43 protein-coding genes and 1 pseudogene (1 of these 44 running past the window's edge) are annotated in these 57,671 nt (G+C 57.7%); 18 read left to right on the plus strand and 26 right to left on the minus strand.

Features of this window, described 5'->3' with window-relative positions; translation table 11 throughout:
• Positions 1–424: 424 nt before the first annotated feature.
• A complete protein-coding gene (locus RISK_RS24970) occupies positions 425–1,159 on the minus strand; it encodes a CAP domain-containing protein (RefSeq protein WP_047817135.1) in 735 nt (244 codons plus the stop codon).
• 96 nt (positions 1,160–1,255) lie between these two features.
• Between RISK_RS24970 and RISK_RS24975 the strand changes: the two genes are divergently transcribed.
• From RISK_RS24975 to RISK_RS32730, 5 genes are all read left to right on the plus strand, one after another.
• On the plus strand, positions 1,256–2,137 hold the full coding sequence (locus RISK_RS24975) for a dienelactone hydrolase family protein (protein ID WP_236696676.1): 882 nt from the start codon (positions 1,256–1,258) through the stop codon (positions 2,135–2,137).
• A 198-nt stretch (positions 2,138–2,335) separates the two neighbouring features.
• Positions 2,336–4,114 (plus strand): aspartate--tRNA ligase, encoded by a 1,779-nt coding sequence (gene aspS, locus RISK_RS24980; protein ID WP_047817064.1) that lies wholly within the window; start codon positions 2,336–2,338, stop codon positions 4,112–4,114.
• A gap of 179 nt (positions 4,115–4,293) precedes the next feature.
• Entirely contained in the window at positions 4,294–6,483 is a 2,190-nt protein-coding gene (locus RISK_RS24985; protein WP_047817065.1) for an amino acid permease, read from the plus strand.
• A 226-nt stretch (positions 6,484–6,709) separates the two neighbouring features.
• Complete coding sequence (locus tag RISK_RS24990) at positions 6,710–7,771, plus strand: DUF1573 domain-containing protein (RefSeq protein WP_160311504.1); 1,062 nt, start codon at positions 6,710–6,712, stop codon at positions 7,769–7,771.
• Between the two features lie 621 nt (positions 7,772–8,392).
• On the plus strand, positions 8,393–9,418 hold the full coding sequence (locus RISK_RS32730) for a hypothetical protein (RefSeq protein ID WP_047817067.1): 1,026 nt from the start codon (positions 8,393–8,395) through the stop codon (positions 9,416–9,418).
• A gap of 648 nt (positions 9,419–10,066) precedes the next feature.
• Here RISK_RS32730 and RISK_RS25000 read toward each other — a convergent pair.
• Positions 10,067–10,390, minus strand: a complete 324-nt coding sequence (locus tag RISK_RS25000) for a DUF167 domain-containing protein (RefSeq protein WP_173442726.1) — start codon at positions 10,388–10,390, stop codon at positions 10,067–10,069.
• Positions 10,391–10,397: 7 nt separating this feature from the next.
• Positions 10,398–14,100: pseudogene (locus RISK_RS25005) on the minus strand (bifunctional proline dehydrogenase/L-glutamate gamma-semialdehyde dehydrogenase).
• Between the two features lie 208 nt (positions 14,101–14,308).
• Here RISK_RS25005 and RISK_RS25010 point away from each other — a divergent pair.
• From RISK_RS25010 to rsmH, 3 genes are read left to right on the plus strand one after another with little or no spacing between them, the layout of a single operon-like run.
• Positions 14,309–14,734, plus strand: coding sequence for an acyl-CoA thioesterase (locus tag RISK_RS25010; RefSeq protein WP_047817069.1), 426 nt, complete (start codon positions 14,309–14,311; stop codon positions 14,732–14,734).
• A 37-nt stretch (positions 14,735–14,771) separates the two neighbouring features.
• Positions 14,772–15,827 carry a sugar phosphate isomerase/epimerase family protein gene (locus tag RISK_RS25015; RefSeq protein WP_047817070.1) on the plus strand — a complete coding sequence of 352 codons (1,056 nt, stop codon included), beginning with the start codon at positions 14,772–14,774 and terminating at the stop codon, positions 15,825–15,827.
• On the plus strand, positions 15,824–16,798 hold the full coding sequence (gene rsmH, locus RISK_RS25020) for a 16S rRNA (cytosine(1402)-N(4))-methyltransferase RsmH (protein WP_047817071.1): 975 nt from the start codon (positions 15,824–15,826) through the stop codon (positions 16,796–16,798). The genes RISK_RS25015 and rsmH overlap by 4 nt, the downstream gene beginning before the upstream one ends.
• A 238-nt stretch (positions 16,799–17,036) precedes the next feature.
• On the opposite strand, the gene RISK_RS25025 is transcribed toward rsmH, so the two are convergent.
• Complete coding sequence (locus tag RISK_RS25025) at positions 17,037–17,837, minus strand: tetratricopeptide repeat protein (RefSeq protein ID WP_047817137.1); 801 nt, start codon at positions 17,835–17,837, stop codon at positions 17,037–17,039.
• A gap of 334 nt (positions 17,838–18,171) precedes the next feature.
• Here RISK_RS25025 and RISK_RS25030 point away from each other — a divergent pair, with 334 nt between their 5' ends.
• Positions 18,172–20,043, plus strand: coding sequence for an ATP-binding protein (locus RISK_RS25030; RefSeq protein WP_047817072.1), 1,872 nt, complete (start codon positions 18,172–18,174; stop codon positions 20,041–20,043).
• Between the two features lie 340 nt (positions 20,044–20,383).
• On the opposite strand, the gene RISK_RS25035 is transcribed toward RISK_RS25030, so the two are convergent.
• The 4 genes from RISK_RS25035 to RISK_RS25050 all read right to left on the minus strand — a co-directional run bounded on the left by RISK_RS25035 (position 20,384) and on the right by RISK_RS25050 (position 24,321).
• The gene (locus tag RISK_RS25035; protein WP_236696678.1) at positions 20,384–21,211 is read right to left on the minus strand and encodes a hypothetical protein; all 828 of its coding nucleotides are present in this window, start codon (positions 21,209–21,211) and stop codon (positions 20,384–20,386) included.
• A gap of 107 nt (positions 21,212–21,318) precedes the next feature.
• Positions 21,319–22,311: a DHH family phosphoesterase gene (locus RISK_RS25040; RefSeq protein ID WP_047817139.1), complete on the minus strand. Its 993-nt coding sequence runs from the start codon at positions 22,309–22,311 to the stop codon at positions 21,319–21,321.
• Positions 22,312–22,326: 15 nt separating this feature from the next.
• On the minus strand, positions 22,327–23,298 hold the full coding sequence (locus tag RISK_RS25045; protein WP_047817073.1) for a bifunctional riboflavin kinase/FAD synthetase: 972 nt from the start codon (positions 23,296–23,298) through the stop codon (positions 22,327–22,329).
• Positions 23,299–23,376: 78 nt separating this feature from the next.
• Positions 23,377–24,321 carry an NAD(P)H-hydrate dehydratase gene (locus RISK_RS25050; RefSeq protein WP_047817140.1) on the minus strand — a complete coding sequence of 315 codons (945 nt, stop codon included), beginning with the start codon at positions 24,319–24,321 and terminating at the stop codon, positions 23,377–23,379.
• 168 nt (positions 24,322–24,489) lie between these two features.
• Between RISK_RS25050 and RISK_RS25055 the strand changes: the two genes are divergently transcribed.
• Positions 24,490–25,581, plus strand: a complete 1,092-nt coding sequence (locus tag RISK_RS25055) for a potassium channel family protein (RefSeq protein ID WP_236696679.1) — start codon at positions 24,490–24,492, stop codon at positions 25,579–25,581.
• 30 nt (positions 25,582–25,611) lie between these two features.
• Here RISK_RS25055 and larB read toward each other — a convergent pair whose 3' ends face one another.
• Complete coding sequence (larB, locus tag RISK_RS25060; protein WP_047817075.1) at positions 25,612–26,472, minus strand: nickel pincer cofactor biosynthesis protein LarB; 861 nt, start codon at positions 26,470–26,472, stop codon at positions 25,612–25,614.
• 123 nt (positions 26,473–26,595) lie between these two features.
• On the opposite strand from larB, the gene RISK_RS25065 reads away from it, so the two are divergent.
• Complete coding sequence (locus RISK_RS25065; protein ID WP_047817076.1) at positions 26,596–27,810, plus strand: argininosuccinate synthase; 1,215 nt, start codon at positions 26,596–26,598, stop codon at positions 27,808–27,810.
• A 147-nt stretch (positions 27,811–27,957) separates the two neighbouring features.
• On the opposite strand, the gene RISK_RS25070 is transcribed toward RISK_RS25065, so the two are convergent.
• Positions 27,958–28,881 (minus strand): DUF1559 family PulG-like putative transporter, encoded by a 924-nt coding sequence (locus RISK_RS25070; RefSeq protein ID WP_047817077.1) that lies wholly within the window; start codon positions 28,879–28,881, stop codon positions 27,958–27,960.
• 92 nt (positions 28,882–28,973) lie between these two features.
• Here RISK_RS25070 and dtd point away from each other — a divergent pair, with 92 nt between their 5' ends.
• Entirely contained in the window at positions 28,974–29,411 is a 438-nt protein-coding gene (dtd, locus tag RISK_RS25075) for a D-aminoacyl-tRNA deacylase (RefSeq protein WP_047817141.1), read from the plus strand.
• A gap of 47 nt (positions 29,412–29,458) precedes the next feature.
• Here the strand turns inward: dtd and RISK_RS25080 are convergent, their stop codons facing one another.
• The gene (locus RISK_RS25080; RefSeq protein ID WP_315852666.1) at positions 29,459–30,673 is read right to left on the minus strand and encodes a metal-dependent hydrolase; all 1,215 of its coding nucleotides are present in this window, start codon (positions 30,671–30,673) and stop codon (positions 29,459–29,461) included.
• Between RISK_RS25080 and RISK_RS25085 the strand changes: the two genes are divergently transcribed.
• A complete protein-coding gene (locus RISK_RS25085) occupies positions 30,672–31,484 on the plus strand; it encodes a CvpA family protein (RefSeq protein ID WP_047817078.1) in 813 nt (270 codons plus the stop codon). The two genes, RISK_RS25080 and RISK_RS25085, sit on opposite strands and share 2 nt — an antisense overlap.
• 328 nt (positions 31,485–31,812) lie before the next feature.
• Here RISK_RS25085 and RISK_RS25090 read toward each other — a convergent pair whose 3' ends face one another.
• The 9 genes from RISK_RS25090 to RISK_RS25130 form a co-directional block, all read right to left on the minus strand.
• Positions 31,813–32,772, minus strand: a complete 960-nt coding sequence (locus RISK_RS25090) for an acetyl-CoA carboxylase carboxyltransferase subunit alpha (RefSeq protein ID WP_047817079.1) — start codon at positions 32,770–32,772, stop codon at positions 31,813–31,815.
• 3 nt (positions 32,773–32,775) lie between these two features.
• Positions 32,776–33,720 carry a serine/threonine-protein kinase gene (locus RISK_RS25095; protein WP_047817080.1) on the minus strand — a complete coding sequence of 315 codons (945 nt, stop codon included), beginning with the start codon at positions 33,718–33,720 and terminating at the stop codon, positions 32,776–32,778.
• Positions 33,721–34,099: 379 nt separating this feature from the next.
• On the minus strand, positions 34,100–35,380 hold the full coding sequence (locus RISK_RS25100) for a glycosyltransferase family 4 protein (RefSeq protein ID WP_047817081.1): 1,281 nt from the start codon (positions 35,378–35,380) through the stop codon (positions 34,100–34,102).
• Between the two features lie 8 nt (positions 35,381–35,388).
• Positions 35,389–36,207, minus strand: a complete 819-nt coding sequence (locus RISK_RS25105) for a FliA/WhiG family RNA polymerase sigma factor (RefSeq protein WP_047817082.1) — start codon at positions 36,205–36,207, stop codon at positions 35,389–35,391.
• Positions 36,208–36,328: 121 nt separating this feature from the next.
• On the minus strand, positions 36,329–36,598 hold the full coding sequence (locus tag RISK_RS25110) for a hypothetical protein (RefSeq protein ID WP_236696683.1): 270 nt from the start codon (positions 36,596–36,598) through the stop codon (positions 36,329–36,331).
• 178 nt (positions 36,599–36,776) lie between these two features.
• The gene (gene flhF / locus RISK_RS25115) at positions 36,777–38,114 is read right to left on the minus strand and encodes a flagellar biosynthesis protein FlhF (RefSeq protein ID WP_047817083.1); all 1,338 of its coding nucleotides are present in this window, start codon (positions 38,112–38,114) and stop codon (positions 36,777–36,779) included.
• Positions 38,114–40,165 carry a flagellar biosynthesis protein FlhA gene (gene flhA, locus RISK_RS25120; protein WP_047817144.1) on the minus strand — a complete coding sequence of 684 codons (2,052 nt, stop codon included), beginning with the start codon at positions 40,163–40,165 and terminating at the stop codon, positions 38,114–38,116. Before flhA ends, flhF begins: the two co-directional genes overlap by 1 nt.
• A 161-nt stretch (positions 40,166–40,326) precedes the next feature.
• Positions 40,327–41,229: a hypothetical protein gene (locus RISK_RS25125; protein WP_047817084.1), complete on the minus strand. Its 903-nt coding sequence runs from the start codon at positions 41,227–41,229 to the stop codon at positions 40,327–40,329.
• 99 nt (positions 41,230–41,328) lie between these two features.
• The gene (locus tag RISK_RS25130; RefSeq protein WP_047817145.1) at positions 41,329–43,461 is read right to left on the minus strand and encodes a serine/threonine-protein kinase; all 2,133 of its coding nucleotides are present in this window, start codon (positions 43,459–43,461) and stop codon (positions 41,329–41,331) included.
• Between the two features lie 345 nt (positions 43,462–43,806).
• Here RISK_RS25130 and RISK_RS25135 point away from each other — a divergent pair, with 345 nt between their 5' ends.
• Both RISK_RS25135 and queC read left to right on the plus strand, forming a co-directional pair.
• A complete protein-coding gene (locus tag RISK_RS25135; protein ID WP_083435167.1) occupies positions 43,807–44,772 on the plus strand; it encodes a 3'-5' exoribonuclease YhaM family protein in 966 nt (321 codons plus the stop codon).
• Positions 44,769–45,506 (plus strand): 7-cyano-7-deazaguanine synthase QueC, encoded by a 738-nt coding sequence (gene queC, locus RISK_RS25140; RefSeq protein ID WP_047817085.1) that lies wholly within the window; start codon positions 44,769–44,771, stop codon positions 45,504–45,506. The genes RISK_RS25135 and queC overlap by 4 nt, the downstream gene beginning before the upstream one ends.
• A gap of 646 nt (positions 45,507–46,152) precedes the next feature.
• Here queC and RISK_RS25145 read toward each other — a convergent pair.
• Complete coding sequence (locus tag RISK_RS25145) at positions 46,153–48,216, minus strand: hypothetical protein (RefSeq protein ID WP_047817086.1); 2,064 nt, start codon at positions 48,214–48,216, stop codon at positions 46,153–46,155.
• A gap of 150 nt (positions 48,217–48,366) precedes the next feature.
• Between RISK_RS25145 and purB the strand changes: the two genes are divergently transcribed.
• Positions 48,367–49,803 (plus strand): adenylosuccinate lyase, encoded by a 1,437-nt coding sequence (purB, locus tag RISK_RS25150; protein ID WP_047817087.1) that lies wholly within the window; start codon positions 48,367–48,369, stop codon positions 49,801–49,803.
• Between the two features lie 86 nt (positions 49,804–49,889).
• Here the strand turns inward: purB and RISK_RS25155 are convergent, their stop codons facing one another.
• Together RISK_RS25155 and RISK_RS25160 are read right to left on the minus strand one after the other, a co-directional pair.
• A complete protein-coding gene (locus RISK_RS25155; RefSeq protein WP_047817088.1) occupies positions 49,890–51,233 on the minus strand; it encodes a porin in 1,344 nt (447 codons plus the stop codon).
• Between the two features lie 354 nt (positions 51,234–51,587).
• Complete coding sequence (locus RISK_RS25160; protein WP_047817089.1) at positions 51,588–52,796, minus strand: porin; 1,209 nt, start codon at positions 52,794–52,796, stop codon at positions 51,588–51,590.
• Positions 52,797–53,495: 699 nt separating this feature from the next.
• On the opposite strand from RISK_RS25160, the gene rpmB reads away from it, so the two are divergent.
• Complete coding sequence (gene rpmB / locus RISK_RS25165) at positions 53,496–53,768, plus strand: 50S ribosomal protein L28 (protein WP_047817090.1); 273 nt, start codon at positions 53,496–53,498, stop codon at positions 53,766–53,768.
• Positions 53,768–54,085, plus strand: coding sequence for an Asp-tRNA(Asn)/Glu-tRNA(Gln) amidotransferase subunit GatC (gene gatC, locus RISK_RS25170; RefSeq protein ID WP_047817091.1), 318 nt, complete (start codon positions 53,768–53,770; stop codon positions 54,083–54,085). Before rpmB ends, gatC begins: the two co-directional genes overlap by 1 nt.
• A 183-nt stretch (positions 54,086–54,268) precedes the next feature.
• Here gatC and RISK_RS25175 read toward each other — a convergent pair whose 3' ends face one another.
• The 3 genes from RISK_RS25175 to RISK_RS25185 form a co-directional block, all read right to left on the minus strand.
• Positions 54,269–55,348, minus strand: coding sequence for a succinylglutamate desuccinylase/aspartoacylase family protein (locus RISK_RS25175; protein WP_047817147.1), 1,080 nt, complete (start codon positions 55,346–55,348; stop codon positions 54,269–54,271).
• Between the two features lie 19 nt (positions 55,349–55,367).
• Positions 55,368–56,801, minus strand: coding sequence for a PP2C family protein-serine/threonine phosphatase (locus RISK_RS25180; RefSeq protein ID WP_047817092.1), 1,434 nt, complete (start codon positions 56,799–56,801; stop codon positions 55,368–55,370).
• 251 nt (positions 56,802–57,052) lie between these two features.
• Positions 57,053–57,671 carry the 3' portion of a M20/M25/M40 family metallo-hydrolase gene (locus tag RISK_RS25185; RefSeq protein WP_047817093.1) on the minus strand. It continues 605 nt past the right edge of the window, so the window shows 619 of its 1,224 coding nt (coding positions 606–1,224); its start codon lies beyond the right edge, outside the window — the gene reads right to left on this strand; it ends in the stop codon at positions 57,053–57,055.

The following is a 57,671-nucleotide window of genomic DNA, read 5'->3' on the forward strand; positions in this document are numbered from 1 at the left end:
AGACGCGCAATTCGAAAAGCGAAAGAAACCACCGTCAAAACTGAAAGACTCGGATCTAAAGTAAGTGCCATTCGGCTTCCGCCCCGAGCTAACCAAGTCGGCCCCGTCCGGGGCGAGGAGAGCGAGGCCAGAGTAGAACAGTTGTCTCAACTGTTCCGTCAAGCAGCCCTCAAAGGCCAGGCCTCATCGCAACATAGCCCACTTCCAACCGTTCGCGTCATGTGACTCGACGACAGCAACGACGGCCCCATCCGGGGCGACCTTTTGTACTTGCGTCCAATGTCTCGGGGCTTCCGCCCCGAGCTAACCAAGTCGGCCCCGTCCGGGGCGAGGAGAGCGAAGCCGATGAATCTCGACCGCAACGCGGTGAGGGCGGATGCGCCGATTGCTTGAAACGACGATCGGGGCAGGGCAGGGCGGAGATTCACTCCGCCACTTCCCAACCTTCCTTGGTCAGAATCAGCTCCAGCGATTGATCCACTGTCTTCGCATCCAAGCCATCGATTCGGAACGTGGTTGGAAAGCAGCGTTTCATGCTCACGGTCGTCCGTGGCGGCATCTCGATTTCATCGACACTTTCATTGGTCTCGATCGACAGAGTCTGGGCTTTGCCCGATTGATTCAGCACCGAGATCTTGATCTGGGCTGACTTGGGCCGACCAAACAGGTGAACCGCGTAGTAAGTCGTTTGATCGGTGGTCGCAACGGCCACCCCCGTTTGCGTGACATGTTGCGCCACAATGTTCTCATGATGCGGCGGCGAACCGAGCCATCCCGGAACAAAGATGTCAACCAAACTCTCCGCGGTGACTTCCCCCGTGTTCGTGCGATAGGCAATGTTCTCTCTCACGACGCAGTACTGATATCCCGCCGCCTCGGCACGCTCGGCCGGGGTCTTGCCATCGGCCTGGTGACCGTACTTGCCCGATTCAGCCATGAACCCCGCAAACTTCTTCGCGGTTGCTTGCAGTTCCTCGTTCACTTCCAACCGCCCCAGCTTCTTTTTGTCACGGTAATCGTTGATTTGTTTGACGATCGCCTTTTCAACTTGAACGATCATCTGGCCGTCCTCTTCGGAATCAACAGCGACCGCCGTCGACGCCTCCTGAGCCATCAGCGGACTGACAAACAAACATCCCAGGATCAACCATCCACGCACAGCACCACTCCTCGTCGAGAAACCAAACCGCCCGACAAGCGACCTGCACCGGTTGGCCCACTCTCGCTCGTCGTCGAAAAAACCAATGCAATCGCCATGCCCATTCCAGAACGACGTCGCCTGAAACGTTCCACGATTCACCACCATCGTCGCCAAACTGGTAAAACGTCTCGCCATCCTGGTCACCGGCGCCCCTTCGGTTTGCCCTCCACTGATTTGACACGGCACGAACTCAACATGCGAATCCAAGCCCCCACCCACGTTGATCTCGACACGCCCACCGGTCCGATGCGGACCCATCTGTTTCGCCCAGACGGCCCCGGTCGTTATCCCGGTGTGATCCTCTACAGCGAGATCTACCAGATGACGGCGCCGATCGCTCGGACGGCCGCGGTGTTGGCGGGGCACGGCCTGCTGGTCGCCGTCCCCGATGTCTACCACGAGTACACCGAACTGGGCGAAGCGTTCGCGTATGACAAAGAGGGCACCGACCGAGGCAACCAACTGAAAGTTGAAAAAGCAATCGCGGCCTACGACGCGGATGCTCGATCGGTGATCGACTTCTTCGGCCAGGACGAAGGCTGCACCGGGCAAGTCGGCACGGTGGGCATTTGCCTGGGAGGCCACCTCGCCTTCCGAGCAGCAATGAACGAGGAGGTCAAAGCGGGCGTATGCTTTTACGCCACCGACATCCACAAACGCAGCCTTGGCAAAGGCATGCACGACGACAGCCTCGATCGCATCCCGGAAATCCAAGCCGAGATGATGATGATCTGGGGACGTCAGGACCCACACATCCCCGCCGAAGGCCGCCGGTTGATCTACGATGCGCTGACGGCCGCCGGAGTCAGTTTTTCCTGGCACGAAGTCAATGGCGAACACGCCTTCATGCGAGACGAAGGCCATCGCTACGATCCAGAACTTGCCTTGCTGCTGAACAGCATGGCTTGCCAGCACCTCAATCGCCACTTGCGATAGCGGCAAAAAAGCAATTCCCCGGGCGAATGTCGATCACGACTTCCCAAACCAGGGGCCAGCCAGAAAATTGTCCCACTTACGAATGGGCCACGATCGCGTATCCTTTGTGGTTCGTTTTCGCGAATTTTGGAACCGTCGCTCAGCAACTGATCAGCGGCTCCGTTGCATCCATCCCCTCGAACCCTTTGATTTCGACCCGTGTTACGAACTCACACCTGCGGCGCGCTTCGCAAATCTGACGTTGGCTCCCCCGTGACCCTGTGCGGATGGGTGGACAGTAAACGAGACCACGGCGGAGCGGTTTTCATTGACTTGCGGGATCGATATGGGCTGACCCAGGTCGTCATCGGACCACCCGAAGCGGGCGAATCGCTGATCAAACAGGCCGGCCATGTGCCCAACGAGAGTGTGGTTCTGATCCGCGGTGTCGTCGCCGATCGCCTGGAAGGCAAAACCAACGCGAAACTGGAGACCGGCGAAATCGAAGTTCGCAGTGAACACTTCGAAATCCTTTCGGCCTCGGAAACACCTCCCTTCACCCCCGGCCAGGCCGACTTGCCGGGCGAAGACTTGCGTCTGAAGTACCGCTTCCTGGACCTTCGTCGCAAAGAAATGCAGCAGGCGCTGATCCGTCGCAGCGAAATCATCAAGTGCATGCGAGACTACTTCGCCGAGCACGATTTCATCGACGTCGAAACACCGATCCTCGGCCGCAGCACGCCGGAGGGAGCTCGCGATTACCTGGTCCCCAGCCGCGTGCATCCGAGCAACTTCTACGCCTTGCCTCAATCGCCGCAGCTCTACAAACAAATCTTGATGGTCGCCGGTTTCGACCGCTACATCCAAGTCGCCAAGTGCTTCCGCGACGAAGACTTGCGAGCCGATCGCCAACCCGAGTTCACGCAACTCGACTTGGAAATGTCCTTCGTCGACTCGGAAGACATCATCGGCTTGATCGACGGCCTGGTCGCCAAAACGGCAAAACAGGTTCTGGGCAAAGACATTTCGCTGCCCCTGCCTCGCATGACCTACGCGGAAGCCATGCGTCGCTTCGGCTCGGACGCACCCGATTTGCGTTTTGGTTTGGAAATCGTCGATGTCACTTCGGTGGCTGCCAAGACCGACTTCCGAGTCTTCCGCGGGACCGCCGACGCGGGCAACTTCGTTCGGGGCATCAACGTCAAAGACGCCGCCCTCAAGTTCTCGCGACGCCAAATCGATGAGTTGACCACGTTTGTGCAACAGGACTTCGGTGCCAAGGGCTTGGCTTGGTTCCGCGTCGAAGATGACGGGACACTTTGGAGCCCAATTGCGAAGAACTTTGAGCCAGAACACTTGGCTGAAATCAAAGATCTGATGGGCGGCGAACCCGGTGACTTGCTGATGTTCCTGGCCGACACCTGGGAAGTCACCTGCAAAGGCCTGTCGGGTCTTCGCAAGCGATTGGCTGTGGAGCTGAAACTCTACGAAGATGGCATGCTCAACTGCAGCTGGGTGACCGAGTTCCCGATGTTCGAAAAGGATGAAGAGGCCGGTCGCTACGTCGCGATGCACCACCCCTTCACCGCTCCTCTCGAAGAAGACCTGCCACTGCTGACAGAGTCGCCTGAGAAATGCCGTGCCCAAGCTTATGACTTGGTCATCAACGGATCGGAAGCAGGCGGCGGAACGATCCGGATTCACGACAGCAAGGTTCAATCGCAAGTGTTTGAATTGCTTGGCATGGACGAAGAAACCGCTCGCGATCGTTTCGGCTTCTTGCTCGACGCGCTGCGATTCGGTGCACCTCCACACGGCGGGATCGCTTTGGGCGTCGATCGTTGGGTGATGCTGTTCGCTGGTTTGGAAAACATCCGCGAAGTGATCGCGTTCCCCAAAACGCAAAAGGCCGCCGACATGATGACCGGCGCTCCTGGCGAAGTGGACGCGGATCAACTCAACGAACTGCATCTGCGAACCGTTTCCGTTAAAACTTGATGGAAGCCACCGACTCAAGTAGCGAAACTCGTCAAGAGTTTCGTCTTGCACACGTAGCGAAACTCATCAAGAGTTTCGTTTTGCAAGTTGAGTCGCCGAAAGTCTTGACGACTTTCGCCACGAATTGATCTTCGTTTCCATCGCTGGAATGCATCATCGCTGCCACTCGTCATCTCGGTTTGTTCGGAGCCACCAGCGTCGGAGTCGGCGCGATCGTTGGCGGCGGGATCCTTGCGTTGGCCGGTGTCGCATTCGCCACCACGGGGCCGTCCGCGATTTTGGCGTTTGGACTCAACGGCGTCATCGCTGTCTTGACGGCACTCAGCTTCGCGGAGATGGCGTCGAAGTTCCCTGAGTCAGGCGGGACCTACACCTTCAGCCGCAAAGTTCTCTCGGTCGAATCCGCTTTCACGGTGGGCTGGGTCGTTTGGTTCGCTTCGATCGTCGCTGCGGTTCTCTACGCGATCGGCTTTGGCAGTTTTGCGACGCTCTTGATGAGCGAACTTTACTCCACCCAGGGTTCCGTTCCCTCTTGGCTGGGAGAACCCTGGAGCGTCCCTGCTGTTTCCATCGCCACAACCGTTGGGATCGGCGCGATGATGACGTTTCGATCGTCCGGTGGTGGTGCCTGGATCAACGTCGCCAAAGTCGCGGTCTTTTCCGTTTTGATTGTCGGCGGCTTCTGGGCTTTGAGCGAACAATCGGTGCTCAAGACCACGCAGGAACTGCGTCCATTCCTAGCCTCCGGTTGGGGCGGGCTGATCCAGGCGATGGGATACAGTTTCATCGCACTTCAAGGGTTTGACTTGATCGCGGCGGTCGGAGGCGAAGTTCGCGAACCGGCCAAGAACATCCCGCGAGCGATGCTGCTGTCGCTGGTGATCGCGTTGCTGATCTATTTGCCACTGCTGTTTGTGCTCACCACGGTGGGCACCGACAGTTCCCAAAACATTCGTGAACTGGCAGCGTCGGATCCCGAGGCCGTTGTCGCGCTTGCCGCAAAGCATTACCTCGGCACCTCAGGTTACTGGTTGGTGTTGATCGCGGCGGTTCTTTCGATGTTCTCGGCGCTGCAGGCCAACCTGTTTGCCGCCTCACGAATCGCGTTGGCGATGTCGCGTGACAACACGTTGCCAGCAGCCCTCAGCCGTCTCGCTTCAGGATCGAATTCGCCCTGGGTTTCGGTGCTGGTCACGATTGCACTGGTTTGTTTGTTGATCCAGATCCTGCCCAATCTCGCGGCCGCAGGTGCCGCCTCCAGCCTGATCTTTTTGGTGACGTTTGCGATCGCCCATTGGCTGTCCATCCTGGTGCGACAACGCTGCGTCATTGCTCCGCCGCCGTTTCGAGTCCCTGGCTATCCCTTTGTGCCCGTGGTGGGCGGCGCGGCTTGTTTGGCACTGGCTGTGTTCCAAGGGATTGCGGTTCCCGAAGCCGGAATCATTGCGGTCATGTGGTTGGCTCTGGGCGGATTGTTGTTCCTGTCTCTGTTCGCTCGGCGAGCCCGATTGACGGATGTGTCCAACATCGCCAGTCATCCCGAACTCTCCCGACTGCGTGGCAACTCCCCTTTGGTGCTGGTTCCCATCGCCAACCCCAACAACGCTCGCGCGATGATCGCGCTGGCCGACACCTTGGTCCCCGCCGCGCTCGGTCGCGTGCTGGTTCAAACCGTGGTGGTGGCTCCTCCGGACTGGGACCCGGTTGCCAACCATCGCCCTTCGGCACAGCTTCATTCGGTGATGAACGAGATCCTGCACGCCTCATCCAGCCTCGGTGTTCGCTGCGAAACGTTGACCACCGTTTCCCCCGAACCGATGCAAGAAATTGCCCGGGTGGCGGACCTGCACCAATGCCAATCCGTGCTGCTGGGACTGAGCGAAATCACAGCGGAAGCTCGCGACACGCCGCTCGAAGGTTTGCTCGGACAACTCTCCAGTGACGTCGTTGTCTTGCGAGCGCCCAAGGATTGGCAACTCGATCAGAGCCAGCAGATCCTTGTGCCCGTCGGCGGACGAGGCGGCCACGATTACTTGCTCACACGATTGCTCAGCAGCCTCTCGCGCGAGCAACAACGGCAAGTCAAATTTCTGCGAGTGATCCCCACCGACACGCTCCGCAGCGATCAAAAACGAATCCGCAAAGAACTGGACCGAACGACGCGAGCGAACGCGGGTCGAGTCTGCGAACGCGAAATTGTGATCAGCAACGATCCGATTCAAACCATTGTGGATCGGGCCGGCGAAGCGGGTCTGATCATCCTGGGTGCTCAACGACTGGGACCACGGCGAAAACTGTTCGGCAACTTCACTCGAAAAGTCGCCCTGGAATCCAACTGCCCCGTGATCATCATCAGCCGCCGCGGCTAAGGAACGAAAGAGCCTACAAAGTCGCTGGCTCCTGACGTGCCATGCCCCCTTGGTTTTCCAAACAAACACTTGACTTATCCTCGCCCCCCCTAACTTTGAGCAGTAGAGATCTGTGGCGGTTATCTCACCAACCATTTGGTTGGACCAAACAAGTGTTTTCTTGAATTGTTTGTAAGGGGTGTCCGCTGTGCTTGTCAGATTGTTCCTGGGTGCATTCATTCTCTGCTTGAATGCAGATCCTCTGGCGTTCAGCCAGGAGGTGAAGCGATTTGAACTCAGCTCCGCAAGGATCACAAACAGCCGTAAGATTCATATCGGCAGTGTCCCAGCATCGGACACAACGCAGATATCGGTTGATGTGGTGAATGACACCGAGACGGCGGAGCATTTCGAAGGGATCATTCTCAACTGCAATTGTGCCGAAGCGAAGTTTAAAGAGGGGCCTTTGCTGCCTGGTCAAACCAAACGCCTCACTCTTGCGTTGACGCCTCAAAAGCAACTCAGGCGAGGACAGGGAACCGTCCATGTTTCGTTCAAGCGACCCGGTGCGGGCGTAAGCAATCTCAGGCTCACCCTGAACTACGCGGTTGCCGGTCACTTCTCTTTCGACAGTTCATTTGCGACCTTGCAGTACGGCAGCAAACCAGGGTCCTATCAATTTGAGCTCCCCGTGTTCGTTGACCCTGCTCTGGATCATCGGCTGCTGGAATTGAACTGCAATGACAAACGAGTTGGCCTCTCATTCGGGGACTTGGATCAATCTGGAGCTGGCCACATTGATGTGGACCTACCACCTGATTCAGGTGAGTGCTTCGCGGTTGTATCCATGCGGCATCCGCCAACCAACACTCAAGTGGATTGCCAAGTGCTCATCCAGCCCAAGCAGCACCTGAAGCTTGCACCCGCACGGTTGCTATTCAAGACCAACGAGGATGGATCGCTCCAATCCTCGCTGATAGTCATTCGGTCCTTGGATGACGATGACAAGGACAAGCCGAATGAGAAACAAAGGTCGCCTGGAAAGCCGATGATCGAATGGAGCTTTGAAGGACAAACAGGGTTCGGCAAGGTGCATGATGTTTCCGATTCTCTCTGCCGTGCTTCGGTGGAGATCTCGGTGGCAACTGCGCAGAAACTGAGCGACATCTTGTCTGAACCGGGCGGCCCAAAAGCAAAACAACCGAGCATCCGAGTTCTGGTTCGATGGGGTGAGCATTCCGTGACCGAAGATCTGTCCTATAAGATTTTCGAGAAATCAATCGCAGACGAAGCAGGCAGAAACGAATGACTCAGTTTCATCCTGGAAGCGGTTTGAGCGTTGGCCTGGGCTGCAGAATCTTTGGGATTGTGTTTGCTATGCGTTTGCGCAAGTCTTCATCTGAAACGTCCTGGCTCCCCTCGCCCAGCTTCGAGGTCGTGCGGTTTTTAAGTGCTGTGTTGCCTAGCGTTTATCATCATCTTCCCCCTGGAACGTTCAAAGAACAAATGGTGGCTGGCGTCTGGGTTTCGCCCCGGATGGGGCCGTCGTGGGAGTTGGGTGGAGTCCCTCGCTCACGCGTTCGGGTTGTGATGGATGGTCTTGACCGACTCTGACGGGCAAAAGTGCCCATCCTACATGCGTTGAAACGTCGCTGAGGACTGAGTCGACAAGCCGTCATCATTGACGCTCTGATTGCGGATGCCAAATTCATTCCTGGATTGCACCTTGAGAGACGCGGCCCGCTTCGGGCCGGGGAGGGTTACGCGCTGGATCCGATGCTCGCTTCGTTCGACTAGGGAGCGTGAAATTAAACGGCACGACCGCCGTGGTGTGGAGGTTTTCAGTTCGAAGACCAAATGTTTGTTCACAGATGATTGAAGCACACACCGCTCCGTTGACTCTTGTTATCACGATTGAGAAAGCAAAAGAATGAATCGTCTTCCTTCCAAGCGACTTCGCTCCATCAAATCTTGCACATGGCGGATGCAATTTTTGGTGCTTGCAACTTTGCTCCTTACCAGAACAACTGCTGCGACGGCACAAGAGGCAGCACTCGGCTCCGGCGAGCACTATTTCCAGGCTCATTATGCGGCCATGGCGGAGATCCGGGACTACGACGTCTTGTACAGCGGATTCACGGACAGTTCGCCGGAGACTGGCGCATCCTATTTCCTGGAGATGCAAGGACGGACGATGGCGAGTGAAGAAGACGACATGGTGGTTGTGCTAAAAAAATACGAGCGTTCCAGTGGGCAGAGTTCTTCGGAGCGTCCTGTGAACGATTCGGTCCAGGGTGACAGCAGAATGGAAGTCTATTCGGGGCGTTTGATTGGCAACGATCTCGTGGCCCAAAAATTCCCGGGCGGATCACGTCGAGCCAAGTTCCCAAAAGGGATCACCCCTTATTACTTCCATTATCTGGAAGGACTTCCTACGTTTCCGCTCTTTGGTACCGTGACCTTTCCGTTTTTCATGGACCCGGCAGGAAAAGCTTTTGAGAGGATAAAATCGGAACGAACTACCCCAACAGCGAACCAACAGCTCATTCGCGAAACAGCGAATGAAGCGGTCGTTCGCATTGAGGTGGAGAAGCCCGTTGGACAAAAACGCAGGATATTTTTCTACTTCGACGCGGAGACCCTGCTGATCGTTGGCGAACGGGTGTCTTTGCTTGAGAACAATTCGTGGAATCCCATTTTCAAAGGCGAGTACACGTACACAAAACACAATGGGTTGCATGTCCCTGAATCGATGAGAGCGGTGTCCTTCAAGACGAGAAATGAAACAAAGATTGTGGAGCGACACACCGAAGTCATGTATGAGTGGAAGGACCTCGATCGCGAGCGGGCGAAGCAGTGGCGCGTTGCAGATCTTTGGAGGATCGAAAATCTGGACCGATTGATTGAAGGCGAGGACATTGCCGAGATTGGCACCGAAGCACCAAACAAAAACTGACCTGGATCCAAGTCCATGTCTCGGGGCTTCCGGCCCAAGCGAATGAAGTCGGCCCCGTCCGGGGCGATGACCGCGAGGCCAGAGTAGAACAGTTGTCTCAACTGTTCCGCCGGGCAGCCCTCAAAGGCCAGGCATCGTCGCAACCAAGTCCACTTCCAACCGTTCGCGTCACGCGACTCGACGACAGCGACGGCCCACGCAAACATTTGGGGACAAATGTTCTACTCTGTTTCCCACGACAGCCCCGTCCGGAGGCAGGATCGCGAAGCCAGAGTAGAACAGTTGTCTCAACTGTTCCGCCGGGCAGCCCTCAAAGGCCAGGCTTCGTCGCCACCCAACAAGGCCCGAAGGGGCGACAGATCCATTGCCGGGGCCGTCAGGCCCCGGAACCATGAACCGCTCAAACAGTTCAGGCCGACGGAGGCCCTCCGTCGGCGACAGGTAACTCAACATTTCCCACGACGGCCCCGTCCGGGGCGACCTTTTGAATTTGCGTCCATGTCTCGGGGCTTCCGCCCCGAGCTAATGAAGTCGGCCCCGTCCGGGGCGAAGAGAGCGAAGCCAGAAACAGCCGAAACGACCAACACTATCCCGCACGAAAAAATAGCAAAATCCGATCAGAGCGAGATCATAAACGCTTTCGCGAAATCACGACAACTCGTTTTTCAGCTTTGCGTCGGCAGCGTTCATCTCGTCCTGCGACTTGAATTCGACCACGATCGTCTTCAGCCGAGAGGTTTCGCCCGCGACGATCGCCACACGGCCCTTGCTGACGCGCAACCATTTCGCAAGGGAAGCGATGACCGCTTTGTTGGCTTTGCCATCTTCCGGCACCGTGTGAACCGATACTTTCAACGCTCCATCGTGCAGCCCACCCACGGATGCCTTCTTGGCTTTCGGAGTGACCCGCACGCGAAACTTCCACGTCAATCCTTCACACTGTCGATCCAGTGAGAGGTTTGATTCACTCATCGGCGACTCATTCCCCTTCTGTCTTCGAGAAACTGGCTGAACGACGTCCGAGGTTGCCATAACGGTGATAGTCGTGCGAGATCGATTGCTCGTTCAAGTACCGCAGGCATTCGATGCGTCCATGATCCACGACCGGTTCATCGATGACTGTGATGAATCGCCGGCCACAAGCTCGACGAATCGATTCCAGGGCGGGAGTCAGCGTTCGCATCCGGCTGACACCGCCGGCATCGACTCGCTCGACCAACTGCTCCACTGACTCTTCAATGGGATCGATCAAACCAGGCAACCAATCCGCGGTCGTTTCCAGCATTTTGAGCTTCGATCGTTCCAGCTCCGATGACAGGGAAAGCGTGAACTGAGTCCCCACACACACCGCCGCAGAGATCGCCACGATTGCATTGACGATGTCGTCACCTGCCTCGATCCGAACGGTCATGCCGTTCACCGATCGATAGCGACGAATGTTATCCTGGCCGACCAACTGAAAGGTATCGTGTTCCAACGCGAAATCCGTCGCATTGGCAATTTCTTGCGACGTGATCGCGCGTTCGATTCGAAACTTCTGAGCATCGCCCAGCATTTCATCGGAGTAGCGACCACGCTCAATCCAATCACGCATGCGGTCCAATTGATCGTGCGATGCATCCACTTCATCCGTGGACGGTTGCCAATCGCTAACGTGCGTGACACGCGAAAGAGCCAGCACGTAGTTGGGACCACCGGCTTTGATACCGGGTCCGTACGCGGAAAGACCGACCCCGCCAAACGGTTGCCGCAACACAATCGCCCCGGTGGTTGGTCGGTTGATGTACAGGTTGCCGGCGGGGATCGATTCTCGCCAAAGCTTGATTTCGCGATCGTCCAAACTCTCCAGACCGCTGGTCAGTCCATAGCCGGTCGAACGCACAATCTCGATGGCTTCTTCCAATCGACCGAATCGCATCACGCCCATCACCGGCCCAAACAACTCGGTCGTGTGAGTGAAGCTGCCGGGTTGCACGTCCCATTTCACGCCGGGTCGGTACAGCGTTGGGTTGCCGTCGATGTGCTCAGACATCACCAACCAAGATTCGCCGCCCTCGAGTTCCTGCAAACCACGTCGCAGTTTGTCCGTCGGCGGATCAACCAGCGGCGTCACGCGGGTGTGCAAATCCCATGCGGAACCGACCGACAAACTTCGCACCGCATCCGCCAACGTTTCGCGGAATCCGGGATCGTCGAAGACTTCATTCTCGAGCAACAACAGTGACGTGGCACTGCACTTTTGACCGCTGTGACCAAACGCCGAGTGCAGCACGTGCTTGATCGCCAAGTCTCGATCCGCCATCGCGGTCACGATCGTGACATTCTTGCCTCCTGTTTCAGCCAACAAGTGCAGATCCGGTCGCACATCCAACATGCGTTTCGCGGTCGATGTGCCACCGGTCAAGATGACGGTGTCGACGATCGGATTTTTGACCAACCATTCCTCCGCGACTTCGTCGTCACAAATCACAAACTGCAACGCGTCGCGAGGAACTCCCGCATCCCAGAATGCTTGGCACATCACCCAAGCTGGCAACAAGGTTTGCATCGATGGTTTCACGACCACCGGGTTGCCCGCCGCGATCGCCGCTGCGATGCCCCCGCAGGCAATTGCCAAAGGGAAGTTCCAAGGGGTGATCACAGCAACCACGCCGCGTGGTTCACACTGGATCCCAGAGCACTCGTCCCAGGCCTTCATGGTCAGCGGATAGAACTCCAGGAAGTCAATTGCTTCGCTGACTTCCGGATCTGCTTCGGCGACCGTTTTGCCTGCTCCGGCGACCATGCTGCCGATCCAATCCCCGCGTCTTTCGCGAGCCAGTTGGGCGACCGCACGCAGGATCGTGTGGCGTTCTTCGACCGAAAGATCTTTCGCCCAAGTCGACTCACTGGCCGCCTGAACGGCTAGCTCCACCGCGGGCGAAGTCGCCTTTTTGTAACGGCATGTCACGACGCCTGGTCGCGAAACATCGTCGGTGGTGAACCATTCGGGTGAGACTCGATCGTCTCCCTCGAGCGCATCTGCAGCGGGCAAACCAACCAACACTGGCGTCACTCGAGTCGCTTGTTCGTCGCACAATGGCTTCCAACGATCCAAGGTCTCTTGTGCCCATTTCGAGTGGTGAGGCAGCGACCAATCCGTATCGGGTTCGTTGACAAACTGAGTCCAATGATCCGCCGCGGGAGGCTGCAGGGGAGTCCGGTGTCGATTCTGAGTTCGTCGAGGCTGGACCGAGACGGTCTCACAATCCAACAAGGCATCCTTGAATCGACCTGCCAACAGATCAAAGTCCGGTGTATCGGGCTGCAAACGATAGGCGTGACGCAAGAAGTTCTCGGCGCCCGTGTTTTCATCCAAGCGACGAATCAGATACGTGATTGCGTGCAAGAAGTCCGATTTGCGGCAGGCAGGTGCATACAGCAACATCGCCGCATCGCGTTCCGTCAACGCACGACGTTGATGGTTGGCCATGCCCTCCAGCATTTCGAACTGGACGGAATCGGACGCCCCCAAACGCTGCGTCCAAATCTTGGCCAGCGCCACGTCAAACAGGTTGTGGGAGGCCACACCGACGCGAAGATTGCCTGCCGCCGCCGCGGTGAGCAACTCCTTCAACATCCGTTTGAAGTTGGCATCGGTGTCGTGTTTGTTCGTGTACGGAGCCACCTGCCAACCACCGACGGAGGCATGCACGCGTTCCATTTCGAGGTTTGCACCTTTGACCAACCGAATCGTCAGCGGCGCGCCGCCAGCCGCAACTCGTTTGGCCGACCACTCGATCAGGTCTCGCATCACCAAGCAGGAATCCGGCACGTAGGCTTGCAGTGCGATCCCGGCTTGGACCGATTCCAAATCGTCGCGTTCCAAGGTCTCACGCAACACATCCGCGGTCAGATACAGGTCGCTGTACTCTTCCATGTCCAAGTACACGAACTTGTCTTTCGCCTTGGAGCCATCGTCCATGTGATTGGCGTTGCGGTACAGACGCTCCAAGCGATCGGCGACCATCCGGATGGTGTGCTCGCGAGCCAAGGGTGACACTTGGCTATAGAGCGTGGTGAGCTTGACCGAGATGCATCGCACCTCCGGCATCCGCAGCAACTCGTAAAACGACTGCATCCGCTTGCGCGTCTCGTCATCGCCCAACATCGCTTCGCCGAGCAAGTTCACATTCATCGCCACGCCGTGACGCTGGCGCGAGGCCAGGTGCGGAGTCAATAGATCTGGTTCCGCAGGCAGAATCACATTCGCCGTCTCACGTCGCATCTTTTCCTTGACCAGCGGCACAGCCACACCGGGCAGGTATTCGCCAAAGGACTGAAACCCTTTCAGCATGGCTTGCTCGACCGGGCTGAAAAATCGGGGAATCCCCTGCAAATCCAACAGGTGAGTCATCTGGTCCGCCACGCGTGCCGGCGTGTGCGTGCGAAAGGCTTGATCGGTCATCTCAACCAGCGTGGCCTTGTCAGCGTCATGCCCAATCATGCGATCCAGCTCGGATTGCTGGCGACGTTCCTGCGGCGTCTGGAGAGCTCGCGACTCCCGCAAAAGATCGGCGGCCAACTCAATCGCGGCGGCAGCATCTTGAGTGGGGTCGAAACCCTGCAACGTTGACGAGGAAGCTGATTCAGGCTGATTCAAGACACGATCCTTAACAAGAATTTTTCGCGGAAACGAAGATCTAACAAACGAGGCACGCCTAGTGGTCTGTCACGGCTTATCTTTAGGGTAGTGGGCGAGGCCACGAGTCCTGAACTGGCGTCAAATCCAAGGACTCGTGGCCTCGTCCACTACGATTCCCCTAACTTTTAGCTGTGACAGACCACTATCGCCCATTGACGGCTAAACTTTCGCAACTTGCAACCGCCTGTTTTCACAGCGAATTCTCAATGGCATTCCGCCGCGACCCTAAGACGCCTGCAATGACGCCAGATTTGCCGCAACATGTGTTCCATTTACGTGTCCGCTACGACGAATGTGACCCAATGGGATTGGTTCACCATTCAAATTACTTGCGATATTTCGAAATCGGCCGCACGGAATTCCTTCGCTCGGCGGGGGGGCGGTACCGCGAAGTCGAAGAAGCCGGGCTGTATGTCGTGGTCGTCCACATCGATTGTCGCTATCGTGCCTCCGCACGTTATGATGATGAAATTCAGATCGTGACCCGAATCGCGAAGATCACGGCAGCTAAAATCATCCATGAGTATGAAATCCGCCGCGGGGACGAACTGCTCGTGCAAGCGACCGTGACATTGGCGGTGATTGATAAGAACGGTCAATTGCAACGTGTTCCCGAAGCATTGTTGACTTGAAAACCTCTTTGACTCCTTCCCTCTTGGTGCCCTCCCAATGCGTCCTGACCAACCCGCCCGATCGATCAGCAACCGCCGCCAGTTCCTGTGCCGTCTGGGAACGGCATCCGCGGTCGGATACGCCGCCTACTTGGCTCATCAAGTCAGCCCCTCCCCGCTGAGCACCGACGCCAACGGATTGCTGGGGCAGGGCAGGGCACTTTGGGCAGCCGAACCAAACGAGACGGGCTCTTCCACCAGCACCGGCTATCTGAAGCAATCGCTGAAAGCCGGCATGATCCGAGCTGAGAAGTCGGACGCCGCCAACCCTTGGATCGAACGATTCCGAATCGCCAAAGAAGCGGGATTCGAAGGCGTGGAACCCAACACCTCACCCGGCATGGACGTCCAAGCCATGGTCGCCGCCTCCGCGGAAACAGGTTTGACGATCGACGGAACAGTTGGCGGATATCACTGGGGCACAACGCACACCAGCCCGGAAGCTGCGACTCGCAAGAAGGCTCAGCAGTTGCTCGAGGAATCGCTGCAACAAACCGCCGACTTGGGAGCGAACACCTTCTTGATCGTTCCTGGCCACGGCAAAGACGGCACGGCTGAAGAAGTTCGCCAGCGCGCCTTCGAAGCCCTCGATCGCGCCGTCCCGCTCGCTGAGAAACTGGGCGTCAAAATCCTGATCGAAAACGTCTGGAACCATTTCTTGTACGACCACGGGGGAGACGAAAACCAATCGGCTCAGCCTTTGGCGGAGTTCATCGACTCCTTCGACACACCCTGGATCGGTGTCCAATTCGACCTGGGGAATCACTGGAAGTACGGTGACGTGGCCGAGTGGGTGACGACGCTGGGACACCGGATCGGCAAACTGGACATCAAAGGGTTCTCCCGTGAACAAGGTCGCTTCACCGACGTCACCGAGGGCGACATCGACTGGGCCAGCGTCCGCAAGGCACTCGCGGGAATCAATTTCCAAGGCTGGGTGGCCGCCGAAGTCGGTGGCGGTGACGCCGAACGGCTGAAGAAGATCCACGGCCAAATTGAATCGGCACTGCACTGCACCAAATCGCTGGCGCAAATCAAGGCAGAGACCGCGTGACAGCGTCGCAGCCAGAGGATCGAACCGACCAAGTTTCTGAAACGTCTTCCGCGGAGGCAGCCCCCGCGGAAACAGAACACGTCAGCGTGATGCCCAACGAGATCGTGCAGTGGGTTCGAGAAATCAACCCCACGACGGTCATCGATGGCACCTACGGTGGCGGTGGGCACACACGTTTGCTTGCCGAGGTGTTGGCGGATGCAGAAACCGCGTCCGGCACACCACGTGTGATTGCGATCGATCGCGATCCCGCGGTGGTTCGTCGTGATGAACAGAAGGCTTGGATCCAAGACGATCCACGAATCGAATTGTTTCTTGGCAGCTACGAGAACTCGCCCAAAGCACTCGACGCCTTGGACCTCCCCCATGCAGATGCTTTGGTGCTGGACCTGGGTTTGTCCAGTGATCAACTGGCCGACCGAAACCGAGGGTTCACCTTCACGATCGAGGACGCGGAACTGGACCTGCGGTTCGATCCTGAAAACGGAGTCCCGGCTTATCGTTGGCTTCAACAACACAGCGAAAAAGAAATCGCCGACGCGATCTATCAATTTGGCGAAGAACGATTCAGTCGCCGCATCGCCAAACAGATCGTCTTGCGAGCCCGCGAGCGGAACCCGGTCACCAAAGTGGGCGAGCTGGTGGAGATCTGCCGTCGCTGTGTGCCTCGTTCACGCAACCACGATATCCATCCTGCCACGCGTACGTTTCAGGCTCTGCGGATCGCAGTCAATGACGAGCTTGGCGGTTTGACGCGAACCTTGCAGTCGGCACCTGACTGGATCGCCCCCGGTGGACGAGCCGTCATCATCAGCTTTCATTCGCTGGAAGACCGAATCGTCAAGAACGCGTTCCGAGAGGACGACCGCTGGGAAATCCTGACGCGAAAACCGCTGCGTCCCACCGACGAAGAGGTCCAAGCCAACCCTCGCAGCCGCAGCGCCAAACTCCGCGTCGCCCAGCGGGTGTAGCTTTCGCAGAATCACGGAGGTATCCAGGCGGCGTTTTTCGTTCGAGGTCTCGCCGCGAAAGGTTCGGTGTTGTGAAACGCATTCGTTCGCACAAGTTTTCATCCCGGTAGGGATGCCAATCGCAAACATTTCGCAGCCCAGGCCCGGCCGTTGAGGGCTGCCCGACGGAACAGTTGAGGACAACTGCTCTACTCTGAGGCTCGGCCTCTGTTCGCTTCGCTCATGCACCTGAGCCGCGTCACTCGCCGCGAGAAACGAGCCAGCCTTCTGGTGGCGGTGGCAGATCAAACGCGTTGTGATAATCACGCTGACGCAGTTCGATCCAAACCAATGTCTCTTCCGCGAGCGATTTGTTCGCCGGTGAAAAAGCCGACCGACGGACCGCTTCGGAAATGCGCTCCTTGGCCGTCGTGAAGTCTTGCCGGGCTGCCGCTGCGATCGACGTGTTGATCAGTGCCGCTGGGTTTCGGGGATGAGATTCCAACACTTGGTTCCAAACCTGTTCCGCCATCGGCCAATTGCCCGATCGAGCCAGTTCATTGCCGCGCCGAATCGCTCGGCTACCAGGCAACATGCGTGGGGAGGCCAACGCGACCTGTTGACGAACAACGCTGGCGGCCAACAATCGCTTGGTCTCTAGGATTGCTGCACGACGGGTCCGCTCCGCCACATCAGGAACATTCATCAGTTGCGGGTAGCGTTGTGAAATCAACGCTTCGTCCACCGTGATTGGCATCCCGGCGGATTTCGTGCCGGGCTGCAAACCGGTCAACCGCCAAGAAAGGCTGACTTTGTCTTCGCGTTCTTCGTGCCCGGTCGCTTGCAAAATCTCGCCATGCAACAAGTATTGCAGTCCCTGGCGTCGAGCGGCGGAACTGACCGCCATGTCACTCGGTTCTTCCTCGAACCCCGAGACCAGCCGAATGGTTGCCACCCCCTCCAATTGATCCGCTGCGATCAATTGCCAACGAGAAGGCGGATCCGACAACAGAGCCTCTTCAATTGGTTCGGCCCATTCATCCGGTCCCGAGATGCCCATGAAAGCGACTTGTGTGGGCTCCACCGACAATTCCGGAGGACGCCAAACATGGACGGGAGCCACGGTTTTGCAACCCACCAGTAAACACCAAGCAGCGCATACCCCCAGCCACGCACCTCGAGACACCCAAGGTGAGGGCCAACGTCGCTCGATGGGAATCGCCGAGCCTAGCATGCGGAAAATGGGGTTCCTTCCAATTGGAGAGCCGGATCCAGGCAGAAAGGGATCCGATCTGGACGGTAGCCAAACAGAACGCTTCGCAGCAAGTTATCTTGTGTGAACTAGACTAAGAATCTGTCCGTGAAACTCGTTCTCGCCCCGCGTTGATTTTTGTATGGCTTCGTTGTTCGTCATTCGAGGACGTGACCAGGGAAAACACTTCCAGCTCGCTTCAACCGTCACCCGACTGGGACGGGAATCCAGCAACAATGTGCAGTTGCTCGATAACGAGGCCTCACGCAGTCACGCCGAGATTCGCGGCGATGGAACCGGCCGTCGCTACGAACTGGTCGATTTGGGCAGCAGCAACGGAACGCTGGTCAACAATCGCAAAATCACTCGGCACGTTTTGACCAGCGGCGATCGGATTGAGATCGGCTCCACGCTGCTGATCTTCACCGGAACCGGCAACGTGTCCGCCCTCGATGCGGCTCACGGCGTCGACATCGTTCGCCAAGTCCGGGGGGGCGACGCCAGCAACATTGTTTCGTCGCTGTCTCGAGAAGGAGTCGTCTCGCCGTACTCACCGGAGGGAGCCTCCTCGGGCGCTGTCCCCACCCCCAAGCCAACGTCCGCGCCCACGACCCTTCCGCCGCCGATCCCGCCGCCAGTCGAAACGGGGGCGGATCCAGCTCGCAGTGCGGGAAAGAATCCCTCGGTCGTCACTCCCGAACGAACCGGGCAATTCCATGGGCCACCCGTCATCGGCCGACTCGATGCCGACCGATCGCTCGAAGTGATGTACTTAACCGCCATCGCTGTGGGACGGACCGATGACCTGGACGAAGTTCTGGATCGAGTCTTGAAACTGGTCTTCGACTGGGTCGAGGCTGATCGTGGATGCATCATGCTTCGCGACCCTGAAACCAAGCGACTGACTCCGGCTGCCAGGTGCGACCGAGACTCGGCGAGCGATGGCCCCCAACCCAAATCGACGTCCAAATCCCACGACCGAATTCAGATCAGCCATACGATTTTGGATTACGTGCTGCAACACAAACAGGGCGTTCGCACCAACGACGCACTGGACGACGAACGATTTGATTCCGCCGCATCGATTGTGCAAGGCGGCGTTCGCGAAGCCCTCTGCGTTCCTCTGCAAGGTCGCTACGAAATCGTTGGCATGTTGTACGTCGACACTTACACCACGCCGGGAGAACTGGTTCGCAAGGGCGGGGCAACTCGCTTCCATGATGAACACCTCCGGTTGATCACCGCGGTCGGACACCAAGCCGCACTCGCGATCGAGGACACGTTCTACTACTCCGCACTCCTGCAAGGCGAACGTCTGGCCGCGATGGGCCAGACGATTGCGACGCTGTCACACCACATCAAGAACATCCTGCAAGGAGTTCGCGGTGGCAGCTACCTGATCGAATCGGGATTGCAGAAGGATGACACCGAAGCCATCCGTCGTGGTTGGTCCATCGTCGATCGCAACCAAGAACGGATCAGCAACCTCGTGCTCGACATGCTGACGTTCTCCAAAGAACGTGACCCGGTGCTGCGAGAGGGCAACCTCAACGAGGTCGTTCATGATGTGGTCGAACTCATGCAGAGCAGGGCAGGGCAGGGCGAAATCGAACTGGTTTCGGAGACGGAAGACACGCTGCCAATTGCAACCTTCGACGGCGAAGCCATCCACCGGGCGGTTCTGAACTTGGTCACCAACGCGATTGACGCGGCCACCAAGAGAGTGCTGGTCAAAACGTTCTACGATGCCGCTGAAGGCTGGATCGTTGACGTTGAAGACGACGGCGAAGGCGTCCCCAAAGAAGACCGCGAACAAATCTTCTCGTTGTTTGAATCCAAGAAAGGTGCTCGCGGAACTGGGTTGGGCTTGCCCGTCAGCGCCAAAATTCTTCGCGAACACGGGGGTTCGTTGACCGTTGACGATTCCCCCAGTGGCGGAGCCCGCTTCCGAATGATCTTGCCCGCCACCGGCACCGACATCAACGAACTTTCGCGAAGCGAAACCCAGGCGTAGGGACCGTTAAGCAGGTACGCAGGTGTCATCGGGTATGTGAGCCGCTGGCGTTAGCCACGGTTTTCACGCACAACCGGGGCGAACGCCCAAACGGCTCACATGGTTGTGCTTGATCACTCCTGCCGACCTGCTTAGAACGGCGTGAAGAGCATCGGCAGTCGCGGAGCACGTTCGAAAAATGAATGGTGGCTGGCGTCTGGGTTTCGCCCCGGATGGGGCCGTCGTGGGAGTTGGGGGCGTCCCTCGCTCACGCGTCGGGTTGTGATGGGTGGTCTTGGCCGACTCTGGTTCAGCAACAATTGATGAGCGAGACATTCCCGCCAGGTTGAGATGCCGTCACTTAGAACTCCAACGAGTCAAAGAACTCCGATGGCTTGTCCAGTTCACTCTCGTTGGATCTTGGCTCGCGTTGGCCGCCGACGAGGTCTCGGATCTCGGAATAGGGCGAGTACATCACCACGACCAAATTTCGATTGTGAACAAAGATTTCGCAGTCCGACCCTTCAATACCGCCCACGCCTGATTGCATGGTCCCCGCCATTCCGTCCACTCCGGACCGGGCAACGGGACGAGAATTCGAGAGACGAATTCTCATGTCTCGCAACAATTCCGCAATCGGAATGCTTGGATCGATTGCCGCCGGCAAATCAGCCACGACCAGCGAATACTGAGATCCAGTTTCCTTTCTTCTTCCGGTGAGCTCATGGACTGTTGTGCCGGGGAACTGCTGCGACTTGTCTCTTCGATCTTCGCCGGCCGGCATGTTGATCGTGTAGCCCTTGTAGCTCACCGATGTCCAACCGCTGTGCCGCGATCCCAAGTACCCGATCGCGAAAATCCCTCCGGCACACAGCACGACGCTCAGCACCCCGAGCCCTACGATCGTGCTGATGATCTTCACGGCAGCGTTCGCCCCTCCACCCCGTTTCTTCGCAGGCTTGGGTGGCTGATATACGGTCACGGGTCCCGAGGGACGAAAGACCGAGCTCGGTGGTGCCGCAGCCGACCGGCCAGAACCCGAGGAGCTGGAACTGGGCAGGCTATCGAACAAGTTCTCGGGAGGAACGCTGATGGGCACAGCCGACGTCGCGGGAGCCCGAACGGTGAGCATCAACTCGCACTTCGGACACTTCACCTTCACCGCTCCCGTCGCGGCAGGAAGTTGCAAGGTCGTCTTGCAGCGAGGACAAACAATGCGATGTCCGGTCATCGAAACTCCCACGCGATTCATCACGCGAAACGTGATGCGACAATCAGTATGGCCCCGACACCAGTCTACCCCAATGCGACCGAGAGAGCTTCTCGCATCACTGGCAGCACTCGCTCTTTGACCTCATCGAGGGTGCCTTCCAAGAACGCACCCGCAGCGGCTTTGTGACCACCGCCTCCGAACTGACGAGCGACCTCGTTGCAATCCACGCTGCATCGACTACGGAAGCTCAGTTTGAAGCCACCTCGCACCTGGCCAACAAAGATGACGGCGGCTTGGGTGCCGCGAATGGCCAAGGTCAAGTTGATCGCGTCTTCGGTGTCGTTGGGTTGCGCGCCGCACAACTCAAAGTCTTCTTTATGGACGGAGGTATACACCAGCGTGCCATCCATCTCGGTGGTTGTTCGAGAAAGAATCAACCCGCGTAGTTTCAATCGCCCGAGCGTGTCACGTTCATAGAGATCGCCGTACACCTCACTGGGGACAACCCCTGCATCCATCAAACGGCCGATCGTTCGGTAGGTGTCCGATGTGACACTGGGGAACCGAAACCATCCGGTGTCCGTCGCGATTGCCGCGAACAACGGAGTCGCCATCGTTCGGGTCAGCGGCACGTTGAGCGCGTCCGCGGCCTGCACCACCAAATGACCGGTCGCTTCGGACTGATAGTCTTTGTACATCCTCGCCCCCAGCTCATCCTCCCCCACGTGATGATCAAGCACCATCTTGTCCGCGCGAGACGCGCGGATGACATCGCCCATGTCACCAAGTTGCGCCCACGCACTGGTGTCGAGGATCATGATGCAATCCGCTTTCACATCCTCGGCTTCGACGGAATCGCCCAGCACTTCGATGTTGCCGGCAGGATCCAGGAACGACAAAGCAGGCGGAGTTCGGTGAGCATTGATGATGCGAACGTCTTTTCCAACCGTTCGCAACACTTCTGCCATCCCCAGCTCACTGCCAAGCGCATCGCAATCGGGTCGAATGTGGCTGACCAAAACAAACGACTGATAGTGTTTGATTTGGTCAACAAACGCTTTCCAGTTGACTCCCACGAGCGGATCTTTCATTCAAGGTTGAGATGGCAGAGATGAAACCGTCTCTCGAACGGTTTGCAAATCAATTTGCAATTGTTGTTTTAAAGCAGAAGCGTCGGCAAACTTCTGCACGCCCCGCACTTGGCTCACCAAAGTCAGCGTTAGCATTTTGCCATAAAGGTCACCATCGTAGTCGAGCAGGTGAGCTTCGATTTTGGTTTCCTGGCGTTCGTCAAAGGTCGGATTGGGACCGATGTGAACCGCCGCAGGATGGCAGGTCCCGTCAACGGTTCCCTCCCATGATGCCAGAGCCGCGTACACGCCGTTTTCTGGAATCAATGTTTCGACGCCGCTCAGGTTCGCGGTGGGGAACCCCAGCGTTCGCCCTCGTTGCTCCCCTGTCGTCACGGTTCCGGTCAAACAGTACCGGCTGCCGAGCATTTGATTGGCCAGCGGAAGATCGCCCGATGCGATGGCCTCACGCACCCGTGAGCTGCTGACCAGGCGTTCGTCGCGAACCGATGGCACCACGATTTCGACGTCGATTTGACGTTCATCCGCCAACTCTTTCAGACGAGTCGTGTTGCCAGCCCGATCGCGTCCGAAGAAGAAATTCGGCCCTTCGATGATCGCTTTGCCCGACAGTTGTTCCACGATCAATCGCTGAAAGAACTCTTCCGCGGTTTGGTTCAAAAATTCGCGAGTTGCCTCGCAGACCAGCAAATGATCGATCCCCAACTCGGACATCAGCTCCGCCCGGCGGGGCAGGGTGGTCAGCTTGGGCGGTGCCCCGTGAGGCCGCAGCACCGACGCGGGGTGCGGGTCCATCACGATCGCGATCGCTTTGCCGCCAACCCGTTCGGCATGTTGTCGAACCCGGTCCAGCAACGCACGGTGCCCCAGGTGCACCCCATCAAAGTTGCCAATGCTGATCGCGCCTCCTTGAAGCGATTGATGCAGGTCGGGGTCGCCCGCGAGGTCGCTCAAGTAAATCAGGGAGGTCATTCAATCGGGGCAGGGCAGGGGAGGAACCAAAAGGAATCAGGCAAGCGTGCTCAGTATGCCTGATTCACCTCGATTTCGTCAGATCCCATCGCGTTCACTCGCGTCCGTCGTCATTTCATCCGCGACGATTGCCAGTGAGTCCAAAACATGCACCGCGGTCATCCCAGCGAGACTGACCCGCGCCGCCGCCTCATCGCCGCTGCGGCCATGAATCCAAACCCCTAGCCTCGCCGCATCGGAACCGCTCAGCCCTTGCCCCAACAGAGATGTCACCACCCCGGTCAACACATCGCCGCACCCAGCGGTCGCCATTCCGGGATTGCCCGTCGTGTTTTGCCAGATGGAACCTGGCTGGCCATCCCTTTTCGAAACGACGTGCGATGGCCCGCCTTTGACGACGATGGTCCATCCCAATCGCCCGGTCAATTTCTCCGCCGCCTTGAGCTGCGCATCGACGTCGTTCGCGGACGCCCCCGTCAACCGTTGCAGTTCACCCGGATGCGGCGTCAAGACGCAAGCTGCATCGTTGCTGCTTCGCTGAAACCGGTCGTCACGCAACCAATCCTGCTCGGCAATGATGTTCAGCGCATCGGCGTCCAAAACCACTGGCAAATCTTTTTTCGCCAGCAAACCTGCGACGATCGTGGCACTCCCAGGTCCCCTTGAGATCCCAGGACCACATCCGACGGCGGCCTGAGCGGGCAAGCGTTCCCGCAAGGATTCCCACGCCGAATCAGCAAACTTCTGACCGTCGTCCGACATCCCATGGGTCATGATCGCGGGATGGAACCCTGCCACGCAGTCCAAAATGCAATCGGGAACCGCTGCGGCGACCAGCCCCGATCCTGTGTGTAGCGCCGCGATGGACGACAACGAGACCGATCCCGCCATGCCGCGCGAACCACCGACCAACAACACCCGACCAAAATTGCCTTTGTGGGCGGACACATCCCGACGTGGAATCCGCAGCGGAGGCGGGTTGGTAGACTGAGTCAAAATGGTTGGCGTCACAACAGATGACATTTCAAGCTCGGGGATTGTCGATCGTGGCAGGCAGATGAAGATCAAGGTATCAATCAGAGAGTCAACAATGCAAACGACGTGCAATGACCGAGCGGTTCAAGGGATCCAAGTTCACGCTGCCGTTTGGGCTGACGTCGCCGTCACCACCGCCAGTTCACTGGACTCGTGATGCCCGCTCGATCGCCACCTCTGTTTGCCATGCCGCCCACCCCGCTTCGCCGAATCCTGCTTGGCCTGGCCGTGTTTCTGACGATCTGCGCCGTCGCGATCATTGCCTACGTGCAAATGGGCTGGACGCTCAGCGACGCGATTTACATGGTCGTGATCACGATCTTTGGTGTCGGCTACAGTGAAGTCAAACCAGTCGACACCCCCGCCTTGAGAACCCTGACCATCGCGATCATCGTTCTGGGATACGGCGCGGCCATCTACACCGTCGGCGGATTCATTCAGTTTTTGGTCGATGGCGAACTCCAAAGTCTCCTTAGGAATCGAAAAATGAGCCAAGGCATTGCCAGTCTTCGAGGGCACACGATCGTGTGCGGCTTCGGACGAATGGGCGTTCGTGTTGCCGAAGAACTTCAACAACTTCACCAGCCGTTTGTGGTGGTCGATGAAAGCACATCGCGAGTCGAACAAGCCCAACAGGCTGGGATGCTGGCCATGGTCGGCAACGCCACGGACGAGGACACGCTGCTGGCCGCCGGCATTCGTCACGCGCGAGGTTTGGCCACGTTGCTGCCCGACGATGCCGCCAACGCGTTCATTTGTGTGACAGCGAGAGATCTCGCCGACACGGTCGAGATCGTTTCGCGAGCCGAAAACCATTCGGCTCAAAAGAAACTGATCCGCTGTGGAGCCAACCATGTTGTGATGGCGGCGACAATCGGTGCCATGCGAGCCACTCAGTTGCTCGTTCGTCCGACAGCCTCCGCCGTGCTCGAATCGTATGGGCTCTCGCACGGGATCAGCGAAGAGCTTTCCGCGATCGGATTGAGCCTGGAAGAACTGGAACTGACCGCCCACTCACCCTTGGTTGGCAAACCGCTGGGTGACATCCAAGTTCGCGGCAACCGAGGTTTTTTGATCGTCGGTGTCAAACGGGACGAAGCTCCGATTCAGATGAATCCCAGCGGCAGCTTGATCTTGAAAGCCAAAGACATCGTGATCGTGGTCGGCCATCAAAACGACATTGCGGAACTGTGCTTGGCTCACAAGGTGCAACGGCACGAGATCCTTTATCGCGGGGTCAAAGCCTGACCGGCGCCAACGATCAGGACGCCTGCTTCGTCACTTTGCTTCGGAAGATTCGTCCGCGGGCGAAGTTTCCGCTTTGGCATTCGCGATTCCACTGGCGATCAAACCGGCCAAGTAGCCGCCTTTGAAGCCCGCGTCGATGTTGACCACCGCCACATTCGCGGCACACGACGTCAGCATTCCCATCAACGGGGTCAGCCCGGCGAAATTGGCTCCGTACCCCGTGCTGGCGGGCACGGCGATGACCGGTGTTGCCACGTGACCTGCCAGTGCGGCGGGCAGGGCACCTTCCATCCCCGCGACCACCACAATGGCAGCTGCGGATCGCAATCGAGGGACCGCGGCCAGCAATCGCTGCGGCCCCGCGACACCGATGTCATCAATCCGTTCGCAGGCAATTCCCATCCAAGCCAAGGTCTCGGCGGCCTCTTCGGCCACGCCTGCATCCGTGCTGCCAGCGGTGACGACAGCGACGTGAGTCGAGTGACCTTCGATGCCAATCGGCTCCAAACTCTCGTCCCCACAGCCGATTCGCAGCGTGTGAGCGGCGGGGTTGTACCGCGTGTTTTCAAACACTCGCCGCAACTGAGCCGCCGCGGTCGCATCAATTCGTGTGATCAAGCACCCTTGGCCGACTGCGATCTGAATTTGCACGATCTGAGTCATCAGATCGGTTGATTTGCCTTCTCCATAAATCACTTCACCAAAACCACAGCGAGCTTGGCGGCCCAAATCCACGGTCGCGCCGGGCAAGGTTTGCATCTCGGCGGAGGCCCCCAGTGAACACGCCTGGATCGATTCCACGGCGGATTCCACGTTGGTTTGCCCCGCTGCGAGGTCCTGCAAAATCTGAAGCAGGGCAGGGGAGGGCGGCTGATTGGAGGGTGGGTTCATAGCGTTCTGCTTGACTTTCCGGCCAGGATCCTTCTGACCGTCCTTGCGTGTTTCGCACCGGACAACTTAAATGCGAGACCTTCAAACATAGCCGATTCCCCCGCATTTGGATGCAGATCTGAGATGAAAAGTTGTGTGCTAGCCTATTCCGGTGGTCTCGATACGTCCGTCATTCTGGGCTGGCTCCAGGACCAAGGCTACGAAGTCCACTGCGTCTACGTGGATCTTGGACAGCCCTGTGAAGACCGCGACGCCATCATGGAGAAGGCTCGCACCTGCGGGGCCAAGTCGTCTCGTTTGGTCGACGTCCGGGAAGAACTGTGCCGTGATTTTGCGTTCCCCGTGTTGGCATGGCAAGCCAAGTACGAGCAAATCTATCTGCTGGGCACCTCGATCGCTCGCCCCCTGATCAGCAAGGTTTGCCTGGAAGTCGCTCGCGAAGTCGGTGCGACCGCCTACGCTCACGGAGCAACCGGCAAGGGCAACGACCAATGCCGTTTCCAACTGGCAGCCGAAGCGCTCGACCCAAACATCGAGATGATCGCCCCTTGGCGAATCAAATCGTTCCGCGACGCCTTCCCAGGCCGCACCGAACTGATCGAGTACTGCGACGTCAAACGAATTCCCGTCAAAGCCTCGACCGCGAAACCGTACAGCAGTGACGAAAACGTCCTGCACATTTCCTATGAAGCCGGCCAACTGGAAGAACTCGACGTCAACGGCGTTGAGCTGGTTGAATTCGGCATGGGCGTTTCGCCACAAGCTGCTCCTGACAAACCAGAAGAAGTCACAATCGGCTTCGAATCCGGTGTGCCAAAGACGCTGAATGGAAACGCCGTCAACGCCTTGGAAATGGTTGAGCAACTCAACGACATTGCGGGCCGCAATGGCGTTGGCCGGATCGACATGGTGGAAAACCGATTCGTCGGCATGAAGAGCCGTGGCGTCTATGAGTCGCCCGGCATGACTGTGTTGTACGATGCGTTGATGTACATCGAACAACTCACCATGGACCGCGACCTGATGCACCTTCGCGACCGCATGGCACCCGAAGTCGCCGAATTGGTTTACTACGGTTTTTGGTACACACCCAAGATGGACGCGTTGCTGTCGTTCATCGAAACGGCGCAGCGTCCCGTGACCGGCGAAGTCACGCTGCAACTCTACAAAGGCAACATCATGGTGTCTTCGCGAACCAGCCCGAACAGCTTGTACGACGAAGAAATCGCGACCATGGAAGGCGGCGGCACGTACAACCAAGACGACGCCGAAGGGTTCTTGCGAATCCAAGGGTTGCCTTCGCGAGTCCAGGGCCGCGTTTCACCACGCAAGTTCTGATTCACTGACCAACCGACTCAAGCGGCCGCGAAAGCCGCTGCCAATCAACGCCGACGGCGAGGTTCATCCCTCGCCGTTTTTCGTTGACCATCGACTCCTGCTGGCGGCGTGTTCGCGTTCCATGACGCCGACAGGCAGGTCAAGCGATCAACGTTCCGCCGATGCCCATTCGTCCAGCACGTCATCTGGCAACGGTTCGCCTCCCGCAGGCGAAATCAACGCTTGAACCGTCAGCGGTGGAGTCGTTTCGGGCAAGAAGTACCCATTGCCTTCCACGGTCACGACGCAAACACCGCCTTCCGTGGCCCCGCCCAGGCCTTTTCCTGAAGGCGGGTTGATCGCGCCGCCAATCGAAGCCACATCCAGATCGTAGGGTTCCATCCACGACTGGGTCATTGATTGCATCTGGCCCTCGACCAGCAAGATTGTCTTGGTGGCTCCATCCGTCGCTTGTCTTGGCCCGAGTGGTCCGGTGCTCGGGAACAGCGTTCCCGAACCGGTCACCAAATGATAGACGGTGCCGGTGCCCCAACCGCTGCTCTCAGGATGCCGGTAGACGGTCGGCGTTTGACTGTAAATCATCGCTTGGTTTTCCCCTTCATTCCAAGCCACCTCTTTGTCGATCTGATTGAACAGAGCGTCTTCATCCAAGTAGGGCAGGATCGTCACTCGCCACGAGTGCAACTTCCGCCCGGCCCCGTCCGTTGTGTACGGGGCAGGGTAGACCCCATGGTCAGTGGCGTACGCATTCAGAGCGGAAGCGATCTTTTCCATGTTCTTGATGCTGCTCAGCCGTTGACGGCCCGTGCGAATTTTCGTGGCCGTCCGACTGCCAACCTGAATCGCAGCGATCAGCCCGGCCCCGATGAGCAACAACGCCAATCCGGCGGCAACAAACCAGATGGCCGACTTTTTTCGCTTCCCAGGCCGATTCGCTTGCGATCGCACTCCAGCGAAATCAGGCATCGTGATTTCACGCCCGCAAACGACGCAGTCGCCCGTGCGTCCGCTGAACTCATCTTCCACCTCAGTTTGCGACTGGCAGTGTGGGCAAGTGAACAGAAACGTCATACGATCCTTTCCAGCAATTCAATGATGCACCGCGTGTGCGTCCAGCCACCAATTTAGACCATCTCGCCACGACCTGGATCACGAACCACCCCATGAAAATTGTTTTGCAGCGGAGTCAACAAGCCAGCGTTTCAGTGGATGGCGAAATTGTCGGACAAATCGAGCGTGGATTGGTGGCCTTGATCGGGATCGGCCACGACGACACCGAGGCCACCGCGTCCGCCTTGGCGGACAAGACCGCTGGCCTGCGAATCTTCTCCGACGAAAGCGGAAAGATGAATCGCAATGTGCTCGACGCCGGTGGCGACGTGCTCGCGATCAGCCAATTCACCTTGCTGGCTGATTGCCGCAAGGGACGCCGCCCCGCATTCACGGACGCCGCGCCTCCCGGCCAAGCCAAAGCTCTCTACGAGCACTACGTCCAAGAACTTCGGAAGACTGGAATGTCTGTCCCCTGTGGAATCTTCGCCGCCGACATGGCCGTTTCACTCACTAACGACGGCCCTGTCACAATCATCCTGGAACTCTGAGGAAGATAACCGGCAGGACTCGTGGCCTCGTCCACTACGAAAGCCTCTCAACGTCGGGGCAGGGCAGTGGGCCAATGGGGGCGAGCCACCTGCTGTCCCATTCCTGGCTGAGTCACGTCCGGCTCAATCGCCCCCGGCTGAGCCTGAGACGGCCATCCAAAGTTCGACGGTGATTCCTGTGGCGAAGTGATGCGGGGCTGCCACTGCGGCGGCTCGCGAGACTCCCAGGGCGCAAACAACGACGGACTGGTGTAGTCCGGATTGATCTCGTCCTGACTGGGAACGGCGTAGCGATCATTGTCCATTCGGACGCGTTGCCGCAACCGATCCAGAATCTCATGGTCCCCCCAGGCCAAGTACATGAACAACCCGAGTTGGCCCCAAACAAAAATGTTGGCGAGCGGGCTGCTTCCGAAAAACTTGAGCGCCGTGCCGAATGACTTCTTCACCCGCATGGATCCCCGGCTGAAATCCAACGCCCAGATTTCGTCCAAAATCAAATGGGTCATGAACCCAACAATCACGGCACTTGACTTGTAGACTCGAATCGCTTCGCTGGGACAAGGCATCAGCATGTACGCGATCAGCCCCGCGACCAGAGCCGCCGGAATGCTGTGCCACATCCCACGGTGAACGGTGAATTTCCGGAACCCTTCCACCGCGACGAACCGAATCGCGACATACACAATCATGGCCGCCAGCGCCATCGCTTCGTGGGTCAGCCCCATGTCACGCCATCGATCGATCATCAGCATCGGCACGACCGCGGACAGAAACATGGTCGTTTCACGAAGCGGCACGCCTGAGTCGCTGTCCAAATCCGGCAACATCCCCGACACACTGCACAGCCCGCCGGCCAACAGCGCACTCTCCATCGACATCCCTTGATCGACCACGCCCCAATATCCATAGGCGCACCCGACAACGGTGCTCGTCGAGATGTGGGTTTTGAAACCAGCCAATGAAACGCGAACAGATTGAGAGACAACGGGCAGGGAAGGGCGGTCCGAACAAATTTCGAGCACGACCGCCCACCACGCCGCGAGGGCGGAGCAGGGCGGTGGCGCACCGAGAACCATTGCCGTTACCAAATCCGAGCTCCCGCCCGCCACCGGAAAAATTCGCCACGCCAACCGAGCCTCCGATCTCGGCGATCGCTCCGAAAACCACCGCCAAAAAAATTGCTGTTCGCCCTGCCCCTTCGCTTTTGCTACAAGCGTCAAAACGGTTCGGATCCGTTGCAGCGATGAAAGTGCGCTCATGCAGACTTACGACATTCTGATGACAATCATCTTGGTCGGCGCAACCCTCTTGGGCGCGATCCGTGGATTTGCATGGCAACTCGCCTCAATCGCTTCCATCGTTGTCAGCTACGCCGTCGCGTATCACTATCGCGAACCGTTCAGCCAGAACATTCATGCAGCGGCGCCGTGGAATCAATTCCTGGCAATGTTCATCCTGTTCGTCGGAACCTCTTTCGTGATCTGGGTCGCACTGCGGATGGTCAGCGGAATGATCGACCGAATGCGTCTGAAAGAATTTGACCGTCAAGTCGGAGCCCTGTTTGGACTCGCCAAAGGAGCCCTGCTGTGCACGATCATCACGCTCTTCGCGGTCACGCTGTTTGGTGAACGAATTCAACACGCAATTGTCGCCAGCGAGAGCGGCCGACTGATCGCCCGCGTGCTCGCCGAGTCCAACTCGATCATGCCGCCGGAACTGCGGAGCGTCGTCCAACCGTACCTGGAACAATTTGGGGAGGAGCAACTCGGCGACCAACCGGATTCAGCCGAACCTTGGCTCTCGCAATCCCAGACGCCAGCGAACATCAATCCGAATGTCGACCCAAATTGGCTCCAGCCGAACGCTCAACCAGCGAACCACTTCCGACCACAAAACGGCTTCCAACAAGCCCAGCAAAATGCGACTCCCAATGGCCTGAGATCGCAGTCATCATTTGGCGGTTTCGGTGGCACAACCACACCGGCCATCGACTCGGCCGCGGGCCCGCAACAGCAGGCTCCGACATGGCGGCAATCCGCAACGCCGCAGTGGCAAACGCCGCGTCGTTGATCGCCCGAAGTGACGACCGACCGGCCAGCGAAAGCGATCGCGATCAAGCAACCGCGACGATCGCGAATGCTCGGGGCGGGGCATGCCCGAGATCGCCGGGGCCCCAGCCATCTCCAACGTCACGAAACCAAACCCCAGATGCAGAAAACGCCTGAAACACGGGTTTTACACACCTCGAATACAACATAAGGGGCATTATCGGACGTTGCGGGGCGGTCGAAATCCACCCTGATTCCCCGTGCCGATCACATCTGCGTCCGCCCGTCCCAGCCAACATCCCGTCACCGAGACGTTCGCTCGGCGACCGAAACTTCCGCTCGCGTCGGCCTCAGTTCTCTTCCAAGAAGACGCCGAGCCGACGGAACTTTTCGTAGCGTTGCTGGAGCATCTGATCGACCGGCATCGCTTCCAATTCAGACAACTGACGCGACAGATAAGTCTTCATCCGAGTCGCCATTTGATGGTGGTCACGATGAGCGCCACCGAGCGGTTCTTCGAGCACATCATCGACGACGCCCAAACGCAACAAATGGTCGCTCGTGAACCGCAGCGCCGCGGCCGCTTTGGGTGCGTGTTCGTGACTCTTCCACAGAATCCCGGCACAGCCTTCCGGGCTGATGACGCTGTAGTAAGCGTGCTGCAAAACCGCGACTCGATCGCCGACGCCGATTCCGAGAGCACCACCGGATCCACCTTCGCCGATCACGACGCAGATCACCGGGGTCTTCAGGTCGCTCATCATGAACATGCTCTCTGCGATCACTTGAGCCTGGCCGCGTTCCTCGGCACCGATCCCTGGATAGGCTCCGGGCGTGTCAATAAAACAAATGACCGGCAAGCGATATTTCTCGGCCATTTTCATTTTCACCATGGCCTTGCGATAACCTTCCGGATGAGCGCAACCAAAGTGACAAGCCGCACGTTCCTTGTAAGTCCTTCCTTTTTGGTGACCGATCACCATCACCTTGAATCGATCCAACTTCGCGAAACCGGACAGCATCGCGCGGTCGTCGCCAAAGTGTTTGTCACCGTGCAATTCGACAAATTCGTCAAACGCTAAGTTGAGGTAATCACGCGTGTAAGGCCGGTTCTTATGACGAGCCACTTGGACCGTTTGCCACGGATCCAGCGATGAGTACGTCTCTTTCAATTTGGCAACACGAGCCAAACGCAACGATCGAATCGCTGAGTCAATTTCTTCACTGCGATCGGTGTTCCGTTCTAGCGAAGCGATTTGCTCCTCCAGATCCGCGATCTCGTTTTCAAATTCCAATCCGGGTCCGGCCATCGCTCAGTTTTCCTCTTCTTCGTCGCTGGTAGGTTCGGGGCGTTTGATCATGTCCTCAGCGGATTTCATGGAACCGTCTTCGTCGAAGACGGTCACCTCCGGCCGACGAGGACGCTTCCGCCAAACTTCGATGTTGCGGAAGACTTTCAAGAACTCCCACACCGATTCCGGCCGGGCGTCGGGCGACTTCGCCATCATGCTTTTGACCAAGTCCGCAAAGTCCTTGGTCACGTTGTCGTTGTAGACAATCGGGCTGGGGATCGAAGCGGACAGGTGCTTCGACAACAAATCGTTGGGAGTCTGCCCGGTGTAAGGCGGCTTGCCTGTGCAGGCTTCGAAGAGCACACATCCAAACGAATAGATGTCGCTGCGTTCGTCACACAACTTCCCGCGAATTTGTTCGGGAGGCATGTAACTGCGTGTGCCTTGGATGTTCTTGGCCTTGTAGAACATCTTGCTCAAACCGGTTCGCTTCCGTTCGGTGATCGTGAAGTCAATCAGCTTGGTCTCACCGGTATGCGAAACCAGATAATTGTCTGGTTTGATATCGCGGTGAATCCAGTTCTTCGTGTGCATGTAGTAGAGGCCTTCGGCGGCTTGCTCGATGACTTTGTCGAGCATGTAGGCCAGGGAGTCAGGCCCCTTGCGAAGCGCCTGCTTCATGTTCATTTCACTGAACAATTCCAGCACCAAGAATGGCCGCCCGTTCTCGACGCGGTGATCGATCATTTTGATGATCCGCGGGCTGTTGAGCGTTTTGCCGACGTTGTATTCGTGCTTGAGCGACGCCAGCTCGGCTTTGTCGTTCGACATCGACTGCCGCAAAATCTTGAGCGCGTATCGCTTCTGGTCCCCTTCATCAATCGCTTCCCAAACTTCAGCGGTCGATCCGATGCGGATCAAACGAGCGAGTCGATAAGGGCCTAGAAAGTCGCGTGATTTGGACATCGAGCGGCTGGGGCATTGTCGGAAACGGGACCATCGAGTTGAACGATCAAAACGATTTTGTGGCTTGGCATGATAGTCCAACGGGCCCCACAGCCGAAAGACGTGTGCCGGACACCCCAAGCCCCCCGGGTGGCAGTCGAGATCCCGCCCGGAGCGAAGCCGTCAGCGCATGCGAGGCCAAGAAAATCTGCACCGCCCTGCCCTTCCCCGCCTTTTCACTTCGAATTCAGCGGGCGGCAACCCCCAACAGAAGGCCGATCACTGGGCGGCAAGTGGTCTGCCACGACTTATTCTGAGGGTAGTGGACGAGGCGACGAATCCTGAACTGGCGTCAAATCCAAGGACTCGTCGCCTCGTCCACTACGATCAACCCTCACTTTTAGCTGTGACAGACCGTTCGCAATTCCGAATACAGCTCGCGAATTCGGCGGGTCATCGTTTCGTGCCGGAAGACATCGGTGAATCGAGCCTGGCCCTCCCGCCCCATCCGCTGACGAAGTTCGGCGTCGCCAACCAAGCGGATCATCCGATCCGCCAAGTCATCGACCTGCCCTGCCCCAACCAGATATCCCGTTTGGTCGTCGATCACGACTTCACGAGCCCCGTCGATGTCGTAGCTGATTGCCGGACGCCCGGCGATCAGGGCCTGCGGAAGAGCTCGTGCCAAACCTTCTCGGTAAGAAGCGTGAACCAAGATGTCCATCGCACCGATCATGGCGGGCACCTCCGAAGGAGGCACCAAACCGGTGAAAATGAAGTGCTCTTTCAATCCCAGTGACTCAATCTGCTGTTCGAGTTCAGCACGCAGGATGCCGTCTCCGACCAGCAGAAACCGCACGTTGGGATAGCGGTCCGCGACGCGTTTGGCGGCGGAAATCAGATCGACGTGGCCTTTCAGATGAAACAGGCGAGCGATCTTGCCCACCACCACATGTTCCGCTCCCAAACCATACTTCTGTCGCACCGTTTCTCGATGATCCACCGCGTGAACGAACGGGTCGACATTCATGCCACTGTGAATCGTCACAAATTTCTGGCGTGGAGCGACACCCGCATCCACCATCAAGTCCGTCATCGCATCGGCGACCGAGATCAGTTTGTGACAACGTGATGCGGCCCAGCGTTCACAACCCACGAAGAAATCATGAGCCGGCCTGGACTGGTAATCATGAAAGGGCGCGCCATGGACCGTGTGAACGACCACCGGGCGTTTGCCAGTGGACCTTCGCTTCAGGCCCCATCCCACATGCCTGCCAAGCAAGCCGCCTTTGGCACTGTGTGTGTGAACGACATCGGGATCAAACGCCAACAACGTTCGCCGCAAATCACGAGCGGCACGCCAATCGTTGACAGGATGAATCGCACGCCGCAAGGAATCGAGCAGCTCGATTGGCAGCCCGTCCAGTTCAAACCGCCCTGCCCTGCCCTCTGCATCAACCCCAGGCCGGTCAACCCCAGGCCGGTCAACACCAGACCGGTCAACGGCGACCGCACCAGAGCGAACGCGAGCGGCCAACAAGTCACCTTCAGGACCAACGGCGGGCCCCGTCACGAGCAAGACCTCGTCCCCATGAAGGTGAACGAGGTCCTGGCAGTTGTGCAGCGTGTTCTCTTGCGCACCGCCAATGATCATTCGGGTGATCACATGAGCGATACGCATGAAAGGTTTTAAGCCCCGAACTCAAGGCGACGAACGCCGAGTTGCTGTTGCAAACGATTGACGATGGCAGTGTGCATTTGGCTGACGCGAGATTCCGACAGGTCCAAGGTGGCCCCGATCTCTTTCATCGTCAGTTCTTCGTAGTAGTACAGGATGATGATCAGACGTTCGTTGCGATTCAACCCTTTGGTGACCAAACGCATCAGATCGTTTTTCTGAACGCGGCGGGTGGGATCTTCGCCCTTCTTGTCTTCCAAGATGTCAATTTCACGGACGTCTTTGTAGCTGTCCGTTTCGTACCACTTCTTGTTCAGCGAGACGACGCCGACGGCGTTGGCTTCGCTTTGCATCTTTTCCACTTCCTTGATGTCGATCTCCATGTGAGCCGACAACTCTTGGACGGTCGGTGCACGACCGAAACGAGCTTCCAAGGTCTTGGTGGCGGTGGCCAACTTGCTCGCTTTGCTGCGAACCAAGCGTGGCACCCAGTCCATTTTGCGAAGTTCGTCGAGCATCGCTCCACGAATCCGCGGCACGCAGAACGTCTCGAACTTCACACCGCGTTCGGTGTCGTAAGCATCGATGGCGTCCATCAAGCCGAACATGCCGGCGCTGATCAAGTCATCCAGCTCCACACCATCAGGCAATCGCTGCCAGATGCGTTCGCCGTTGTAGCGAACCAGTTGCATGTAGCGTTCGACCAACTGGTTCCGCAGCGGCTCATAGTCCGGCGAATCTTTGGTGGTGGATTTGAAAGAAGTCCATACCTTCAAGATCGGGTCGTCTGCAGTTGCGGTAGCCGGCATCGAATCCTCCGTGATGATCACTGATTGCTAACTTCGTCTGCCCAGCGAAAATTCGCTGCGTGTCGGTCACTAGCAATGAAATAAGTCTTGGTGTGTTTGAACGTGCGAGTCAATCAGCATCCGTGCCGTCAACGGTTCGCAGTCAATTGTCTTGGTCGTCGGCCTCTTCCAATGCTGATTTCTCAACACCTTCCTGAAACCACTTCACTCGCTTGCGATATAAGTCTTCCACTCCATCTCGAATCAACTGATCCGCGATGGCACCTGCCAAACCTCCGATGCCCATGAAAACGATCAAAGTTCCGATCGCTTCCGTTGCAACGTCTTCCGCCATCTCTCCCTGCCAAATCCCGCGAAGGACAACCAGTCCCATTGCGAATGAACCAAGCGAAAGAGCCAATGATCGGATCACGTCAGGGTCCAAACCATGGAGGCAGGCCACAAAATAAAAACAGGTCGATTTCTTCTATCCCAAACTCGTTAAACGGACACTTCAAAAAAAGTCTCAAGTGACTTTCGTCGATCGCGTGCCGTCACAGTTCAGAGTATCGGCCAACTTCTCATTCTTACTTCAGTCAAAATTCTTAAAATCAGGCCGCCTCGCCATAGGGCAAGGATTCGTACCCGTCCATTGTCTCAAAACCCATCTCCCCCAATCCAGCGGTAGGCATCTGTGGCAATAACTGTGCCACCAAGCCAGAGGCATCTGCCACGGCGATGTCATCCGGAACCTGCTGACCGTTGGTCAAATAGCTCAGTGGCGGCGCGACGCCACGATCACGCCCCGTCAATGCAGCTAACACAGCGGCAGTGCAAGGTGTCTCGTCCAGTTTCGTCAGCGTGACCGCGTTGGCTCGCACCGGGGCGAAACCTTCCAAACTCGTTCGGATGCTTTCACCCGAACTGGTCGCACTGAGAACCAAGTGTGTTTCGTCAGGGTGCGCCGCTCGCAAGAACTCGGAGAGCTGTTCGATCCGGGCGTCACTGCGGGGACTGCGTCCAGCCGTGTCGATCAAGACCAGGTCCACATCCCCCAACGCACTGAGCGCCGTTTCCATCTGTTCGGGTTTTTCAACGACCTGCATCGGCAGGTCCATGATCTCGGCGTAAGCCTTGAGTTGCTGGACCGCCGCGATTCGGTACGTGTCGATGGTCAGCAATCCCACGCGTCGGCGAGCTTCAATCCGAAACCCGGCCGCCAACTTGGCAACCGTCGTCGTCTTGCCAACGCCCGTCGGGCCGACCAACGCGACAATGTGCCGGTCACCGGGCTGAGTTCGAATCGGACCGCAAAGGTTCAACTCCCTCGCGACAGCGCGTTGCAAATGCTCCATCCAACGCTGGTCGTTCTGAACCGCGGACTCCGAATCGGCGATTCCGGCGGCGAAGCTGGACGCCGAAGCCATCCAACGGCGAGCCGTGGACTCCTCCACCCCAGCCTGCAACAACCGCAACGACAAGGAATCGGCCGGAGTCAGCTCCGAGGAGGAATACCCCGAACCATAAAAACCGCCCTGCCCTGCCTCGGATCCAGTCACGGAACCCGAGCGAAGTTGATGGGCTGCGTCAAATTTTTGATAGGTCGCTTCCGCTGGATTTCGACCGCCAGAGCCCCCTGGGATGCCAGTGGGTGAGGCACCGTAACCGGACGACGCTGCCACTGAATTCACAGAGCGAACATCCGCAGGCTGCAACGGCTCCTCCGCATAATTCGCGAGAACAGGATTGCCTGCGTTGTCGTTCATGGCCCCTTCAACAGGACCACCATGCAACCCCGCGGTGACTTCCACGTGAGTCCGGCCAAGCCAGCCCATCCAGCCATTGCGGACCTGCCGCGTATGAAGCACGGAAGCCTCCGGGCCCATTTGATTTCGGATGTCGGCAAGAGCCGCTTGCAGATTCGCTGCTCGAAAAGTTCTGATATGCATCAATCACTCACCACGCCGTGTGACTGGATTTTTGTGTCCTGTGTGATTTCGTTGTACGACAGCACACGAACGCGGGGCATGGAACCAGCAATGATCTGGCGAAGTCCGGGACGAATCCGCGGGCTGACCAAAATCACCGGGGTATGGCCCAGCGTGATTAGTTTCTTAACTGCTTGGGAGATTTTGTCGCAAGTCGAGTCCACCGCTTGTGGGCTCATCCGGACAAAAAGTCCTCGCTCGGTATGTTCGATTCCCGCCGCAATGCGATCTTCCATGGCCGGATCCAGGGCCACCACGTGCAGCTGGCCCATGTCATCCCGGTAGCGTGTGCTGATCGTGCGCGCCAAACGATGACGGACGTATTCGCTCAGCCAAATCGGATCCTTCGTTCGCCCTGCGTGATCGCCCAGCGTTTCCAAGATGATCGCCAATTGTCGAATCGGCACATCTTCGCGAAGCAGTGTTTGCAGGACCTGCTGAACGTCACTGATCTTCAACATCCCTGGGATCAGTTCGTCGACCACGGCCGGTGCAGCTGTCTTCAGTTCGTCGATCAAATGCTTCGTTGCGTCTCGATTCAACAATTCGTCCGCATGACGGCGCGCCAGCTCTTGCAAGTGAGTGGCCAAAACCGCCCCCGGTTCCACGGTCGTGTAGCCATAGATCGCGGCTTGTTCGCGACGGATCGGATCGATCCAAACGGCCGGTTCACCGAAGGTTGGATCCTTGGTCGGTTCACCATCGATGACGCCCGTGGTGTGGCCGCTGTCGATGGCCAACAAACGATCCGGCAACACGCGTTGTTTGGTCAGTGGGTTCCCAGCAATCCGAATCTCGTATTCGTAGTCATGCAAATTCATGTCGTCACGAATCCGGACCTTGGGAAGCACGACGCCAATGTCGCCTGCGATCGAGTGACGAACCCCCGTGATTCGCTGCATTAAATCGCCGCCACGGTTGGGATCCGCCAACGACAACAACCCCAAGCCAATCGCCAACTCCATCGGGTCGACGTTCAAGTAGTCTTCGACTCGTTTCTCAGCCGGTGCAGAAGCAGCGGCTTGCTCCGCCTCTTCAGCATCCAACTCGTCTCGTTCGTTTTGTTTGTTCTGGCGATTCATCACGACGGCCAACCCGATGCAACTTGCTCCCAAGGTTGCCATCGGAATCGCGGGCAAGTTGGTCAGGATCAACATCGATAGAAAGCCACCGGCGACCGCCAGTGCCTTTGGATTGCTGAACAACTGCTGCAAAAACTGCTCAGGCAAACTGGCTTTGCGAGCACTCCGCGTGACCAACAAACCAGCGGCCAGCGAGATCAGCAGCGCCGGCACCTGGCTGACCAGACCATCACCGATCGTCAGCTTGGTGAACAACTCCGCGGCCTCGGACACGGTCATGCCATATCGCATCACACCGATGTAGAGACCACCCGCCACGTTGACCAGCGTGATCACGATGCCAGCGATGGCATCCCCGCGGACAAACTTACTGGCACCATCCATCGCCCCATAAAAGTCAGCTTGGTTGGCGATTTCTTCGCGGCGACGTTGAGCTTCTTTTTCGTCGATCAAACCCGCGTTCATGTCCGCATCGATCGCCATCTGGCGACCTGGCATCCCATCCAACGCGAATCGGGCGGCGACTTCACTGATTCGAGTCGCACCCTTGGTGATCACGATGAACTGAATCAACACGATGATCACAAAGATAATGATCCCGATTTCAATCCGGTCCCCAGCGACAAACTCGCCAAAGCCCTGGATCACCCCGCCGGCGGCACCCCCGCTGCCGGATTCGGTGCTGGTCAAAATCAACCGCGTCGTGGCGACGTTGAGCACCAATCGAGCGAGCGTTGTGGCCAGCAGCAACGAGGGGAAAATGCTGAAATCAAGCGGCGTGGTGACGTAAACCGTGGTCAGCAACACAATCACACCAACGGTGATGTTGGTTGCCAGCAACAAGTCCATCAAGAACGGCGGCAATGGCACGAGGATCACCACCAAACACATGATGATGCCAATCGGCAAAACCAAATCTCGGTAGCGCATCAAGAACTGCATCGACGGTCGTTCCTCGGGCCTGAGCGAACTCATTTCATGGCGGCACCATCCCGGTGCCACCCCAGCCCGACGGTATCAGAACTTTTTTTTCGTCGAAAGTGAAGAATTCGGTTCAAGTCAGCCAGTTCCTCAGCCGACAGCGACCGTTCCTAAGCCTTGACCTGCAACCCAGCGAAGGCCTTTTGCAGCCCCAGTTTGCGAATCTCGGCCTGAATCGCTTCCGCGTCGGCGGCTTCCAAGGTCAGCGAGACCTCATCCGCCAACAACTGAGCGAACAGCGACCGCGCGACCGGCAATTGACGCTTCACTTCGGCGGCGGAAACACTTCGCTCGGCCAGTTCGGCAGTTCGCCCGGCAATGACCTCCGACGATTCGCCCGAGTGATCCGTCACCATCCGCAAGACATCATGGACCAAATCATGGGGGGGAACATTGGCTTCCGCGTTCGCAGAGGGGGCGTCCAAGGCAGCGTCCTCGGTCCGGTAGACTCGTGTCCGCTCGCGATGCTGCTCGCGTTCCAGTGCTCGCCAAGTCCGTTGCAGCAATCCGTCTCGCCAGTAGCTCAGCCATTGGCGTGATTCCGTTTTGGCGGATTCCAAATCCAACTCTCGCGGCGATTCGGGAGTCGCTCCTTCGCTGGACTTCTTCGCCTTGGATTCGATTTCCGACGCTCGGGCTTTGGCCGCCGAGCGAAGACCAAGGATCAGAAAATCTCTCAGGCGGCCTTTCGCATGCCCGGAGTATCCGGATTTGACCAAATGCGAAATCAAAATTGCCAGCGCCCGATCCGCATCGGACTCGCTGCCCAGCACATCGGTCAACAACCGCCGCATCGGTGGAAGGTAACGAAGCACAAACCCCGCCGCACTGCCCGCCCCCGTCCATGTTTGCCGAGATCGACTGAGCCGAACTTCTGACGAGGCACTCAACGCCGACGAACCGATCGAAGACGACGCCATATCGCCCGAATTGGCGGGGTTGGATTGCCCTTCACGTGACGACAATTCAGCGTCGGGCGAAGAACTGGGGTTGGAAACGGCCGGAGGATTCATCCCCGTATTCTAACTCAGTCGTGTCATCAAGTTGAAACGAACCTGCTCAAAACACCCCTCGTTCTCGCCCAATTCGGTTTCCTTCGGCAACCGCCGGCCTCAGAAACCAGGCTCGCTTGCCTCTGTTTTCCAGCGAACCGCCAATCCGGGTGCCAGTTCGGGCGATCGGTCTCGGGAATGAAAACGCGTGGGATCGTCCAACCAGCCTTCCTGCGACAACACCAAGGTCACGACTCCCGGCGACGAACGCAGAAAATCATCCAACGCCTTGGAAATGAAACGAATGCCGTCCGGTTGGTCCTTCAATCCTTCCCCCGAATTATTGAATTCCAGTTCCCCCAGCGGCACCAAACCCTCCATGCCCTCGCCCACTGGGCTGGTCTCAAACGTCAGGTGGCCTTCGCCGGATTCTTTCCAATCCAACGCTCCCGTCCCGTCTGGCGTCGGCAAATCCGACGGCCAACCGTGAACGGTGATTCGCCCCGCACCGGGGTGTGAATCGGGAGCCATGCTCAACAACAACGCCGAACGATCGATCCGCTCCAGCACGGAATTCACGGAATCGGATTCCATTCCTGAAGGCGGATCCAATTGCGAAAGGTCAAACCTCAGGAACGAGATCGCCCACACGTTGCCTTGTTCTTCGCCGGCACGATGCACGACCAGAGCGGGTTGTTTGCCAAAGTCCTCGGTGCTGCCGCGACTCACAAACGTGTCCGCTCCCTTTCCTGCTCGTGTGCGAATCGTGCCGAAACCCAACAGGTCTCCTGATCGCAAGTTCTCGATGACTTCGAATTGGGATGCGATCGAATTGACACTGGCACCCGCAGGCGATTGCAATTCAAAGATCACGTCAAATCGTTCCTGCGCCATGTTGGTGGTCAAAAACTGAATCTCGATCGACTGCGTCTCGCCAGGTGCCGGCAACTGCCTTGGCGAGAACGATCGCGGGAACGCGGGAGCTTTGCGTTTGAGCTGGCCTTCCTGTTGCAGATAGGTCGTGATGCGTGCGACCTGGCCGGCTTGCGAATACCGGACTCGCGGATCGGTCTCGGGCGACGCTGCCTGGTTGGTCAATTGAAGCCGGAACCGAGCCATCTGCCCCACCGGAACTTCGGGGTCGGAAATCACCTTGCCGGTCAGCTTCAATGCTCCCAATCCAGCGGCCAGCACAGCAGGAGCCTTCTCCGCAACCGACGCCACAGCCGTTTGTTTCTCCGGCGCGGCATCGCGAAGCGCCCACCACACACCACCGCCGATCAACGCGACGGCAGCCAGACCGCCAACCATGAGCAGCGACTTCGAGTTGCCGCCAACGGACTTGACCGCGGCATTCGAATTCGAATCGCCGGAGTCAGACACTCCACTGGATGCCCCGGCACCAGGGTCGATTTGAATTGCCAATTCGGCCCGTTGAGCGTTTTGCATCTCGTCGGAAACGGACCGCAATGCTTTGCGAAAATGTCCCGCGGTCTCGTATCGCTGCCCGGGTTCCTTGGACAACAACCTCATGATCAGCCGCTCAAGCGGTTCGGGCACTTCGACCGGAACACCGTCACGCTGTCGCTGCGATAGCGGCAACGGTTCGCGGCACAGAATATTGACGAGCTGGGTCGGGGTGTTGGGCGCCAACAACGGCACTTTGCCAGCAAACATTTCATACATCACCACGCCGAGTGAGTAGAGGTCGGTGCGTTCGTCGACCGTTTCATTGCGTGCCTGTTCAGGCGACAAGTACCCCGGCGTCCCAACAACGCTGTCGCCTTTGGCCAACCCTTGCACCGCCGATCCGCCGACCGCCAATCCGAAATCCAGAATTTTGACCCGTTCGCTGGGTGACTGAATCCACAAATTCGCGGGTTTGATATCCCGGTGAATGATCCCTCGGTCATGAGCCGCTTCCAGCCCCAAGGCGACTTGATCGGCGATCGAGATGATCTCTTCCGATGTGAATCGACGACCGGATTGCAGCAGCTGTTCCAGCGTTGCTCCCTGCAGCAATTCCATTGCCAAGAACGGCGTGCCATTGCGTTGACCGACTTCGAACAGCGTCGCCACATTGTCGTGGTGAACGGCGGCCATCGAGCGGGCTTCTTCGACGATCCGCTTGCGACTGTTCGGCGATTTCGCGAACCGCTGGTTCATCACCTTGAGCGCCACGGTGCGTTGCAACCGCGTGTCCTGGGCGCGATAGACGTGCCCCATGCCGCCGCTGCCCAACAACTCAATCACCCGGTAAGGGCCCAGTCGGCCCAATTCGTCCCCGGATTCTGGCGGATCCAGAAACTCGGGCAGGGAATCGGGTTCGGACGAGGAATCAGTCATGACATGCCGAGTTGCGGTGGAAATCCGATGAATCCCACTCGCCCCGGAGCGTTTTGCCGACCCAAATGTCGACTCGCCCACCCCGCCGAGCAGAATCCGACCTTGCAGGGTAAACACTGGCACATCGTGCAACAACTCTCCCCGCAGAAATCTGTCCCCATGGAATCCATGCCGGGTCTTGATACGATTGGCCGCTGAATACCGCCCTGCCCTGCTCCGAACATCTATTCGCCTTCTACCCGCGACGAGCCCGTGTCACGAACCGCTATCCAAGATTTGACCGACGGAATGACGTTGGCCCAGCCGTTCCAAGCCGCCGACAAACAACTGCGAGTCAATCGCCAGGGCGGCAAATACATCTTGCTGAAATTGTCGGATCGATCCGGCACGATCGTCGGGATGATGTGGAACGCTGACGAAACCACCTTTGATACGTTCGATCGTGGCGACTACATCCATTGCAGCGGCCGAACACAGGTCCACAACGGTTCCCTGCAAGTGATCCTCGCCGAGATCCAACGCATGGACCCAGCGGAAGTCGACCAGAGTGACTTTGACCGCTTCGACGCCAACCAAGCGGACAGCAATTTCGATCGCCTGCGAGAATTGCTGGCGACGATCTCGCAACCCGCTCTGCACGCCTTGGCTCAGTCCTACCTGAACGACGATTCGTTTGTTCAATCGTTTCGCCAGGCCGCGGCGGCGGTTTCCAACCATCACGCTTATCCTGGCGGACTGCTCGAACACACCGTCAACATGATGGAACTCGTCCGCCTGATTTCCCCGCGTTACGCCAAGGTCGACACCGACCTGTTGCTGATGGGCGCCTTCCTGCACGACCTAGGGAAGATCGATGAACTGCGTGCCAGCGGCGAGATCAGCTACACCGACCGTGGCCAATTGGTTGGGCACATCGTCATCGGCGTTCAGCGTCTGGGCGAAAAAATTGCCGAAACCGAAACCGCCACCGGCCAGAAGTTTTCCACCGGTCTGCGACACCAGTTGGAACACTTGGTCGTTAGCCACCACGGCGTGCTGGAATACGGCAGCCCCAAAATCCCAGTCACACTGGAAGCCGTCGCCCTGCACCACATCGACAACCTCGATGCCAAGCTGGCCTCGTATTCCTCAATCATCGATTCTGACATCGCCGCTGACGGGAACTGGACGAACTACACCCCCTCGATCGGACGCAAACTTTGGAAGGGCGACTCATGAACTCAATCTCGCAACCCAAAGACGAATCCGCCCAAGCGAATGCGGGACGTGCCGTGGTGCTGCTGTCCGGTGGACTGGATAGCGCCACCTGCGTCGCCATTGCTCGCGACCAAGGATTCGAAGTCCACGCGATCAGTTTCCGGTACGGCCAACGTCATGATGGCGAACTGGACCGCGCCGCCAAGCAAGCCAGTTTGATGAGCGTCGCGTCTCACCGCGTGATCGACATCGACTTGGCTCAACTTGGTGGATCCGCCCTGGTGGACTCGTCCATTGCCGTCCCCAAATCGGATCATGTCGACAAAATCGCGGGAGACATTCCAGTGACCTATGTCCCGGCCCGCAACACGATCTTTTTGTCCTACGCATTGGCGGTGGCCGAGACATTGGGTTCGCGAGACATCTTCATTGGTGTCAACGCCCTCGACTACAGCGGCTACCCGGATTGCCGTCCGGAGTTCATCGACGCGTTTCAAACGATGGCACGCCTGGCCACCAAAGCAGGTGTGGAAGACGAGCATTCGCTGACGATTCACACGCCACTGCTGCACTGGACCAAGGCTGAAATCATCCAGCGTGGAATTGAACTCGGCGTGGACTACTCGCAAACGCTGTCCTGTTACGACCCGCAAGGCAGCGGTGACGAAGCTCGCCCCTGCGGTCAGTGCGACGCGTGTTTGTTGAGAGCCAAAGGTTTCTCAGAAAACGAAATCGCTGATCCCGCAATCGGCTGAGACAACGATCCGGTTGCCCCGCCTCACATCGCAATCACGCCACATCGCCCCGGATGGGGCCGTCGTCCTTAGCTCGGGGCGGAAGCCCCGAGAACGAGTCGAAAAGAACAACAGGTCGCCCCGGACGGGGCCGTCGTGATCATTCCGGCATCGCCCAACAGCGTGACGCCAGCGGTTGATGTGAACTTGGATGCGACGAGGCTTGCCCGACGGAACAGTTGAGGACAACGGTTCTACTCTGGAGCGGTGCATTTCAACGCGGTCGCGATTCGTCGACCTCGCCCCGACTGAGGATGCAGCGAGTGAATTGCAAAGTGTTTCCGGCTCGGCAAGTCACGCGATTTCACCAATCAGCCATTGCCAATTTGCAATGTCCAGTTTGCAATTCGCAATCGTCCCGCCTCACATCGCAATCACGCCACATCGCCCCGGACGGGGCCGTCGTCCTTAGCTCGGGGCGGAAGCCCCGAGACCGAGTCGAAATGAACGACAGGTCGCCCCGGACGGGGCCGTCGTGGTCATTCCGGCATCGCCCAACAGCGTGACGCCAGCGGTTGATGTGAACTTGGATGCGACGAGGCTTGGCCGTGGAGGGCTTGCCCGACGGAACCGTTGAGGACAACGGTTGTACTCTCGCAGGTTTCGCTTACTTCAACAGGAATCCGTTGAGGTTCCAACCGTCTTTTGTGGTTTCGACGAAACCGAACGCGTTGCGGAAGTACTTCTCGACCTCACTGAACGCGGGCCATTTGCTCACGTTGAGACGCTCGATGGGCTCTTCCACTTCGGGCTCATCGCCTTCAAACATGCGACGAACCAACGAAGCCATGACCGAATCGCTGTTCTTCAGTTCGCCTTGGCGTTGCAATTCGTACTTCGCTCGCAGCGATTGACGCAGACGAACCACGCGTTGGAAGGCCACTTCATCGGCTCCCATTTCTCGGGTCAGTTTCAACAGGTCTTTGACTTCATCCAAGTCGGCTAACTTCTCGCCTTCCCCTGTTTGCATTCGCTTCGCCACATCGACCAACCATTCCACATGGCTGCTGAAGACCAGGTGTGCCTTCTTGGATCCCTTGCCGGCAGGCACCATCGCGATGGCCCAGGTGTTCAAGAGTGGGGTCTGTTGTTCATCGATCTCTTCCTCGAAGCCGAGGTCATCGAAGAACTCGTCATCCAGTTCGTCGTCGCCACTGCCGTGTTTGACTTGCCAAATTTCAACGCCGGGGACCGTGTCGACTTTGAAAACATCGGGCTCGACTTCCATCGCTTTGCGAACCGCGGTTCCAATTGCATTCGCATCGCGAACTTCAATGGCGACCAAGACGCGTTCCGAATCCACCGTCGCGGGCAGTGTGTTGTCGGTCAACAGCAACAGGTGTTCCGAGAGATTTGGCAACACGTTCTTTTCGATGTCGATCTGCGGTCCTTCTTCGTCGTCTCGGATGCCTTCGATGCTGGGCCGAAAGATCTCATTGTCAAAGGCTTCGTCGACCAAGGTCTCGAGCGCCCAAAACGCTTCTTCGATCTTCCAGTTCACCCGTGTGAGGCTGGCCGTGTTGGCGGGAACCCAAGCGGGGATTTCTTCCAGTGGCGTGTTGGGAAACTGCAAGATCCGAGCAGCCAAACGGTAGCGACTGGATTCTTCGGTGACGGGAGGAGCGTGCACATAACCTCGGTGCAGCAAGTCAAACTTGCCCTGCCCCACGACGGCAATTCCGCCAGCAGCTTGCACGGCGTCAAAACCTTGGTTCTCGAGCAAATTCAAAATACGAACTTTGTTGCCGCGGTCGACCTTGGCCACGTCGCGAATGATCCGGCCCATCGTCAGCGGTTTGACGAACCATTCGACTTGTGAACCTTCGGTTTCGATTTCGCTGCGAGAGAGAGCCTGTTTCCAAACGGTTCGCAACAACGGTGCTTTGTCCAAGGAATCTTCCCGGCCATCGTTTGAAATCGCGTCCAAGACTTCAAACACCACCGAATCGCGATCCGACGCGATCACACGATCCTGAGTCAGCGAAACCACCACCTGTTCGATCTTGAGCTGCCCGGGGCGAGTCTTGGGACTGTACACGCGAACGGTTTCGCCCGCGTGAGTGACATCGGCTCGAGTCGCGCCATCAGCCTTCAGATCTTGGTCCACTCGCTCCAAGACGGCTTCCGCTCCTGCGTGCTTCCCTCGAATGTCAGCCACGACACAAACCGAGGAGGGACGGCGGTTGTCATTTTCAAAGGGCAACCACACCGCGATCACTTCTCCGGTCGCAATTTCGTACAACTCTTTGGGACGCACACCAACCTTGTCGCCCAATTTTTCCCACACAGCGCCTTGGCTGCCAAAATTGGCATCGATCAGCGGCTTCATCGCAGGATCATCCGTGATGCCCGACAACGTTGTTTGCTGCCACGAATTGCACAGCACGGTCAGATCGGGAATCCGAACCACGCCCGCGGCCGTGTCGGGCAACAATTTCAATGCTGTCATCAAGACCGGCTTCGCGGCCCCCTGCCCTGCCCCGGCTGCTTTTGCAGGCACGGCGTCTTGAGCGAACGCATGCGATCCAAACAAACTCAACGCCAGAACGGCTGTCAATGCATGGAGCATCGCGACGCGGCGACCCCGTGGTCGACCGTCGAAGTTGCAAAAATATGTTCGTGTGAGATTGATCACTCGTTTGTCCGCCACTTGCACCCGTTGAAAATTCATTCAAGATCCGTCTGAAATCGTCGGAACCCATCCGAGCCCGCGTCTCTGCGAGACTGGCTCAGCCGGCCGATATCGTAAACCCTTCCATTTCGGGCCGAAATGCCGATGTGACCATCCATCGCCTGATTTGTGCCCCCGCAAGAGACCAAAATGACCGAAACGCAGGAAACACCGTACCAAAACCCCCTGATCGAGCGTTACGCGTCACGTGAAATGGCATTTCACTGGGGACCTCAACGCCGATTTGCTTCCTGGCGAAAAGTCTGGATCGCGCTGGCGGAGGCCGAACAGGAACTCGGAATCCCGATCACCGACGCCCAAATCGAACAGCTGAAAGCGTTCGAAACAAAATTGAATCTGGACGAAGCAGCCAAATACGAGCGAAAACTGCGCCACGATGTGATGGCTCACGTCCACGCCTATGGCGACCAGTGCCCGGATGCCCGCGGGATCATTCACCTCGGTGCGACCAGCTGTTTCGTGACCGACAATGCGGACCTGCTGCTGATTCGCGAAGCCCTGCAACTGACAGCCAAACGCTTGGCAGCCACGATCGACCAAATGGCCCAATTCGCCGCCCAGCACCGCGACCTGCCCTGCCTCGCCTTCACCCACTTTCAACCTGCCCAACCGACCACCGTCGGCAAACGAGCTTGTCTGTGGATCTACGACTTGGTGCTGGACCTCGAAGCGGTTGAACATCGACTCGAAACATTGCGAGCGCGCTCGGCCAAAGGCACGACGGGAACTCAAGCGAGCTTCTTGGAGCTGTTCTCCGGCGACCACGATAAAGTCCGGGCTCTCGAGAAAAGAATCGCTGAAAAACTCTCGTTCGATTCCGTCTACGCCGTCACCGGGCAAACCTACCCCCGCAAAGTCGACGCTCAATTGCTCGACGCCCTGTCCGGCATCGGGCAAAGCGTTCACAAAATTGCCACCGACATCCGCTTGCTCGCCGGCCGCAAAGAAGTGGAAGAGCCATTTGAGAAGAATCAAATCGGCAGCTCGGCGATGGCCTACAAACGCAACCCGATGCGGAGCGAGCGAATCTGTGCACTCGGTCGGTTCGTCATGAGCCTGCAAAGCAGTCCCGCGATGACCGCCGCGACGCAGTGGATGGAACGCACCCTGGACGACAGCGCCAACCGCCGCTTGGTCATCCCGCAAGCCTTCCTGGCCATCGATGCAGCACTCGTGCTGATGCAAAACGTTGCCGACGGGATGGTCGTCTACCCGGCCACGATCGCGAAAAACTTGGGGGCCGAACTCCCGTTCATGGCGACCGAGAACATCTTGATGCAAGCGGTCGCTGCGGGCGGTGACCGTCAAGATTTGCACGAACAAATTCGCGTGCACAGTCAAGCGGCGGCACTGGAAGTCAAACAGAACGCTGGCGACAACGATCTGCTGGAACGCCTCAAAGGCGACGAAAACTTCGCCGGAATCGACCTGGAAGCCGCGATCGATCCACACGCTTACGTGGGGCGAGCTCCCCAACAAGTCGACGAGTTCATGGAAACGATCATCGCCCCCATTCGCCAGAGATATTCTGGTGGGAGCGATTTGAGTGTCGAAGTCACCGTGTGATTTCGACGGTCCGTTTGACTGGGCAATGATCTCGCCGGCCCGCCATGTTGCTGGCGAGATCCAAGGCCCTCTTTGATCGACTGTTCTTAGAACAAGAAGATCGTGTCGATGCCGAAGGTGGTCTGGTCATCTTGGTCGTTTTCCAAGATGCCAGTCACATCGTCTCCGTCAACCCAATCCCAGCGAATTTCGGGGCGGATCAAGACGTTGGCGTGCGGTTTGACGTTGGCACCCAAGGTCATGGCGTAAACATCGACATTGCCGTTGTAGACACCTGCGTCCGCGTCGTACCACTCGAAACGACTGCCCAAGGCCAAGCAATCGCTGACCGTGTAGATCAGGTAGTTGTTCAGACCGTAGGTTTCTTTGAAGTTGCCACCGTTGCCGTCTTCGGCGTCCAAGTAATCCGACTGCAAAACGTATTGCAATTGATCGGTCAGCGCGACGTCGGTGACGATCGAGTGCATGTAGCCTTGCGATGTGGTCCCACCGGGCTGGTCACCAAAACGCCCCACAACGGTTGCGTAGGTGACGGTGACATCGTCACTCATGGCCAGCGAAGCACCGCCCAAGAACGAGTCGCCATTGTCTTCAAAGCCGCTGTCCCAGCCCATGGTGTATCCACCATACAGGGTCAGATCATCGCCAGCGTTGTAAGTCGCCAAAGCACCGGTGTGGGTGAAGGGCTCGCTGTTGTACATCGTGTAAGCGTGGCTGTAGAAGAAGTTGTCAGGAGCGGCAACGACTTCGTAACCAATGATCGTGAAGAAGTGGCCGAATTTCACCGACAGGTCGCCGTAGCCCACTTCACCGTAGACCTGTGGCAGTGCACTGCCGTACTGCCCGTGATCCCAACCGGTGTCCCAGTGGCCGTTGTCGATGCCAAACGCCTGGGTGTCTTGAGCATCGATGCCGTAGACGTAATCGATGCGTCCACCGAAGTCGAAACCATTCGACGTGTCGATGGCCTTCTCGGCGTAGAACCAGGCTTGGTGCAGGTTGTATTCGTCGGGGCGATTATTGAACAAAGGCAATGCTTTGTCGTGGTACCCCATTTGAACCCAACCACCGACGGAGTAGCCACAGGCTTCGCCGAAGAGTGTGAACGGATCGCCGAGGTCGCACTCAAACAACCCGCATCCGCCATCATCAAACAGGCCGCCTCCCATGTCGCCACAGCTCATGTCGCCGCAACCACCGTCGCAGGCCAACTCACCGCAGCCACATTCCATTTCAGGAAACGTGTCACACGATTCATCACAGCTGGCGTCAAAGTGCCCCACCGGGAGGACTTCCGCCTGACTGGTAGGCATTCCGCCTTGGTAACTTGCGTCCGCCACAAATCGGTCGGCGGCAGAAACGCCATTGAGGCTTCCCAATCCAACCAAGCCACCGAGGGCCAACCACAAAGCAGCTCGTTTCGATTTCATCTTGCTCGTCCCTGATCGATTTCAAATGGATTCGCCGCGTCCACAGTGACTGCCGCCTTCCATGGCAGCAAACCAGTCAACCGTGTCGACCGCCAAGTAGAGGCGATTCCTTGCTGGGAAGTATCGTCGCCGCGGCGCGATGCAATTGAGACCAACGCCATAGAAACCCCAGCCCGAAACACCGGAAAATCCAGACCAGCGTTAAACTTTGCGGGTTAGGAGGTTCGTCCGGTGAGTTTCAAGCGTTCGACCAAGACCGCTGAAATCTTGAGCGCAAACGAAAAAAAGCCGGCTCATCGCATTTCTGCGGTGAACCGGCCTCTTGGGTCTCACGAAATCGTCGTTCGGGGCAGCTTAGAACATGAAGATCGTATCGAAACCGAAGGTGGTTTGATCGTCGTCATTGTTTTCCAAGATCCCGGTGTAGTCGCCATCGACCCAGTCCCAACGAACTTCGGGACGAATCAAGACGTTCGAGTGAGGACGGTAGTTGATACCGGTCGTCAAAGCGTAGACATCGCTGTCGTCGTTGTTTCCATCGTCGAACACACCTTCGCTTTGGTACCACTCGAAGCGGCCACCCAAGGACAAGCAGTCATTGATGTTGTAGATCAAGTACTGGTTGATGCCGAACGTGTCACGAACGGTTCCACCAGCAGCATCTTCGCTGTCCAGCAAGTCCGACTGGAAGATGTACTGCAATTTGTCGCTGACAGCGTAGTCAGCAACGATCGAGTGCATGTAGCCCTTCTCGACTCCACCAGCGTTGTCTTCGCCGAAGCGACCGATGGTGGTTGCGTAGGTCAGGGTCAGGTCGTCAGTCAGGCCAGCCGAGAAACCACCGAGGTAGGTGTCGCCGTTGTCTTCGAAACCGCTATCCCAGCCCAAGGTGTATCCACCGAAGACGCTCAGATCGTCCGAAACGTTGTACGTTGCCAATGCACCGGTGTGGGTGAAAGGCTCGCTGTTGTACATCGTGTAAGCGTGGCTGTAGAAGAAGTTGTCAGGAGCGGCAACGACTTCGTAACCAATGATCGTGAAGAAGTGACCGACTTTGACCGACAGGTCGCCGTAGCCCATTTCCGTGTACAGCTGAGGAATGGCGTGACCGTAGTCCCCACCGTTGTCCCACTGATTGTCCCAGTGACCGTTGTCGATTCCGAACGCTTGCGTGTCGGGACCGTCGGTACCGTAGATGTAATCGATCCGTCCACCGATGTCGAAGCCGCACGAAGTGTCGATGGCTTTTTCAGCGTACAACCATGCTTGGTGCAGCTGAACGTTGTCGGGACGGCTGTTGAACAAAGGCAACGCCTTTGAGTGGTAGCCGATCGACGCCCATCCGCCCACTTCGATGCCGCAGACATCGCCGAACAGCGTGTAAGGGTCGTCCAAGCAGCAGTCGCCCAATCCGGGCAAGCAGCTACCGAGGCCACCGCCGCAGAGCGAATCGCAGCCGCTGTCGCAACCTGTGTTGCAGCCGCAGTCACCCAAGCAACCGACGGTTTCGCAACCGCAAGTCACTTCGTTGCTGCATCCGCCAACAGGCTCGCAACCACACACGGGCTCACCACAATCGCAAAGCGACGAGGTGCAAGAGACCAATCCAATATCATTTGCTGAAGCGCTGGTCAGATTTGTGGCGTTAACGCCGCATGCAACCGCTGCGATCAGAGCTAGTTTACTAAGCTTCATTGCTTTCTCCGTTGAAGTCCCAATCCAATTGGGCCGTTTCGTGTCACCAAGATTCAAAATGGATGCCGTCAGAACCAGAAGCTGTGCCCCCACAGTTGGGGAGGGCCGATCTCTCGCTCTTGAACGATGAAACAAACGCAGTCCATCGCTTTTTCAACGCACACGCTGCCTGCCGCCGAAGGCACATCGAATTTTCCGAGCAATCGTTTCGAAATTCGAATCAATCACCTCGAAGATTTCGAGTGAGTTGAAAGCAATCCATCATGTCGTCGGAGGAATTCATCGGTGCATTTGCCGAGTCCGTCCCCAACCCGTCCTCAAATCCACTCAGAAACCGTCCACGGGGTGCGCAACGCACCTGTTACTCCTCATCTGCCGGTCGTTCCCCTGATGCCGTTTAGGTAAAATGTGATGATTCAGGACCGAAGACGCTCGGTAGAAGTGAAAATCCTGCTTTCAATAAAACGTTCCACCCGCTATCCTGCGGGGCTTCTCCCTGGAACCAGGGATTTTGAGCGTTTAAAACCACACACATGACAATCACCGCAAGCGGTGGCGGAGAATCAGATGGCACGACAATGCGAAGCGTGCGGCAAGAAAGTCCAAATGGGCAACCGTATTGAAACCCGGGGTAAAGCGAAGTACCTGGGCGGAGTCGGTACCAAAATCACTGGTTGCACACGCCGTAAATTTGTCCCCAACTTGCAAAAAGTTCACGTGACCTTGCCCAACGGCACCAACAAATCAATGCGGATTTGCACTCAGTGCATTCGCAGCGGTGTCGTACGCAAAACCGTGAAAACAAAACCGTTTGACGTCAGCGGCGGTAAAAAGTCCTGATGTCCGGTCCTGGCAACGGTGCGTCCGTCGACATCCAAAAATTGGCTCGACTGGCTCGCCTTCAGCTAACGGAACAAGAGCAAACCGATTTCGGCCCGCAAATCGCGGACATCCTCGGTTTCGTGGAACAATTGTCCGAACTCGACACCTCCGGTGTCGAGCCGATGACCAGTGCGCTGGATGTCGAAAACCGATTCCGGGACGACACCCCAGACCAAAGCCTGTCTGCCGAGGTTGCGACGCGAACCGCGCCCGCCTCCCAAGATGGCACGTTTTTGGTGCCTCCCGTACTGGGAAACACTTCTTCCAAGAAATGAATCCGGCCCAAGCAGTTCGCGAAGATTCCCTCGGAATGAATTCGCGAACCGTTTTTGCTGCGCAGTCCAAACCTACCTGCCGCGATGCCCGATCGATCAACCCGGCATCAATCAACCTGGCATCGCTTGACCTCGCCCAGCCAAGTCAGGCCCACAGGACCTGACCGCACCCAGGCCTCCTTCTCACGAAGCCTCTTCCTCGGGCCGATCGACAACCACCAGATTGCTGGCCAAATCTTCGACCACGCGTGATTCCAACCCATCGTCGGACACTCGCTGGCGATCCACGGTCTTGGGTTTGACCCCCGCTGGCAAACGCCCCAGGTGAAAAACAGGCTCGCCAGGCGAAACGGCTGGCAACGTTGTCATTCCAATGACGACGCTGTCAAACGGCGAAATCAAGACACTGCGTTCGAACCCCAACAAGGTTGTGTTGGTCGCCAGCGGCTGACCCTTTTCAACAAAATCGCCGGGCCCAACGTGAAATTGAAGGAAACCGCCTTTCTCCGCCCGGACCCACTTGGCCGTTTCAACATGAAACCGAGCCTCGGGTACCTCCGCCTCGCCATCGATCATTTCTAACTTCGCGAGCACGTTTCGGACGCCACGAACAGCGATCTCGACAATCCGAGGCTCAGCCTTCCAGACTTCGCCGCCTTCCATCACGATCGTGGGACACCCCGCCAAACACGCCTCGCGACGAAGCGCCCCCGCGGGCCCCTGACCATTCATGATCACGTCGGTGCCGAAGGATTCCGCCAACATACTGACCTTGGGATCACTCAGATCACCACGGACGTTGGGGTAATTCGTCCGGCGAACCGAGGCGGTGTGCAAATCGATCCCGTAATCGGAACGCCCAACAATCTCATCAAAGATCGTTCTCGCCACGCGACCAGCCAGTGATCCCGAGAAGGAACCAGGAAAGCAGCGATTCAAATCGCGACGATCGGGCAAATACCGAGAGTGCCGCTCAAACGCGAGCAAATTCAACACTGGAACCAGAATCAGCGCCCCGGCTTTCAGGTCCAGATTCTCATCCTGGATCAGCTGACGCACTGCGCCCGTCCCATTCAGCTCGTCCCCGTGCAGCGCCGCGGTCACAAACACGACCGGGCCCGGGTTCAACGCCCGCTGAACAAAGATTGGAATCCGCAATGAGATTCCGGAGTACGACTCACTGACGGCAAGGTGAATGCTCCGCTGCTCCCCCGCAGGAACTTCCTTCCCTGACCAATTGCCAACGTGCTTGGGGCTATCCATGATCCCTGATTTCACTCACTTAAAGATCGACGACCGTATCGCTCGCCGAATCATCTTGGTGTTTTCGCAACTGCTCCATCGCTGCCAAAGTCGCATCGCAATACGACGACACGGCGGTCCCCCAAGCCTCTTCCTTCGTGGCCTGGCGAGCTTGTTGCAACAACTGGTCAACATTTTGCCAGTCCAACATCCAGTTTCGCTCTTCTGACGTTTGCCGCAACTGGGTGATCACATCATCCATGCGAAGAAGGAAGGCTTCGTGCGAATCCGCCCTGTATCTGCGGTAGGGCCCGGTCCCCAGCGCGGTCTCACCGCTGCCGATATCCAGCGGTGCTCCGGAACTCCAGTTTGTGTCGATCGAACCCTGACCTGAACCACCCTGCCCTGCTGCCTGATTGCCAGGCACGCTCGCGACCGGCGCCGAGTCGCCCCCGGCCTCCTGGCCCCGCACCCGCCGCGTTTTCAACGGACGCCGGCGTTCGTTGGGCCTGAAAACACCACTGCCCCATACCGCTGCGGAGATGGCTCCCAGAATGAATGCGACAATCGCTGAGCCCACAAACCGCGGACTCACCAAAGCAGAAGCCAACCCAAACCCGACCGCACCCGTCCAACAAAACGCAGTGGTTCCGATCAAAGCACGCGAAGAAACCTCGTCTGCACCGATCGGGCGACGTTTTTTCTGCGACCCGTCATTCTGGGTCAGATGCTCCTCATCGACCTCGACCACGATCACCGTGATGTTGTCGGGACCTCCCCGCAGGTTGGCCAAGTCGATCATCACCTGAGCGGCTTTGTCGACATCCAACGAATCAAGCAAAACCGCGAGTTCGTCGTCTTCAATTTGCCCGGTCAGCCCATCACTGCAGACGAGAAAACGATCCCCCACTTCGAGATCAAACGGGCCTTCCAGGTCCACCAAGACCTCTGGGGAGGGGCCCAACGATCGAGTGATCACGTTCTTGGGAATGGATTTACTGAAAACACTGTCACTGTGAACTTTGCCGCTGGCTTGCATCTCCCAAACCAACGAGTGATCAAACGTCAACTGCTCCAACACCCCGCGCCGCAACCGATAAACACGCGAATCGCCAACATGAGCCACGTAGGCCTCACCATTGACCAAAACCAGTGAACTGGCGGTCGTCCCCATGTTGAGGAACTCGGGGTTGCTTTGCCCACGCTCGTAAATGGCGGCATTGGCCAAATGCACCGCCTCAGAAATGGCGTGCTCGGGCGCCTCTTCCCGCGATTGGTAGTAGTGCATCGAAATGCGATCGCTGGCAATCTTCGACGCCAACTCACCCGCCGCGTGGGCGCCCATCCCGTCCGCGACGACAAACAAGTGCCCCCGCTTGTTCAGACGTTCCGCGGACTCGGCGATTAAAATCGCCAATGAATCTTGATTGTTCGCACGCCGCATCCCCACATGGGTTTGCTCAGCGAACTTCACTCCGGGGTGCCATGAACCTGACAAACGATTTGTGACCGAGAACTGGTGACCGAGAACACATTCAACCGACGAACTTACACGGCCTCACCGAGACTGCTTGGCAAATTGTAAGTCCCCGTGCGCCGTGAACCTAGTGTATTGAACGCTCTTGAGACACGATTTTAGCGACCTTCGTCACCGCAGACCGCCAGGCATGGATGACACCCCACCCGCGAGACCTCTCAACGGACTGCTCAAACGTAGAAATCGGCTCAAACAGGAGCGATCAGTTCCGCCGCCAATCGGCAGGCGTCCAAGAACTCGTCGACCATCAGGTACTCATCGACAGTGTGAATGGATGCTTGACCGCACCCGAGCGTGACAGCCTCAATCCCATGCAGCATCAGCCAATTTGCATCCAGCCCGCCGTTGGCCACCTCGCACTGTGGTGAACGCCCCAATTGCGAGATCAACTGAGTCGCCGCCAACACCGAAGGATGATCTTCCGCCAATCGAAACGCCTCGTAGTCCACGCGACTGCTGAATTCCAAACTCCCCACCCGGCCCTGAACATCCGTCACTGACTGAACTGCGTTTTCAAACGCTGCTTTCATCTGCGCCACAATTTCAGCCCGGAACTCCGCGTCATGACTCCGCGCCTCGGCTCGCAACTGGACTTCCGGTGTGATCACGTTGGTGGCGTCCCCGCCTTGAAAAACGCCCACGTTGGCGGTCCCTCGCCGTCCATCTTTCTCGACCAACCCCAGCCATCCATTGCGATGCAGAGTGCTGATCGCTTCGGAGGCAATCACGATTGCACTCACACCCTTCTCAGGTGCCACGCCAGCATGAGCCGCATGACCTCGAACCGTCATCTGCACACGCTCGCCA

The sequence above is a fragment of the Rhodopirellula islandica genome (assembly GCF_001027925.1).
Lineage (GTDB): Bacteria > Planctomycetota > Planctomycetia > Pirellulales > Pirellulaceae > Rhodopirellula > Rhodopirellula islandica.

Coding starts and splice junctions, on each gene's coding strand:
- flhF (WP_047817083.1), bottom strand. CDS start 38,114: ATGCATATCAGAACTTTTCGAGCAGCGAATCTGCAAGCGGCTCTTGCC.
- RISK_RS25155 (WP_047817088.1), bottom strand. CDS start 51,233: ATGAAATCGAAACGAGCTGCTTTGTGGTTGGCCCTCGGTGGCTTGGTT.
- RISK_RS25070 (WP_047817077.1), bottom strand. CDS start 28,881: ATGACGTTTCTGTTCACTTGCCCACACTGCCAGTCGCAAACTGAGGTG.
- RISK_RS25015 (WP_047817070.1), top strand. CDS start 14,772: ATGCGTCCTGACCAACCCGCCCGATCGATCAGCAACCGCCGCCAGTTC.
- rpmB (WP_047817090.1), top strand. CDS start 53,496: ATGGCACGACAATGCGAAGCGTGCGGCAAGAAAGTCCAAATGGGCAAC.
- RISK_RS25145 (WP_047817086.1), bottom strand. CDS start 48,216: ATGAATTTTCAACGGGTGCAAGTGGCGGACAAACGAGTGATCAATCTC.
- RISK_RS25050 (WP_047817140.1), bottom strand. CDS start 24,321: ATGTCATCTGTTGTGACGCCAACCATTTTGACTCAGTCTACCAACCCG.
- RISK_RS25125 (WP_047817084.1), bottom strand. CDS start 41,229: ATGAATCCTCCGGCCGTTTCCAACCCCAGTTCTTCGCCCGACGCTGAA.
- RISK_RS25045 (WP_047817073.1), bottom strand. CDS start 23,298: ATGACCTCCCTGATTTACTTGAGCGACCTCGCGGGCGACCCCGACCTG.
- dtd (WP_047817141.1), top strand. CDS start 28,974: ATGAAAATTGTTTTGCAGCGGAGTCAACAAGCCAGCGTTTCAGTGGAT.
- RISK_RS25080 (WP_315852666.1), bottom strand. CDS start 30,673: ATGAGCGCACTTTCATCGCTGCAACGGATCCGAACCGTTTTGACGCTT.
- RISK_RS25090 (WP_047817079.1), bottom strand. CDS start 32,772: ATGGCCGGACCCGGATTGGAATTTGAAAACGAGATCGCGGATCTGGAG.
- RISK_RS25175 (WP_047817147.1), bottom strand. CDS start 55,348: ATGGATAGCCCCAAGCACGTTGGCAATTGGTCAGGGAAGGAAGTTCCT.
- RISK_RS25095 (WP_047817080.1), bottom strand. CDS start 33,720: ATGTCCAAATCACGCGACTTTCTAGGCCCTTATCGACTCGCTCGTTTG.
- RISK_RS25100 (WP_047817081.1), bottom strand. CDS start 35,380: ATGCGTATCGCTCATGTGATCACCCGAATGATCATTGGCGGTGCGCAA.
- purB (WP_047817087.1), top strand. CDS start 48,367: ATGACCGAAACGCAGGAAACACCGTACCAAAACCCCCTGATCGAGCGT.
- RISK_RS25010 (WP_047817069.1), top strand. CDS start 14,309: ATGGCATTCCGCCGCGACCCTAAGACGCCTGCAATGACGCCAGATTTG.
- gatC (WP_047817091.1), top strand. CDS start 53,768: ATGTCCGGTCCTGGCAACGGTGCGTCCGTCGACATCCAAAAATTGGCT.
- queC (WP_047817085.1), top strand. CDS start 44,769: ATGAACTCAATCTCGCAACCCAAAGACGAATCCGCCCAAGCGAATGCG.
- RISK_RS25000 (WP_173442726.1), bottom strand. CDS start 10,390: ATGAGTGAATCAAACCTCTCACTGGATCGACAGTGTGAAGGATTGACG.
- RISK_RS24975 (WP_236696676.1), top strand. CDS start 1,256: ATGCCCATTCCAGAACGACGTCGCCTGAAACGTTCCACGATTCACCAC.
- RISK_RS25030 (WP_047817072.1), top strand. CDS start 18,172: ATGGCTTCGTTGTTCGTCATTCGAGGACGTGACCAGGGAAAACACTTC.
- RISK_RS25025 (WP_047817137.1), bottom strand. CDS start 17,837: ATGGGCATCTCGGGACCGGATGAATGGGCCGAACCAATTGAAGAGGCT.
- RISK_RS32730 (WP_047817067.1), top strand. CDS start 8,393: ATGAATCGTCTTCCTTCCAAGCGACTTCGCTCCATCAAATCTTGCACA.
- flhA (WP_047817144.1), bottom strand. CDS start 40,165: ATGCGCTACCGAGATTTGGTTTTGCCGATTGGCATCATCATGTGTTTG.
- RISK_RS25055 (WP_236696679.1), top strand. CDS start 24,490: ATGCCCGCTCGATCGCCACCTCTGTTTGCCATGCCGCCCACCCCGCTT.
- larB (WP_047817075.1), bottom strand. CDS start 26,472: ATGAACCCACCCTCCAATCAGCCGCCCTCCCCTGCCCTGCTTCAGATT.
- RISK_RS25085 (WP_047817078.1), top strand. CDS start 30,672: ATGCAGACTTACGACATTCTGATGACAATCATCTTGGTCGGCGCAACC.
- RISK_RS25065 (WP_047817076.1), top strand. CDS start 26,596: ATGAAAAGTTGTGTGCTAGCCTATTCCGGTGGTCTCGATACGTCCGTC.